Consider the following 55686-nt stretch of genomic DNA (forward strand, 5'->3'; position numbering starts at 1 on the left):
GGCGTTCCCGAACACCGGCTTCATGGGCGTGCCGTTGCTGGCCGCGCTGTTGGGGCCGCAGGCTGCCGGCCCGGTGATCAGCACCGTGCTGGCCGACCTGTTCGTCACCAGCTCGATCTGCATCGCGCTGGCGCAGGCTCATGGCGCCGGCGACCTGCGTGCGGCCGGGCTCAAGGCGCTGCGCGGAACCTTGAGCAATCCGCTGCCATGGTCGATCGCGCTCGGCGCGGCGGCCTCGGCGACCGGCTTCGAGCTGCCCGGCCCGCTGAACCAGATCGTCAGGATGCTCGGCGATGCCGCGACGCCGGTGGCGCTGTTCACGATCGGTGCGGTGCTCTGGCGTGCCGGCCGCCATGCCCATACGCGCACGCCCGTGGCACTCTTCCTTCCGGTCGCGCTGATCAAGCTGTTCCTGCACCCGCTGCTGGTGTTCGCGCTCGGCGCCGGCGCCATCGCGCTAGGTGCGCCGCTGTCGCCCTTCAATCTGATGGTTCTGACGCTGGCGGCCGCGCTGCCCTCTGCCAGCAATGTCTCGCTGCTGGCCGAGCGCTACGGTGCCGACAACGGGCGGGTGGCGCGCATCATCCTGAGCTCGACGGCGCTCGCCTTCCTGAGCTTCAGCCTGCTGGCCTGGTGCTTCGGTGCCGGCGCCGCGTCGTCCGTCCGGCCGGGGGCCTGACCACCCCCCCACGAATGCGGGCGTTGCGCGCATGCGTCAGTTACATCTGAAGCCATGCAATTTGTCGCCCGAATGCGGGATTTCCCGGCCGGGTGTCCTTAAACTTTCACGACACGTTCATTCCGTGGCGTGACAAGCATCACGTAGCGGGCTCGACCTGCAGATCAACCTCGAAGGATTCACAAGATGAAGCGCATCGCTCTCGCCGCGGCCCTGATGGCCGCCTTTGCCGGTTCCGCCATGGCGCAGTCCAGCGTCTCGCTCTACGGCCGCATCAACACCTCGGTCGAATGGCAAGACAACGACACGATCGACAAGACCGTGATGCGCAACAACGCCTCGCGTTGGGGCCTGCGTGGCAACGAAGATCTGGGCGGTGGACTGAATGCCTTCTTCCAGCTCGAGACGGGCTTCGGATCGGATGACGGCACCGGTACCGGTGGCTTCAACCGCGACGCCTATGTCGGCCTGAAGAGCAACGCGCTGGGTCAGATCCAGGTGGGCAAGTTCAACAGCGCGCTGTACTACGCCACGATCGACTACATCGGGATGTTCAACCACAACACGGGTACGACGTCCGAAGACAATCTGTACTTCCTGCCGGTCGCGCAGACCAACGCGGTCGAGTACACCTCGCCCAAGTTTGGTGGCTTCAGCTTCTCGCTGACCGCCACCGCCGGCGAAGGCAACATCAACGCGTCCAAGAACTACGAAGGCGTCGTCCGCTGGGAAGCCGGCAACTTCTACGTGGCCGGCGGTTATGTGCAGTCCGAGAACGGGCAGACCGGCGCGGAGAACAATGGCTGGTCGGTCGCTGCCTCTTATGGCTTTGGCCCGTTCGTGGTGGGTGCCTCGATGAACCAGCCCGACATCCAGGGTCTGGGCAAGGCCGAGCACTACGCCTTGACCGGCATGTGGACGATGGGCGCGCTGGAGTTCCACGGCTCGGTGGGCTACCTCACCGAGTTCGACATCCCGGGCAGCGAGGAGACGACCCAGTTCACCCTGGGCGTCAACTACAACCTGTCGAAGCGGACCAAGCTGTACGCCTTCTATTTCATGGCCGACAACGGGACCACCGCTGTTATCGGTACCGGCAACGTCCCCGGCATTCCCCAGCAGGACTTTTCTTCGATCGGCGTCGGCATTCGCCACAACTTCTGATCCGGGAGCACGCTCTCGGAAACCCGAAAGCGGCCTGCGGGCCGCTTTTTTTTCGGCAGCCGCTGCCACAATCATTTCTTTCCATCCGCCCTTGGGACCGCTTCCATCATGAAGATCACCACTCGCAAGTTCCTGAAGACCGCCGCCCTGGTTGCCGCCGCCGCCGTGCTCGTGGCCTGCGGCAAGAAGGACGAACCGGTTGCCGCCGCGCCCGCCGCCTCGGCGCCGCCGCCCCCGCCGCCGGCCAAGGTCTACGTGGTCGGCACGGACGCCGCCTACGCGCCTTTCGAGTTCCAGAACGAGAAGGGCGAGATCGTCGGCTTCAGTGTCGACCTGCTGAACGCCGTGGCTGCCAAGGGCGGCTTCGAGGTCAAGTTCGTCAACACGCCGTGGGAAGGCATCTTCAACGCGCTGGGCCAGGGCGACCGCGACCTGCTGATCTCGTCGATCACGATCACCGACGAGCGCAAGCAGACGATGGACTTCTCCGATCCGTACTTCGATGCCTACCAGCTGATCGCGGTCAAGGAGAGCAGCAAGATCGCCAAGTTCGACGATCTCAAGAAGCTCAAGGTTGGGGTCCAGACCGGCACCACCGGCGACGAGGTCGTGACCAAGCTGCTGGGCAAGAACAGCACCAACGTCAAGCGCTTCGAATCGACCCCGCTCGCGCTCAAGGAACTCGAGGCCGGTGGCGTCGATGCGGTGGTGGCCGACAACGGCGTGGTCGTCAACTTCGTGACCAACAACCCAGGCGCCAAGTTCAAGACCATCACCGACAAGGCTTTCCTGCCCGAGCAGTACGGCGTCGCGGTCAAGAAGGGCAACGCCGAAATGCTGGCCAAGATCAACAAGGGCCTGGCCGCCATCAAGGCCGACGGCACCTACGACAAGGTGTTCGCCAAGACCTTCGGCGCGGCGCCTGCGCCGGCAGCGGCAGCAGCGTCCAAGTAAGCGCGACCGCGGCCACCGATGTTCGACCTGCGCTGGAACATCCTCGCCGGCTACAGCGACCTGTTCGTTGCGGCGCTGTGGATGACCATCGGGCTGTCGTTGGTGGCCATGGTTTTCGGACTGGCGCTGGGTCTGGTGCTGGGGCTGGTGACCAGTTCGCGCCAGGCCCCGGCGCCGAAGGCGCTGTGGCTCAGGCTGCTGCTGAAGCCGGCCCAGTGGCTGACGCTGGCCTACGTGACCTTCTTTCGCGGCACGCCGCTGTTCGTGCAGATCCTGCTGGTGCACTTTGCGTTGATGCCGACGCTGGTGCATCCCGAGTACGGCCTGCTGCTGAGCGGCGAGGCCGCTTCGCAGTTCCGTCAGAACTACGGCGCCTTCTTCTCCGGCGCGCTGGCGCTCACGCTCAACGCGGGCGCCTACATCTCGGAGATCTTCAGGGCTGGCATCCAGAGCATCCACACGGGCCAGACCCAGGCCGCCTACAGCCTGGGCCTGACGCATGTGCAGAGCATGCGTTTCGTGATCCTGCCGCAGGCTTTCCGGCGCATGGTGCCGCCGCTGGTCAACGAGGGCGTCACGCTGATCAAGGACTCCTCGCTGGTGTCGGCGATCGGCCTGGCCGAACTGGCGCTGGCCGCGCGCACGGTGGCCGGGGCCTACTCGCGCTACTGGGAGCCCTATCTGGCGATCTCGGCGATGTACCTGGTGCTGACCTTGACGCTGTCGACGCTGGCCAAGCGGCTGGAAGCACCGGCGCATCTGCGCGGCCGCTGAGCGCCGCCGGCTTTCTTCAGATCGCGAGCGGATCGACGTCGATCGCCCAGCGCATCACGCGTGGCGTCTTCAGGCCCTGCAGCTGGGGCAGCCAGCCGGCCAGAAAGCGCTGCAGAGGCGGTCGCGCCGCACATTCGATGAGCAACTGCGCCCGTTCCACGTCGGCGACGCGCTGCATCGGCGTCGGCACGCTCGGGTAGAGCACGACACCGGCCGCGGCGGCGGCCTCGCTACCGAGCGCCGCCGCTGCATCGAGCCAGGCGCGTGCAGCCTCCTGCGTGCGCGCATCGGCGCGCAGCAGCGCAAGATGCGCGTAGGGTGGCAGCCCGGCCTGGCGCCGCTCTGCGAGTTGCGAGTGCGCGTAGGCCTCGCTGTCATGACGGTCCAGCGCCGCGAACAGCGCGTGCTGCGGATGCCAGGTCTGGACCCACATCTCGCTGGCCGCGGCATGCGCGGCGTCACGGCCGGCGCGGCCAGCGGCCTGTAGCAGCAGCGCGAACAGCCGCTCGGGCGCGCGGAAGTCGCTGCTGAACAGTGCTGCGTCGGGTTGCACCGCGGCCACCAGCGTGACGCGGCGGAAGTCATGACCCTTGGCCACCATCTGGGTGCCGACCAACACGTCGACCTCACCGGCATGCACCCGCGCCAGGCCAGCCGCCAGCGCGCCGGCGTGGCGCGTGGTGTCGGCATCGAGCCGCGCCACGCGGGCGCCGGGCAGCGCCTGCGCGAGTTGCTCCTCGAGCCGTTCGGTGCCGCGGCCGAGCGGCTGGATGTCGGCGTTGCCGCAGTCAGGGCAGGCGCGCGGAACGCGTTCGGTGAAGCCGCAATGGTGGCAGCGCAGCGTGCGGTCGCCCTTGTGGAACACGCGCCAGGCGCTGCAATGCGGGCAGCCGCTCTTCCAGCTGCAGTCGAGGCAATGCAGCACCGGCGAGTAGCCGCGCCGATTGAGCAGCAGCAGGCTCTGCTCGCCGCGCGCGATGCGCTCGGCGATCGCCTGCATCAGCGCCGGCGCCAGCGCGCTGGCGCGCTGCTGCTCGCGCGGGACCTGGTTCATGTCGAGCAGACGCACCCGCGGCAGGCCGCCACCGCCGACGCGGCCGGCCAGCACCAGCCTGCGGTAGCGCCCGGCGCCACCGTCGGCGATCGGCAGCGCGTTGTGCCAGGTTTCGAGCGAGGGCGTGGCCGAGCCGAGGATCACCGGCGCGCGCTCCAGCCGCCCGCGCAGCACCGCGAGATCGCGCGCCGAGTAGCGCGCGCCGTCCTGCTGCTTGTAGGAGGCATCGTGTTCCTCGTCGACGACGATCAGGCCCAGCCGCGGCAACGGCGCGAACACCGCCATCCGCGTGCCGAGCACCAGGTCGGCCTCGCCGAGCAGCGCCTGCAGCCAATGCGCCAGGCGCTGGGCAGGCGTCAGGCCGCTGTGCAGCGAGACGATGCGCCGATTCGGAAAGCGCTCGGCGAAGCGCGCCTCCAGTTGCGGCGTCAGGTTGATCTCGGGCACCAGCACCAGCGCCTGGCGGCCGCCATCGAGCACGCGCTGCGCCTCGCGCAGGTAGACCTCGGTCTTGCCGCTGCCGGTGACGCCGTGCAGCAGGCTCACGCCAGGCGGCTCGGCGGCGGCCTGGGCGCGCAGGGCGTCGAGTGCCGCCGACTGGGCCTCGGTCAGTGGGCGCAGCGAGGCCTGTTCGGCAGGCGCCGGCGCAGCCGGGGGCGCGATCTTCTTGCGCAGGCGCTTGAGCCGGCGTTCGAGCGCGGCGGCGTCCAGGTCGCGCAGCGCGGCCGGCAGCACCGCCAGCGCCAGTTCGCCGACGCCGCGCTGGTAGTAGCCGGCCGCGAACTCGACCAGGCTGCGCCAGGCGGCGGGCAGCGGCGGCAACGCGCCGAAGTGCTCGACGATCCCGCGCAGCGCCATCGACTCGGCCGGTGCATCAGCGCCCGTGTCCCAGACCACGCCGAGCACCTCGCGCTTGCCGAATGGCACGCGTACCAGCGTGCCGGGTGCCAGCGCCTGCTCGCTGAGGTAGTCGAGCGGCCGGTCGAGACCACTGTGCTGCGGCGCGTCGACGGCCACGGCCAGACGCTGCCCAGCCGTCGGAGCCGTCACCGCACGGCCTTCTTGCGCGAAGTCCGCGCCGCTCTCGCCAAAGGGCAAAGTCGAAGCTTCAGTCGAGCTTGTGGCCGCAAGTCCTTGATTTCAGACATGTTTTGAAACTATCCACTCGACCTGTGGAAAACTTTGTGGGGAACCTGAGCGAACGCGCGCTAAGTCTTTGATCCGCAACGCCCCGGCTGTCGTTGATCGTTTTCCGGGCACGGGAGAAATTTATTGAAAATCAAACACTTAGCTTGTGGTAGCGAGCTTGCGCTGCTGCGTTGCAATAGGCAGCGTGGCGCTGGGGTACTCGCGGGTTTCTGGGGATAAGTCAAGGATGACGGACCCTGAACACGGGAAAACCCGCGTTGGAACCATGCATCCTGCGCAGTTGTGCTCAGGCGCCGGCGGACCTTTGACGGCGCGAGTGAGCGTGCACTGTGTCGACGAGCACGGACACTGCTTCCGGGGGGGTGAACTGGCTGATTCCGTGGCCGAGGTTGAAGACATGGCCATCGCTGCGGCCATGGCGTTCCGGCGCGCCGAAGCTGTCGAGCACGCGCTCCACCTCGGTGCGGATGGCCGCCTCGCCACCGAACAGCACCGACGGGTCGAGGTTGCCCTGCAGCGCCACGCGGTGGCCGACCCGGTCCCGCGCCGCGCCCAGGTTCATCGTCCAGTCGAGGCCGACCACGTCGCAGCCACTGTCGGCGATCTGCTCCAGCCACAGCCCGCCGCCCTTGGTGAAGACGATCTGCGGGATGCGGCAGCCCGCATGCTCTCGCTTGATTTGGCGCAGAACGCGCTCGGTGTAGGCCAGGCTGAACTCTTGGAAGGCGCCGTCGGCCAGCACGCCGCCCCAGCTGTCGAAGACCATCACCGCCTGCGCGCCGGCCTCGATCTGGGCATTGAGGTAGGCCGCGACGGCGTCGGCGTTGATCGCGAGGATCCGGTGCATCAGGTCCGGCCGGCGGTAGAGCATCGACTTGACGAGACGGTAGTCGTCGCTGCCGCCGCCTTCGACCATGTAGCAGGCCAGGGTCCACGGGCTGCCGGAGAAGCCGATCAGCGGGACCCGGCCCACCTTTCGACCGTTCGCGTCGGCCTGGGTCAGCGCGCGGCGGATCGAGCTCACGGCGTCGAAGACGTAGCGCAGCTTGTCGAGGTCGGGCGCTTGCAGGCGCATCACGTCGGCCTCGTCACGCAGCGGACGCGCGAACTTCGGGCCCTCGCCCTGCGCGAAGCTCAGGCCCAGGCCCATCGCGTCGGGCACGGTGAGGATGTCGGAGAACAGGATCGCCGCGTCGAGCGGGTAGCGCTCGAGCGGCTGCAGCGTGACCTCGGTCGCGTAGTCGGGATTCGTCGCCAGGCCCATGAAGCTGCCGGCGCGCGCGCGGGTGGCGTTGTACTCGGGCAGGTAGCGCCCGGCTTGGCGCATCAGCCAGACCGGCGTGCAGTCGGTCGGCAGACGCAGGCAGGCGCGCAGGAAGCGCTCGTTGGCCAGCGCTGGCAGTTGAAGATTGGGGGTGTTCATCGACCGCGATTGTCGCAGCGCCACTGCCAAGGCGAGCCGTCGACGCCGTATGCTGCGCACCTCGCCGCCGTGGCGATCGAATGACGAGGAGTGCCATGTCCAGCTTTGTGATGACCGTCCGCAGCGTTCGCCTGGTGGCGGCGCTGGCCCTTGCCGCCGTGCTCGCGGGCTGCGGCTACAACGACTTCCAGCGCCTCGACGAGGCCACCAAGTCGGCCTGGTCCGAGGTGCTCAACCAGTACCAGCGGCGTGCCGACCTGATTCCCAACATCGTCAGCACGGTCAAGGGCGAGGCGGCGTTCGAGCAGGAGACGCTGACCAAGGTGATCGAGGCACGCTCGCGCGCCACCGCGATCCAGGTCACGCCGGAGACACTGAACAACCCCGAGGCCTTCCAGAAGTTCCAGGCCGCGCAGGGCGAACTGGGCTCGGCGTTGAGCCGGCTGATGGCGGTCAGCGAGAACTACCCGAACCTCAAGGCCAACCAGGGCTTCCAGGACCTGCGCGTGCAGCTCGAAGGCACCGAGAACCGCATCACGGTGGCGCGCAACCGCTACATCAAGGCGGTGCAGGACTTCAACGTGCTTGCGCGCAGCTTCCCGACCAATCTGACGGCGATGATCTTCGGCTACCCGGCCAAGCCCAACTTCGCGGTCGCCAACGAGGCGCAGATCTCGGCGCCGCCGACGGTGAGCTTCGACAAGCCGGCCTCCAAGTAGAGCCTGCGACGAGTCGGCCGTGATGTCGCTTCTGCTGCGGCGCTGGCCCGCGCTGGCGGCCTTGCTGCTGCTTGTCGCCGCGTGCGGCCTGGCCCGCGCGCAGGATCTGAAGCCGTTGCCGGTGCCCGCGGCGCCGCTGACCGACCAGACCGGCACGCTGACGCCGACGCAGCGCGCGGCGCTCGAGGCCAAGCTGGCCGGGATCGAGCGCGAGCTTGGCACCCAGGTGGCGGTGGTGATCGTCGCCAGCACCGCGCCCGAGGACATTGCCGACTACACGCAGCGCCTCGGCGATGCCTGGAAGATCGGCCGGCGCGAGGTCGGCGACGGGCTGCTGATCGTGGTCGCCAAGGACGATCGCAAGATGCGCATCGCGCCGGCCAAGTCGCTCGAGGGCGCGGTGCCCGACCTCGCCGCGCGCCAGATCATCGAGCGCACGCTGGCGCCGGCCTTTCGCAAGGGCGACTATGCCGGCGGCCTGAACGCCGCGGTCGACCAGCTGGCCGCCCGCATCAAGGGCGAGGCGCTGCCGGAGCCGGGCCGCGACGCCGGCAGTCGCGCGCAACAGGGCCTCGACTTCGGTGACCTCGCGCTGTTCTTCTTCATCGCGGTCCCGGTCGCCGGCGCGGTGCTTACGGCGATGATGGGCCGCAAGCTTGGTAGCCTGGTGACCGCCGGCGGTGCCGGCGCGCTGGCCTTTGTCGCCAGCACCAGCCTGCTCGTTGCGCTTGGCGCCGGGCTGGTGGCGCTGGTGCTGGTCGGCGTGCTCGGCATCGGCGCCAGCCGGCGCGGCTCGGGCATGGGCGGTCACGGCGGGCTGCCGCCGGTGATCTTTCCCGGTGGCGGCGGCGGTTGGGGCGGTGGCGGCGGCGGGGGAGGCGGCTGGTCCTCCGGCGGTGGCGGTGATTTCGGCGGCGGCGGCGCCTCCGGCGACTGGTGAGTGGCTGAGATGGGCATTGCACGCTTCCTGCGCCACCGCTGGCTCGACGAGGGCGACGCCCGACGCATGCTCGGCGCCGGCGCGCTCGAGCGCGTCGAGCAGCGCGTGCGCGCCAGCGAGCAGCGCCACAGCGGCGAGGTCCGCGTCTGCGTCGAGGCCGGGCTGCCGCTCGGCTACCTGTGGAAGGGCCTGGGCGCGCACGCCCGCGCCGTCACGCTGTTCGGCAAGCTGCGGATCTGGGACACCGAGCACAACAACGGTGTGCTGATCTACCTGCTGCTGGCCGATCACGCCATCGAGGTGGTCGCCGATCGCGGCATCACGCGTCACGTGGAGCCCCAGCGCTGGCAGCAGATCGTCGGCGCGATGCGCGAGGACTTTCGCGCCGGGCGTTTCGAGGAGGGCCTGAACGCGGCGATCGACGCGGTCGACGGCCTGCTCGTCAGCCACTACCCGCTGGCCCCGGGCCAGCGCAACCCGAACGAGTTGCCCGACGTGCCCGATCTGCGCTGATCAGCGCGCCGAGCCGGCCACCATGTCGAAGCGGAACAGCCGGCACTCGATCGGCCCGTTCCACATCGGAATGCGGCGGCTTTCCTTGAGTCGCATCGCCTGCGGCAGCTTCGCGTCCGGACTCAGCACCCAGGCGGTCCAGCCGGCGTAGTGGCGCTTCCAGTGCGCCGCCAGGCGACTCGCGAAATCGGCGGCATCGGTGGCGCCCTCGAATCCTTCTCGGGCAGCATGTGCCGCGGCGCTGTGCGGCGGATCGCCGACGCGATGCACGCGCGGCGAGCGACCGGCACCCTTGGGCTCGATGCGCTCGCCGTAGGGCGGATTGAGCATCAGCGTGCCATGGTCCGCGGGCGCTACGCGTTGCAAGGCATCGGCGGTCTTGAACTCGATGGCCTTGAACGTCGCCGTCAGCACCCCGGCACGCTCGGCGTTGCGGGTCGCGAAGTCGGTCATGCGAAACGACACGTCGCCGGCATGGATCGCGACCCGCGGCGCATGCACCGCGGCGCGGGCCTGCTCGCGCAGCTCGCGCCAGGCGGCCTGCTCGGCGGCCTCGCGAAACGGCCGCTGGCGCTCGAAGGCAAAGCGGCGGCCGATGCCGGGCGCGATGCCGCACGCCATCTGGGCCGCCTCGATCGCGATCGTGCCCGAGCCGCAGACCGGGTCGAGCAGCGGCCCGTCCTCCTCGCGGCCCTGCCAGCCGGCGGCGGCGAGCATCGCGGCGGCCAGCGTTTCCTTCAGCGGCGCCTCGCCCTTGTCCTCGCGCCAGCCGCGCTTGAACAGCGCCTCGCCCGAGGTGTCGACGTAGATCGTGGCCTCGAACTCGCCGAGGTGCAGCACCAGCGGCAGGTCGGGGTGGCGCAACTCGACGCTCGGCCGGGTGCCTTCGCGCTCGCGGATCTGGTCGCAGACCGCGTCCTTGATGCGCAGCGCAGCGAAGTTCAGGCTCTTCAGCGGCGAGCGGGTCGCGGTCACGTCGACCCGCAAGGTTTCGCGCGGGCCGATCCAGTGGCCCCAGTCGACCTCGCGCGCCAGCGCATAGAGATGATCCTCGTGGCCGTAGGGGCCGTGCATCACTTCGACCAGCACACGCTGGGCGATGCGGCTGCCGAGGTTGAGCGCCATCGCCTCGCGCGGGCCGCCATTGACGGACACGCCACCGCGGCGCGTCTGCGGCTCGCTGCCCGGCAGCAGGCGGCCGACTTCTTCGGCAAGCCAGGCCTCGGCGCCGGCGGCGCAGGGGAGGAAGAGCTGGGCGGGGCCGTGGTCCTCGCTTTCGATGTTCACAGCGCGGCCTCCGCTGCGGGGCGCGACGCCAAGGCCGAGGTGTCGGCCGCTGGCGCTGTTCGCGCTGCGTCGATCCCCGCTGCGCGGGCGTTCGGCGCAGCAGCCGCGCCTGCGAAGCTGCGCAGCGAAGCCGAACGAGTCAAGCGCCTGCACTGCGCACGTTCCGAGGCGCCACGCTGCGGCGCTTGCTCGCCGAGTGCGCTCACAGCGCCCGCCTCAAATTCGCCGGCGCGATCTTCATCGCTTCGCGGTACTTGGCGACGGTGCGCCGCGCGACCGTGATGCCCTGCTCGCCGAGCATCTCGGAGAGCTGGCTGTCGGACAGCGGCTTGACGCCGTCCTCGGCCGCCACCAGCTGCTTGATCAGCGCCCGCACCGCGGTGCTCGAGGCATTGCCGCCGGCCTCGGTGTTGAGCGAGCTGCCGAAGAAGTACTTCAGCTCGAAGGTGCCGTGCGGCGTGCTCATGTACTTGGCGGTGGTCACGCGCGAGATCGTGCTTTCGTGCAGGCCGAGCTCGTCGGCGATCTCGCGCAGCACCAGCGGCTGCATCGCGATCGCGCCGTGGCTGAAGAAGCCCTTCTGGCGCTCGACGATGGCCTGGCTGACGCGCTGGATGGTGTCGAAGCGCTGCAGGATGTTCTTCATGAACCAGCGCGCCTCCTGCAGCCGCGCGCCGAGCGCGGGCGCGCCATCGCCGGCACCGGTGCGCGCGGCACCGCGCGGGCCACGCTGCTGCTTGAGCGCCTGCGCGTAGAGGTCGTTGATGCGCAGCTTGGGCATCACGTCCGGGTTGAGCGTCACGCGCCAGCCGCGACCGGCCTTCTGCACGATCACGTCGGGCACCACGATGTTGGCCTCGGCGCGCGCGAAGGGCCGCGCCGGCTTGGGCTCGCAGCGGCGGATCAGCGCCTGCGCGGCCTTCAGCAACTCCTCGTCGGCGCCGGTGGCCCCCATCAGCTTGCGCCAGTCGCGCCGCGCGAGCAGCTCGAGGTGGTGCTTGCAGATCAGGATCGCGATCATCTGCGCCTCGCTGCGCGGCTGCTGGCGCAGCTGCAACACGAGGCAGTCGGCCAGATCGCGCGCGCCGACGCCGAGCGGGTCCAGGCTCTGCAGCCAGCCGAGCGCGCATTGCAGTCGCGAGCGCAGCTCCTCGCAGGCCTCGGCGTCGTCGCCGGCCAGGCGTTCGGCGATCTCGGCCGGCGAATCGGCGAGGTAGCCGTTCTCGTCGAGCGAATCGATCAGCATCAGCACCGCGGCGCGGTCGGCGTCCGACAGGCGCATGCCGCGCAGCTGCTCGCGCAGGTGGTCTTCCAGGCTCGGCGCGGCCGTGCTGCGCTCGAAGGGGTCGTAGTCCTCGCCGTCGTTGCTGGAGGACGACGAACCGACGCTCGACGGGGTCTCGCGGATGCCGTCGAAGTCCTCGCGCTCGGTGCCGTTCTCCCAGTCGTCGCGCGCGGTGCTGCCGAAGTCGATGCCGTCGATGCCGGGCTCGCCATCGCCGGCGCTGACGTTGTCGGCGGCGCCGTCCCAGGGCTCGTCGGCCATGCTGCGCTCGCCGGCCGAGACCTCGCTCGAGGTCGCGGCGCCGGCCGCGGCCAGCGTGTCGTAGGGGCCTGGGCCGGCCTCCTCGTCGACCTCGATGAAGGGATTGGTCTCGAGCATCTGCTCGATTTCCTGGTGCAGCTCGAGCGTCGACAGCTGCAACAGGCGGATCGATTGCTGCAGCTGCGGCGTCAGCGCCAGGTGCTGCGAGAGGCGGACGTTCAGCGAGGGCTTCATTGACATGCCCAGCCGGGCGCCGGACCGTCCCAAGGCCGGCTGCGCCCCCCTCGGGGGCAGTGAGTGGCAAAGCCGCGAGCGTGGGGGCCCATGGTCACATCCGGAAATGCTCGCCGAGGTAGACCTTGCGCACGTCGGGGTTCTCGACGATCTGCTCGGGGCGGCCCTCGGCCAGCACGCGGCCTTCGCTGATGATGTAGGCGCGGTCGCAGATGCCCAGCGTCTCGCGCACGTTGTGGTCGGTGATCAGCACGCCGATGCCGCGCGCCTTGAGGAAGCCGATGATGCGCTGGATCTCGATGACCGCGATCGGGTCGACGCCGGCAAAGGGCTCGTCGAGCAGGATGAAGCGCGGCTGGGTGGCCAGCGCACGCGCGATCTCGACCCGGCGCCGCTCGCCGCCCGACAGCGCCGGTGCCGGCGACTCGCGCAGCTTCTCGATGCTCAGGTCGTTGAGCAGCCCGCTCAGCAGCTCGCTGATGCGGCCGTCCGAGTAGGGCTTGCCGTCGGCGTCGAGCTGCAGCTCGAGCACCGCGCGGATGTTCTCCTCGACCGTCAGGCGCCGGAAGATCGAGGCCTCCTGCGGCAGGTACGACAGCCCGAGGCGCGAGCGCTCGTGGATCGGCATGCGCTCCACCGCCTTGCCGTCGATATGGATGTCGCCGGCATCGGCGCGTACCAGGCCGACGATCATGTAGAAGCTGGTCGTCTTGCCGGCGCCGTTGGGGCCGAGCAGGCCGACCACTTCGCCAGCCTGCACCGACAGGTGCACGTCCTTGACCACCTTGCGCGCGCCGTAGCTCTTCTGCAGGCCGCGCGCCTCGAGGCGGCTCTCACCGACCCCGTTCGCGCTGCCGTTGCCGTTGATGGCCATGCTCACGGCTTGCCGGACCCCGTGGCGGAACTCGACTTGGCGTCACGCGGCGTCAGCACGCCGCGCACGCGCCCCGAGGCCACCGGCGAAGCGGGCCCGCCCAGCACCTGGAAGACCTCGGTCGTGTTGTCGAAGGAGATCGTGCTGCCGGCCACCTCGTCGGCCAGCGTGCTGCCGCGAAAACGCCGCAGCGTGGCCTGGTTGACCAGTTTCACGGTGTCGGCGCGGGCGTCGTACTCGAGCCGCTCGGCCTCGCCCTCGAGGAACTCCTCGCTGCCCTCGCGCTTCTGGCGAAAGCTGGCCCGCTTGCCGGGGCCGCCGGTGGCCACCGCGAACTGGTAGCCGTCAGGGCTCTGGCGCACCTCGACCTGGTCGGCGCGGATCACGATCGAGCCCTTGCTGATCTCGACGTTGCCGCTCAGCACCGTGACCTGGCGCAGATCGTCGACCCGTGCCGAATCGGCGGCAAAGTTGAGCGGCAGGTTGCGGTCGGCGCGCTCGGCCCGGACGCCCGGCACTGCGGCAGCAAGGAGCAGGGCCAGCATGAGCGGAACGGCGGTGGCGCGGAACGGAAGTGGTTGCATGAATGGCGGCACGAAACTTGCGGTCCATTCTAGACCCAAGCTTGGCCGCCACCATGCCTCCTGCACGCTGTCGCGTCGGGCCGACGATGCCGGTTGTCGGCCTTGCGGCCTTCGTTCAGCCCTTGGTCTTGCGGATCTGGGCGACCAGGTAGTCGGTCACCGCCAGCGACGCCTCGTTGCCACCGGCCAGCGTGCCGGAGGTGTAGAAGCGGCCGTTGATGCCCATCGCCGGCGTGCCGTCGACCTTGTAGCCCGCCGTCAGCGTGCTGGCCTGGCGCGCCTTGGTGGCAACGCCGAAGGAGTTCATGACGTCGGCGAACTTGGCGCGATCGACGCCGTTCTTGGCGACAAAGTCGAGCACCTTCTCCGGCGTGTCGAGCGGGTTGCGCTCGACGTGGATCGCGGCGAAGACCTTGCGGTGCAGGGTGTCGACCAGGCCCAGGGTCTCGATCGCGAAGTAGAGCTTCTGGTGCAGGACGAACGGCACCTCGCGGAAGGCGACCGGCATGCGCCGGAACAGCACGTCGGCGGGGAGCTTGCGCGACCAGGTGTCGATCGCCGGTTCGAAGGCGAAGCAGTGCGGGCAGCTGTACGAGAAGAACTCGAGGACCTCGATCTTGTTGGCATCGAGTGTCGGCTGTGGCTGCGAGAGCTTGAGGAAGTTGGTGCCCGCTACCGGTTGGGCAACGGCAAGGTTGGTTCCGAGCGCGGCGATGGTGGCGGCGCCCAAGGTCGAGAACTCACGGCGATTCATGCTTGCGGATCCAGTCCTGGGTTTCGGTGAAAGGGGGGCCTTGCCTTACTTCTCTTACTTCTGCACGCGCACCAGCGCCGCCTCGATGCCGTTGCTGGCGAGCCGGTCCTGGGTCGACTCGGCCTCGCTGCGCTTCTCGTAGGGGCCCATGCGCACCCGGTACACGGTGCGCCCGCCCTGCTCGCGCTCGGTCAGCTTGGACTCGAAGCCGGCCAGCGCCAGCTTGGCGCGCTGTTGCTCGGCGTCCTCGGTCCGGCCATAGGCGCCGGCCTGCACGAAATACACGAACGCTTCAGCGGCCGCAGCGGATGACGCCCCCGCCGCCGGCTTCTGGCCGGACAGGATCGCCGCCGGATCCCGGACCACGGGCGTGCCCGGCTTGGCGGCCGGCGTCACGACCACGGCCTTGTCGCCGGGCTTGGGCAGCGCGGGAATGCCGAGGGCCGGCGCGGTGCCGGAGGCCGCCTTCGGCGCGGTCGCGACTCCGTTGCGATTGCCGTTGAGGCCGGCGTTGGGGTCCCAGTTCTTGTTGCGTTCGGCCTCGGCTGCATCCTGCTCGGCGCTGCGCTGCGGCAGCTTGTCGACGAAGGGGATCGGCACCTTGGTGACATAGAGCGCCACGCCGAGCGCCAGCGCCAGGCCGACCAGCAGACCGACGATCAGGCCGAGGATGAAGCCGCCGCGCTGGCGGGCCGGGGAAGTCTTGGGCATGGGTGGTTTCAACAGGAGCTCACATCGATTCCGGGGCCGACACGCCGACCAGCGCCAAGCCGTTGCGTAGCACCTGGGCGACGGCGGCCAGCAGCGCCAGGCGGGCACGGGTCAGTTCGACGTCGTCGGTGAGAAAGCGTTCGGCGGCGTAGTAGCTGTGGAAGGCGCCGCTGAGATCGCGCAGGTAGAAGGCCACGTCGTGCGGCGCGAGGTCGCGCGCGGCGCCGGCCAGCATCTCGGGGTAGGTCGCGAGCTTGAGCAGCAGTGCCGTCTCGGTCGGTGCCACCAGTCGCGCCAGATCGGCCTGCGCCAGGGCCGCGAGATCGCCGCCACGCTCGGCCGCCCAGTCGCGCAGCACCTTGCTGATGCGGGCATGCGCGTACTGCACGTAGAAGACCGGGTTCTCGTCGTTCTTCTTGAGCGCGAGGTCGACGTCGAAGGTGAACTCGGTGTCGGCCTTGCGACTGATCAGGAAGAAACGCACCGCGTCGCGGCTGGTCCAGTCGATCAGGTCGCGCAGCGTCACGTAGCCGCCGCTGCGCTTGGAGATCTTGACCTCCTCGCCGTCCTTCATCACCCGCACCATGGTGTTGAGCACGTAGTCGGGATAGCCGACCGGGACGCCGACGTTCGCCGCCTGCAGCCCGGCGCGCACGCGGGCGATCGTGCCGTGATGGTCGGTGCCCTGGATGTTGACGACCTTGCTGAAGCCGCGCTCCCACTTGCCGATGTGATAGGCCACGTCCGGCACGAAATAGGTGTACGAGCCGTCGGACTTGCGCATCACGCGGTCCTTGTCGTCGCCGTAGTCGGTCGTGCGCAGCCACAGCGCGCCGCCGTCCTCGAAGGTCTTGCCGGCGGCCACCAGCTTGCGCACCGTCTGCTCGACGCGGCCGCTGCTGTACAGGCTGGACTCGAGGAAGTAGTTGTCGAAGCGCACGCTGAAGGCCTGCAGGTCCAGGTCCTGCTCGTGGCGCAGATAGGCCACCGCGAACTGGCGGATGCCGTCGAGATCGTCCGGGTCGCCCGAGGCGCTGAACTCACGGTCGTCGGCCTTGACGGTCTTCTGCGCGAGGAAGTCGGCCGCGATGTCGGCGATGTACTCGCCGTTGTAGGCGCTCTCAGGCCAGCCTGCGTCGCCCGGCTTGAGGCCGTCGATGCGGGCCTTGGTGGAGGCGGCCAGCGTGGCGATCTGCACCCCGGCGTCGTTGTAATAGAACTCGCGCGTGACCTGCCAGCCCTGGCTCTGCTGCAGGTTGCAGATCGCGTCGCCGAGCGCAGCTTGGCGGCCGTGACCGACGTGCAGCGGGCCGGTCGGGTTGGCCGAGACGAACTCGACCATCAGCTTGTGGTCGCGCGCCGGCGCATGGCCGAAACGGTCGCCGCCGGCCAGCACCTCGGCCACGATCTGCTGCTTGGCGGCGGGCTTCAGACGCAGGTTGATGAAGCCGGGGCCGGCGATCTCGAGCGCATCGACCCAGCGCTGCACCGCCGGCTGCGCCTGCAGCGCGGCGATCAGTGCCTGCGCCAGTTCGCGCGGGTTCTTCTTCAGCGGCCGCGCCAGTTGCATCGCGGCGGTGATCGCGAGGTCGCCGTGCGCGGCCTGCTTGGGACTTTCGAAAACCGGGGCGGGCGCGTGCTCGGCAGCCTCGCCCGGCGTGACTGTCACCAGCGCGTCAGCCAGCGCCAGCAACAGTTCTTCCTTGGCGTGAATCATTGCCAGATTCTACGGGGCGGGTGCGCCACAAAACGGCGCCGACCGGTCACCGAATGTCGCCACAATGGGTCCAAACCGAAGCTCGATCCATGAGTTCACTGCCTGCCGTTGCCGCGCCCCCGATCGGTGCCGACCTGCCCGAGCGCATCGGCAAGTACCGCGTGCTGCGCAAGCTCGGCGAGGGCGCGACCAGCGAGGTCTTCCTCGGCCACGACGACTTCAACGACCGGCCGGTGGCGATCAAGCGCAGCCGCCCGCAGGCGCTGGCCGACGGCAGCGAGGGCTCGGGCCACCAGGCGCGCTTCTTTGCTGCCGAGGCGGCGCTGGTCGGCCGCCTGCAGCACCCGAACGTGGTCCAGCTCTACGACGCGGTGCCCGATCCGGCCGGGCCCTACCTGGTGATGGAGTACGTCGCCGGCACCACGCTGCGCCAGTACTGCCGCGCCGACTCGCTGCTGCCGCTCGACCAGATCGTCGAACTCGGCTTCAAGTGCGCCATGGCGCTCGGCTACTTCTCGCGCCAGGGGTTGATCCACCGCGACATCAAGCCGGCCAACATCCTGGCCTCGCTGGCCGGCGGCGAGCATCTGGTCGACGTCAAGATCAGCGACTTCGGCAGCGTGCTCAACCTCTCGGCCGACACCACCCAGGTGTTCCGGGTCGGCTCGCTGGCCTACATGGCGCCGGAGCAACTCGACGGCGACGCGCTCGACACCCGTGCCGACATCTACGCGCTCGGCGCCGTGCTGTATCACCTGATCGCCGGCCGACCGCCCTTCGAGGCGGCGTCGCAGCCGGCGCTGATGACCCAGATCTGCACCGCCGAGCCCGCGCCGCTGCAGGCGCTGCGCGCCGGCGTCGAGCCGGCGCTCGACGCGGTGGTGCGCCGGGCGCTGGCCAAGTCGCGCAACGAGCGCTACGCCGACTGGGACCAGTTCGCGAAGGCGCTGTCGGCGCTGGTCGCCAACCAGCTGGTGCCGCGCGGCAACCTGCAGGCGGTGCTCGACTCGGAGCGCTTCAACCTGCTGCGCAGCCTCGAGTTCTTCGCCGCGTTCGGCGATGTCGAACTCTGGGAAGTGGTGCACCGCGCGCGCTGGCAGCGCTTCCCGCTCGGCCACAAGCTCTACCAGTTGGGCGAGGAGGGCAACACCTTCCACATCATTGCCGAGGGCGCGGTCGACGTGTTCCGCAACGGCAGCCAGGTGGCGCACCTGGGCGCCGGCACCTCGGTCGGCGAGATGGCGTACCTGGCGCCCAACCCCGAGCTGCGCCGCCACAGCGCCGACGTGGTGGTGGTGGAGCCGGCCGCCACGATCGCCTTCGCGCCCGACGCGATGGCGCGCCTGAGCCCGAGCTGCCGCCACCTCTTCGACGACGCCTTCATCCGCGTGCTGGTGCGCCGCCTGCACGCGGCGCACGAGGCGATCGCCCACCCGCGACGGATTCTCTGATTGCCGCCGGCGCCCGGCGCTGCTTCAATGGCTGCCGAGCCATCCGCCCGCAAGGGCCTTCCACTCCGGAGCGTTCATGAGCAACAAGCTGTTCCCCTGCCTGGCGGTCCTGGCCTGCGCCCTGGGCATCTCGACCTCGGCCGCCGCCGCCACCTGTGAAGCGCAGGCGGCCGAGAAGAAGCTCGCCGGCGCAGCTTCGACCAGCTTCATCAAGAAGTGCGAGGAAGACGGCCGCGGCACGCCGGCCGCCAGCGGTGGTGCCTGCGAGGCCCAGGCGGCCGAGAAGAAGCTCGCCGGCGCGGCCAAGACCAGCTTCGTCAAGAAGTGCGAGACCGACGCCAAGGGCGCCACGGCTGCCAGCAGCGCCGCCGCCAAGTGCGACGCCCAGGCGGCCGAGAAGAAGCTGGCCGGCGCCGCCAAGACCAGCTTCGTCAAGAAGTGCGTGACCGACGCCGGCGGCTAGTCGCGCTCGCCTGAACCTTCAGGCGGCGTTCTGCCAGAAGGCCGGATCGCCGTAGCTGTGCTTGAGAAAATCGATCCATAGCCGCACCCGCAGCGGCAGGTGGCGCCGCTGCGGAAAGACCGCGTAGATCCCGTTGGGCGGCGCGGCGAAGTCGTCGAGCAGCCGCACCAGGCGGCCGTCGGCGACCTCGCCTTCGACTTCCCAGGTGCTGCGCCAGGCAATGCCGTGGCCGGCCAGGCACCAGTCGTGCAGCACCTGGCCGTCGGAGCAGTCCATGCGGCCGCTCGGCTTGAGATGCTGCAACTCGCCGTCGACGCTGAAGGCCCAGCCGCGGGTCTGGCTGGCGTCGGAACTCAGGGTCAGGCACTGGTGGCGCGCGAGTTCGGCCGGGTGGGCCGGTGTGCCATGGCGCTTGAGATAGCCGGGTGTAGCCACGCAGAGCCGGCGGTTGTCGGCCAGGCGCACGCTCACGAGACTCGAGTCGGGCAGGTCGCCGACCCGCACCGCGCAGTCGAAACCCTCGTGGACGATGTCGACCACCCGATCGCTCAGGTTCAGCGAGACCGAGACTTCGGCGTGCAGTTCGGCGAACTTCGGCACCAGCGGCGCCACGTGGCGCCGACCGAAGCCGGCCGGCGCGGTGATCCGCAGGTGGCCGCTGGCCTTGACGCCGCCGGCGCTGACGCTGGCCTCGGCGTTGGCCAAGTCGGCCAGCAGGCGCTGGCAGTCCTCGAGATAGGCGCTGCCCTCGTGGGTGAGCGTGATGCGGCGCGTGGTGCGCACCAGCAACTTGACGCCCAGGCGCTCCTCGAGCCCGTCGATGCGGCGGCCGATCACCGCCGGCGCGACGCCTTCGGCGTTGGCGGCGGCCGTCAGGCTGCCCTTGAGGGAGACCGATACGAACGATTCGATTTGCTTGAGCCGATCCATTTTGAAAGATTACCCGCAGTTTGGTCAGCAATCAATGGACGGCGGACTCGTGTGGGCGGTATTCGCTCTGCGAAGCGCATTGAAGCTCGCAATTTCTGGTTGTTTATGTGGCGTGGATCGCCCAGTACATTGAGGCGATGCTGCCGCGTGCCGTTCTCTTCGACGCCTACGGAACCTTGTTCGACGTCTACAGCGTCGGGCTGCTGGCCGAGCAGCTCTATCCGGGCCATGGCGAGCGGCTGGCACAGCTCTGGCGCGACAAGCAGATCGAGTACACCCGCCTGGTGTCGATGAGCGGCCGCTACCGGCCGTTCTGGGAGCTGACCCGCGCCGGCCTGCGCTTTGCCGCGCGCCGCCTCGGCCTCGAATTGCCGCTGGAGGCCGAGGACCGGCTGATGAACCAGTACCGCCACCTGAGCGCCTTTCCCGAGAACCGCGCGGTGCTGGCCGAACTGCGGGCGCGCGACGTGCGCGCCGGCATCCTCAGCAACGGCGACCCCGAGATGCTGGCCGTGGCCGTCAAGAGCGCCGGCCTCACCGAACTGCTCGACCCGGTGCTGAGCGTGCACGCCACCCGCCGCTACAAGACCGACCCGGCGGCCTACGCACTCGGCCCGGCCGCGCTCGGGCTCGACCCGCGCCAGATCCTCTTCGTATCGAGCAACGGCTGGGACGCCATCGGCGCCACCTGGTACGGCTACACCACGCTGTGGGTCAACCGTGGCAACCTGCCGCTCGAGGAACTCGAGGTCACGCCCACCCGTATCGGCAGCAGCCTGCGCGACGTGCTCGATTTCTTTCCCACCTGAATCCGAAACCCTCCTACGGTTAGCACCATGAGCCAACGTATCGCCTGCCACCGACTCCAGGTCGACGCCGAACTGCACCGCTTCATCGAACAGCGCGTGCTGCCCGGCACCGGCGTCACGCCGGTCGCCTTCTGGGCCGGCTTCGATGCCATCGCGCACGAGTTGGCGCCGAAGAACGCCGCGCTGCTGGCCGAGCGCGACCGGCTGCAGCTCGAGCTCGATGCCTGGCATCGCGCCCACCCGGGGCCGATCGCCGACATGCCGGCCTATCGCGCCTTCCTGGAGCGCATCGGCTACCTGGTCCCGCCGCCGGCCGGCGTGCGCGCAACAACCGCCAATGTCGACGCCGAGCTGGCCCTGCAAGCCGGCCCGCAGCTGGTGGTGCCAGTGCTCAACGCGCGCTACGCGCTCAACGCCGCCAACGCGCGCTGGGGCTCGCTCTACGACGCGCTCTACGGCACCGATGTGATCAAAGAGACCGACGGTGCCGAGAAGGGCAGCAAGGGCTACAACCCCGTGCGCGGCGCCAGGGTGATCGACTTCGCGCGCGGCGTGCTCGACCAGGCCGCGCCGCTGGCCGGTGGCGCTTCGCACCGCGACGCCACAGGCTATCGCGTCGAAGGCGGCAAACTGGCGGTTGCGCTGAACGGCGGCGCCAGCGCCGGCCTCGCCGATCCCGCTGCATTTGCCGGCTACCAGGGCGAGGCCGCAGCGCCCTCGTCGGTGCTGCTGCGCCACCACGGCCTGCATCTCGACATCCGCATCGACCGCAACACGCCGATCGGCAAGGCCGACGCGGCCGGCGTCGCCGACGTGGTGCTCGAGGCGGCGCTGTCGACCATCCTCGATCTCGAGGACTCGGTCGCGGTGGTCGACGCGCAGGACAAGGTGCTGGCCTACGGCAACTGGCTCGGCATCCTGCAGGGCACGCTGACCGAGGAGGTCGTCAAGGGCGGCAAGAGCTTCACCCGCGGCCTCAGCCCCGACCGCGCCTACACGGCGCCCGACGGCTCGGCGCTGAAGCTCCATGGCCGCTCGCTGATGTTCGTGCGCAATGTCGGCCACCTGATGACGAACCCGGCGATCCTGCTCGAGGGCGGAAGCGAGATCCCCGAAGGAATCCTCGACGCGGTGATCACGGTGACGATCGCGCTGCACGACCTGCAGGGCAAGGGCGCTGGCGGCATTCGCAACTCGCGCACCGGCAGCGTCTACATCGTCAAGCCCAAGATGCACGGGCCGGCCGAGGTCGCATTCGCGAGCGAGCTCTTCGGCCGCGTCGAGGCCTTGCTGGGCCTGGCGCCCAACACCGTCAAGCTCGGCATCATGGACGAGGAGCGCCGCACCAGCGTCAACCTGCAGGCCTGCATCGCCGCGGCGGCGGCGCGGGTGGCCTTCATCAACACCGGCTTCCTCGACCGCACCGGCGACGAGATGCATACCGCGATGCACGCCGGGCCGATGATCCGCAAGGGCGACATGAAGAGCAGCGCCTGGATCCAGGCCTACGAGCGCAGCAACGTGCTGGTGGGACTTTCCTGCGGCCTGCGCGGCCGGGCCCAGATCGGCAAGGGCATGTGGGCAATGCCCGATCTGATGGCGGCGATGCTCGAGCAGAAGATCGGGCACCCGAAGGCCGGCGCCAACACCGCTTGGGTGCCGAGCCCGACCGCGGCGACGCTGCATGCGCTGCACTACCACCAGGTCGATGTCGCCGCCGTGCAGCAGGAGCTGGAGAAGGTCGACGCCGGGGCGCAGCGCGACGCGATCCTGGCCGACCTGCTGCGCGTGCCCGTCACCGCCGAGCCGAACTGGACTGCGGCACTGAAGCAGCAGGAGCTCGACAACAACGCGCAGGGCATCCTCGGCTACGTGGTGCGCTGGATCGACCAGGGCGTGGGCTGCTCCAAGGTGCCCGACATCCACAACATCGGCCTGATGGAAGACCGTGCCACGCTGCGCATCAGCAGCCAGCACATCGCCAACTGGTTGCTGCACGGCGTGGTCAGCGCGGCGCAGGTCAACGAGACGCTGCAGCGCATGGGCGCGGTGGTCGATGGCCAGAACGCCGGCGACCCGCTCTACCAGCCGATGGCCGGGCGGTGGGATACGAGCTATGCCTACCGCGCCGCGCACGACCTGGTGTTCAAGGGCCTCGAGCAGCCCAGCGGCTACACCGAGCCGCTGTTGCATGGCTGGCGGCTGAAGGTGAAGGCGGCGGCTCGGTCCTGAGGCCGCAGTTCATGCACCCGATTCCACGCTTCGTCGGCTGATTAGACGCGCGCCTCGCCGCGACGGCCGTGGCGTGGCTACAGTGCGGCCCGGCGCCTTTGGCGCCGTCGTCAACGTTGACGCGGGCCGATCGGCCCGCGCCTTCCCACTCCCCTCCGACCTCGCCTGCGTGATCCGCGGCGGATGTCGGAGAACCGCGCTGCGCAGGAGATGTTCGTCGTGAGATCACTGTCCCTCTCGTCCCTGGCGATCGCTGCCGCCCTCGCACTCGGCGCGGCCCTGCCGGCCCAGGCCCAGAACAAGCCGAGCGCGCTGGCCCCGGCCTCCGGCATCGAACGCGGCGCGATCGACCCGGCCGTGCGCGCCCAGGACGACCTGTTCCGCCATGTCAACGGCACCTGGCTCAAGAACGAGCCGATCCCGGCCGACCGCGCCACGACCGGCGCCTTCGACCAGATCTACGAGAACACCCAGCTCAAGCTGCGCGCGCTGATCGACGAGGCCGCGGCCAACCCGAAGAACGCCGACGCGCGCAAGCTCGGCGATCTCTACGCCAGCTTCATGGACGAGGCGCGGCTCGAGACGCTCGGCGTCAAGCCGCTGGCCGCGGAACTGGCGGCGATCGATGCGGTGCGCTCGCGCGACGAACTGCCGGCGCTGATGGCGCGCATGGCGCGTCTGGGCGTCAGCGCCCCGCTCGACATGAACATCCACCAGGACGCCAAGGACGCCACCGTCTATGTGGCCGACCTGGCCCAGGGCGGCCTCGGCCTGCCCGACCGCGACTACTACCTGCAGGCCGACGACGCGCGCTTCGCCGAGGTGCGCGCCAGGTACGAGGCCTACCTGAGCAAGATCGCGACGCTGGCGGGCGTGCCGGCCGAGCGTGCCGCGGCCGATGCCAGGGCGGTGCTCGCGCTCGAGACCGCGCTGGCCAAGGCGCAGTGGAGCCGGGTCGAGAACCGCGATCCGGTCAAGACCTACAACCGGGTCGAACTCAAGGGCTTGCCGACCCTCACGCGCGCCATCGACTGGAACGCGTACCTCCAGGCCGCCGGCCTCGCCGGCAAGGCGAAGTACCTGATCGTCAGCCAGCCAAGCTACGTCACCGGTCTCGGCCAACAGATCGAGGGCGCGCCGCTCGAGTCGTGGAAGGCCTATTGCCGCACGCGGCTGCTGAGCGCCTACGCGCCCTACCTGGGCCGCGACTTGGTCGACGCCCGCTTCGCCTTCGTCGGCACCACGCTGCAAGGCACGCCCGAACTGGCGCCGCGCTGGAAGCGTGGCGTCACGCTGGTCGATGGCTCGGTCGGCGAACTGCTCGGCAAGCTCTACGTGGATCGCCATTTCCCGCCCGGTCACCAGGCCAGGATGGAGGCGCTGGTTGCCAACCTGATGGAGGCCTATCGCCAGAGCATCGACACGCTCGACTGGATGAGCCCGGCCACCAAGAAGGAAGCCAAGGCCAAGCTCGCCAAGTTCACGCCCAAGATCGGCTACCCCAAGCAGTGGCGCGACTACTCGGCGCTGGTCATCAAGCGCGACGACCTGGCCGGCAACGTGATGCGTGCCAACGGCTTCGAGTTCGAGCGCAACCTGGCCAAGCTCGGCAAGCCGGTCGACCGCGGCGAGTGGTTCATGACGCCGCAGACCATCAACGCCTACTACAACCCCGAGCTCAACGAGATCGTGTTCCCGGCCGCGATCCTGCAGCCGCCGTTCTTCGACGCGACGGCCGACGACGCGATGAACTACGGCGCCATCGGCGCCATCATCGGCCACGAGATCAGCCACGGCTTCGACGACCAGGGCAGCCAGTACGACGGCGAGGGCAACCTGCGCGACTGGTGGACCAAGGAAGACCGCGAGCGCTTCGCCAAGAAGACCCAGGCGCTGGTGGCGCAGTACAACGCCTACAGCCCGGTCAAGGGCTACCACGTCAACGGCGAGCTGACGCTGGGCGAGAACATCGCCGACGTCTCGGGCCTGGCGATCGCGCACAAGGCCTACCGTCTGTCGCTGGCAGGCAAGGACGCGCCGGTGATCGAGGGGATGTCGGGCGACGTGCGCTTCTTCTACGGCTACGCGCAGGCCTGGCGCGGCAAGTCGCGCGAGGCGGCGCTGGTGCAGCAGCTCAAGAGCGACCCGCACTCGCCCGAGGAATTCCGCGCCAACGGCGGTGCCAAGAACCAGGACAGCTTCTTCGACACCTTCGCCGTCAAGCCCGGTGATGGCCTGTGGCTGGCGCCGGCCGAGCGTGTGAAGATCTGGTGATGCCGCGACCGACCGTGACGCCCCCAGGGCCGGGCTGTGCCCGGCCCGCCCCCCGAGGGCGTCAGGGAAACTTGGGGCGGTCCGGCGTTTCCCTGGGCGGCTTCACGCTCATCGAACTGATGGTCGTCGTGGCCGCCATCGCGATCCTGGCGCTGTTCGCGGTGCCGAGCTTCCAGGACCGCATCGTGCGGGCCCAGATCGTCGAGGCGATGCCGCTGGCCGATATCGCCAAGCGGCCGGTTGCCGCGGCCTGGGCCGCCAGCGCGCCGCTGCCGGCCGACAACGCCGAGGCCGGGCTACCGCCGCCCGAGAAGATCGTCAGCAACTACGTGCGCGCGGTGACAGTCGAGAACGGCGCGATCCACGTCGCCTTCGGCAACCAGGCCAACGGTGCGCTGAAGGGTCGCGTGCTGAGCCTGCGCCCGGCGGTGGTCGAGGATGCGCAGGTGGTGCCGGTGAGCTGGCTCTGTGGCCACGCGCCGGTGCCCGAGAAGATGACGGCCCGCGGCGCGGACCGCACCGACATCCCGCCGAACTTCCTGCCGCTGAACTGCCGCGGCCGCTGAAGCGGCCGGCCCCTCAGCCCGCGCTGCAGCGGGCCTTGTAGGTCTGCTCGGCGCGCTGCAGGTCGGCCTTCTCGCCCTCGTTCATGCCGGCCGCGCGCTGGCGCTTGCCGTGCAGGATGCGCAGCATCTCGTAGCACTGGTCGCGTTCGAGCGCGCTGCGATCCTGCGCCGCCTTCTGCGCCAGTTGCGCCGACTGGCGCGCGTCGCGCTGCAGACGCTGGTCGCGTGACCATTCCTCGCGAGCCTGCCGCTCGTCCTCGCTGCAGCGGCGCTGGTAGTCCCGGTGCAGGTCGGCCAGGGTGTCGGCGCGAACACCGCGTGCCGGCCCGGTGCGGATCGCCTCGCTCATCTGCTGGCACTCGGCGCCGAGGTAGGGAAGGAAGTCCGATGCGCGCGCCGCCCGCGGCATGTAGGTCGATGACGACAGCGTCGGCGCCTGCTGCGGCGCACCGCCGATCACGCCGAGCCGCCCGCGCGGAGCGCCTTCGCCGCAGGGGCGGTCCGAGAGGTAGGTGGACTGCCCCGATCCGCAGCGATAGACCGCCTGCGCCGCCGCCTCCAGGCCAGCCAGTCCGAGCGCGGCCGCAAGGATTGCGCGCGCCAAAGGGCTCCATGAATTCATCGCTCCGGCCTCCCGTCCGGCCCGACACTGTAGCTTTGGTGCAGGCCGTCACGGTTGCCCCCTTCAAGGGGATCGTCGTCGGTGGTGCGCGACGTCCATCGGCCGCACACCGCGTCGGCGCTGCCTAGAATCCTTGCCGATGAATGATGTTTCAGCCCCCGCGCCGAGCGTCCTGCCGGCGCGCTGCGACGTGCTTGTCGTCGGTGCCGGCCCGGCCGGCAGCGCCTGTGCCACCTTGCTCGCCCGCAGCGGGCTCGACGTGCTGCTGGTCGACCAGCATTCCTTCCCGCGCGACAAGGTCTGCGGCGACGGCCTGATCCCTGACGCCCATCGCGCCTTCGAGCGCCTGGGCGTGGCCGACGAGGTGCGCGCCGCGGCCCACCGCGTCGGCCATGTCGGCTGCATCGCGCCGCGCGGCGGCCGCATCGACGTGCCGGGCTCGCTCGCGGTGCTGCCGCGCAAGGAGCTCGACCACATCCTGTGCCGCAACGCGCAGCGCGCCGGCGCCCGCTTCCTGGCACCGGTGCGCTTCGACGCGGTGCTGAAGGATGGGCTCGGCTGCGTGGCCGGTGCCCGTCTGCGTGCGCAGGCGGCGCTGTACGAGGTGCGGGCACGCTGGGTCGTGCTCGCCACCGGCGCGGTACCGCAGGCGATGCTTGCCGCCGAGTTGTGCGAGCGCCGCACCCCCAGTGGCGTGGCGCTGCGCGGCTACGTGAAGAACGAGGCGATGGTCGACCGCATCACCGAGATGGAGGTCGTCTGGCACAAGCGCCTGAGCAAGGGCTATGGCTGGATCTTCCCGGCGCCGGGCGGGGTGTTCAACATCGGCGTCGGCCTGGCCCAGAGCCATGCCAAGGGCGTCGACGGCCGCAGCGCGATGCAGGACGTGAACCTGCGCCAGATGTTCGACACCTTCTGCGAGGTGCATGGCCATGCGCGCGAGCTGATGGCGGGCGGCGAGTGGGTCGGCGAACTCAAGGGGGCGCCGTTGCGCTGCTCGCTCGATGGCGCGCGCTACAGCCGGCCCGGCCTGCTGGCCACCGGCGAGGCGATCGGCAGCACCTACGCCTTCACCGGCGAGGGCATCGGCAAGGCGATGGAGACCGGCCTGCTGGCGGCCGAGGCGATCCTGGCCGAACCGCAGGACGAGGTCGCCGCGCGTGCGCACTACGCGGCCGCGCTGGCCACCCTCAAGCCCAAGTTCGATCTCTACGAGAAGGCCAACAAGGTCAACGACCATCCTTGGCTGGCCGACCTGCTGATCTGGCGCGCGCGCCGCAACCCGCGCATCCTGCGCCGCATGGAAGGGGTGCTCGAGGAGAAGAACAACCCCGGCCACATGGTCACGCCCAAGGGCCTGCTGCGCCTGTTCATGCCGATCCGCGGCTGAATCCGGCCCGGCGCCGGCTCGCCGCCGCCGCTCGCTTCAGCCCGCGCCCTGGCCCCGCACCACCCGGTGCACGAAGTGCAGCTTGCGCACCACGGTGCGCGACAGCACGAAGGGGCACAGGTCGGGCTGGCCCATGCTGCGCGAGAGCTCGTTGAGCAGCGCCGAGAGCTCGACCCAGGCGCTGATGAAGGCGAGGAACTTGGTCGCCTCCGGGTCGAAGGCCGTCTCCAGCGCATCGGCACCGAAGGGTTCGGACTCGAGCTCGACGTCGCTGGCATCGAGCCCGAAGCCGAGCGCGGTCTCGAGCGTGTCGGTGATGTGCAGGTAGTGCGACCAGGTTTCTGCCCAGTCCTCCCACGGGTGGCTGCTGGCGTAGCCGCTGATGTAGTGGTCGACCCAGTCGTGCGGCGGACCCTGCTCGTAGTTGCGCCGCAGTGCCTCGCTGTAGCTGGCGCGCTCGTCGCCGAACAGGGTGCGAAAGCTCTCCAGCCATGGCGTGCCGTCGACCAGCCGGTCCCAGTAGTAGTGACCGACCTCGTGGCGCAGGTGGCCGAGCAGCGTGCGGTAGGGCTCGTGAAGCTCGGCGCGGTTGCGCTCGCGCACCGCGTCGTCGGCCTCCTCGATGTTGAGCGTGATGATGCCGCCGCCATGACCGGTCATCACGCGCGCGCCGGGCTGGTCGGCCAGGAAGTCGAAAGCGATGCCGCGCTGCGGGTCCTCGCTCAGCTTCGACGCCACCGGCAGCCCGAGTGCCAGCAGTTGCGCCACCAGGCGCCGCTTGGCCAGTTCGATCTTGGCCCAGGCCTCGCGGCCCGCTTCCTCGGCCTGGTTGGGGATCATTCGATTGAGGCGGCAGGCGCGGCACAGCAGCTGCGGTGAGCGCCCGGCGGCCGGTGCTGCCAGCGGCAGCAGCCAGTTGCAGCCGGCCGCGCTGTCGTAGTTGGCGCAGCGCGTGTAGAGCGGGACATCGGCACTCGCGCCGTTGGTGGCAGCGGCCGCCTCCATCCAGGTGCTCACGAACGGCCCCGGCACCAGCGGCAGCAGGGTGCCGCGTTCGGGGTCGAAGCCGAGTTCGGTGTGGCAGGCCAGACACAGGCTGTTGCGGAAGAACACCGGCCGCCCGCAGCGGCAGCGGTAGGCATGGCCGCGTCGGGGCCGCAGCACGGTCGGCTTCCAGGCCGTGCCGAGCTGCTGCGTAAGCGAATCGAAGAGGCGTTGCATGGTGCGGGCCGGAGAAGCTACGTCGCACTGTGGCATGTCGGCGCGCATGGCGCTTGCCTTATCCTCGCTCGACCATCCCAAAACCTTGGCCTCTTCGATCCCGCCATGTGCCAGCTGCTCGGCATGAACGCCAACACGCCGACCGACGTGGTGTTCAGCTTCACCGGTTTCGCCACCCGCGCCGAGGAGCACAAGGACGGCTTCGGCATCGCCTTCTTCGAGGGCGCCGGCGTGCGCTGCTTCGTCGACAACGCCAGCGCCCGCCAGTCGCCGATCGCCGAGATGGTCAAGCGCTACCCGATCCGCAGCGACAACGTCATCGCCCACATCCGCAAGGCCACGCAGGGCCGGGTCGCGCTCGAGAACACGCACCCCTTCCAGCGCGAGCTCTGGGGCCGCTACTGGGTCTTCGCCCACAACGGCGACCTGAAGGACTTCCACCCCAAGCTGCACGCCGCCTTCCGCCCGGTCGGCGACACCGACAGCGAGCGCGCCTTCTGCTGGCTGATGCAGGAGCTGGCCAAGAACCACGCCGGCACGCCCGACATCGGTGCGCTGACCGAGACGCTGCGCGAGATCGCCGCGCCGATCGCGCGCCATGGCAGCTTCAACTTCATGCTCAGCAACGGCCAGGCGCTGTGGGCCCATGCATCGACGCGGCTGCATTACCTGGTGCGGCGCCACCCGTTCAGCGAGGCACGGCTGCAGGACGAGGACCTGACCGTCAACTTTGCCGAGCACACCACGCCGAACGACCGCGTCGCGGTGGTCGTGACCGAGCCGCTGACGACTCACGAAGACTGGATCGCGCTCGCGCCTGGCGAACTGCTCGCCTTCGTCGACGGCGAGCCGCTGCGATAGACGACAAGGGCACCCGCAGGTGCCCTCGTTCAGGTCGCCGTAGATCCCGATTCAGAAACGGTGGCGGATGTTGATGCCGTAGCTGACGCCGTCGTTGTCGATCGTCGCGATCGAGCCGGCGACCGGCTTGAAGCTCGCGAAGTCGATCGCGCGGCCGGCCTGGACCTCCTCGCCCATCACCGCGGCGGTGACGTCGGTGCGCTTGGACAGCGCGTAGTTGTAGCCGAGCGAGGCGGTGATGCGCTTGCCCGAGCCGGTGCCGCTGAAGCTGCTTTCGCCATAGGAGCCGAGGATCTTGCCGGCACCCAGCGGCACCGAGGCGCTGGCCGCCCAGATCCTGGCCTTGACGCCCGAGATGTCGCCGTCGTCGACCTCGCCGTACTGGCCGAAGAGCTTGACGAACGTCAGGTCCCAGCTGCCGCCGAGCTGCCAGCTGTCCTGCGCGTTGGTGCCGGCATTGGTCTGCTCGACGCTCTGCCAGGCGGCGGTGGCCGCGAACGGGCCACCGAACCAGAGCGCGCTGACGCTGTAGTTCTTGCCGGTGCCGGTGGTGGCGCCGACCGGTGCACCCTCGCCGGCTGAGATCAGCGCGTTGATGCTGAGCCCGCCGTAGTTGGGGCTGAGGTAGTTGACCGAGTTGTTCCAGCCCGAGTCGCCGCGCAACTGACCGCCGGCGCTGCCGTTGAAGTACTGGCGGATCGACGGCGACCAGACGAAGGAATCGCCGAAGGGGTTGAAGATCAGCGTCGAGATGAACAGCGGCGTCGTGTTGCGGCCCATGCGCACGGTGCCGAGGTCCTTGCTGGTCAGGCCGATGTAGGCGCTGCGCGCGAACAGGGTATCGAACTGGAAGCGGCCCTGGGCGCCGGTGTCGCCGAGGAAGAAGGCCTCGAGCTTGAACTCGGCGGCCACGCCGTTGCCCAGGTCTTCCTTGCCTTCCATGCCCCAGAAGCTGGTGGTCATCATGCCCGGCTCGACTTTCCAGCGCTGCGCCCAGGCCCGGTTGAAGTAGGAGCCGCCGGAGTCGTTGTTGTTGTCCTCGAACTGGCCGGCGCCGATGTCGACCAGGCCGTAGAGCTTGACCGAGGACTGGGCGTTGGCTGCGGTGGCGGCGGCCGCGAGCAGCGCGGCGGCGGCGATCGAGCGCAGGGCGAGATTCATGCAGGTACTCCTGGCGAGAGGGTGTTGTTGTGGCGATCGGGCCGCGGGAAAACGCGGTGGCGGTGAAGATTGTGTGACAGAAGCACGAGCGCCCAAGCCGCGTCGAGAGCCCGCGTCGACCGCCATGTCGCGGTCAAGCCACAAGCGCGGCAGTCGTGCCGGCGGCATTTCGCGCGACGCACTTGGCCGGCGCAACGGCGCACCGATGGCGAGCCTCGGCGCACCGAAGCGAGGCGGGTGATCGGCGATGCCGGCGTGCTCGATCCTGCGGCGCGTGTCAGCCGCGGCGCGCTGCGTTGAGTTGCTCGCGCGCGGCGATCGCGGCGCTGCGCGCCGCGGCCTGCCAGTCGGCACCGTTGCTCGCGTAGAGCACGGCACGCGAGGAGCTCACGATGATCGGCGCGTCCGCTCGCCAGGCCGCGCGCACGGTCGCAGCGGCGTCGCCGCCCTGGGCGCCGATGCCGGGAATCAGCAGCGGCAGCGTCGGCGCCAGCGCGCGCACCCGCGCCAGCTCTTCGGGATAGGTCGCGCCGACCACCAGGCCGAGCTGGCCGTTGCGGTTCCACTCGCCCTGCGCCAGCCGCGCGAGATGCTCGAAGAGCTTCGGCTGGCCCTCGACATCGGCCAGCGTGCGTGCCTGCAGGTCGGAGCCACCGGCGTTGCTGGTGCGGCAGAGCAGGATCGCGCCCTTGCCGGGCCAGCGCAGGTAGGGCTCGATCGAATCCAAGCCCATGAACGGCGACAGCGTCACCGCGTCGGCCTGGTAGCGCTCGAAGGCCTCGCGCGCGTATTGCTCGGCGGTGGCGCCGATGTCGCCGCGCTTGGCGTCGAGGATCACCGGCACCTCGGGCGCGGTGCGGCGCAGGTAGGCCATCAGCTGCTCGAGCTGGTCCTCGGCGCGATGGGCGGCGAAGTAGGCGATCTGGGGCTTGAAGGCCAGCACCAGGTCTTTCGTGGCATCGACGATGCGGGCGCAGAAATCGAAGATGCGCGAAGCATCGCCGGTCCACGGTGCCGGGAACTTCTCCGGGTCGGGGTCGAGGCCGACGCAGAGCAGGGAGTCGTGCTTGCGCTCGGCGGCGAGGAGTTGGTCGCGGAAGTTCATGACGGCTTGCCCGATCTTGCGTGGGTCGGCGTTGGCTGTGGCCCTGCCTCATCTGGCTTCCAGTTGATCTCATAGATCACTCGCTGGCCGAGCGATCTGTCAGCCAGCAAAGGACGGTGGTCGCGCGACATCGCATGGTCGATCGCCGCAGCGTCGAACAGACGCTCGAAGCCAATTGGTGGCGCACCAAGCAATCCGGGTACCTTGACCGTTCGCTTGACAACGGTCGCTTCGACGGCCTTGCCGTCTGCGCCCACGGTGGCTTCCACCTGAACGCTGCCTTGCACGCCAAACACGTAGGCAGCGAGAGGAACACCGTCTGGCGCCCCCTTGAACGCATCTCGCTGGGTCGCGAGCGTGTCGAAGATCACTTCCATCTGCGCGTCCATCGTTTCGTAGATGAACGCGTCCAGTTCGGCCTTGAACCGTGGCGGATCGGAGAGGATCCGGCGCTCCATCCACTTGCTCAACTCACAGTTCCACTCCTCCTCTTCATTCGAACCGGCCCGCAGCTTGCCGCGCAACAGGCGCACGACGCCGGCCGGTAGCGGCTCTCCTGCGCCGGGCCGCACCAGTTCCGCCATCGCAGCGGCGCTTGCGAGTTCGGAGTAGCTGCTCGACGGTCGCGGCGGTGCACTTTCCTCCAGGCCAATACGCCGCAACTGCAGTGCAAGTACGGCTTCCCAGCGACGGGCGCGCTCGGTGCCTTCTTCGGGCAGGACGCGCAACTCTTCGCTCATCGCCATGCAGGTCTTGCCGCTCGGCGTGGGGCCGGAATTGACCGTGGCCTGCAGGTAGTCCGCCTTCTGGAAGGTGTCGAGATTGACGAGTACCAAGGCGGCCTGGTTGGTGTACCAAGCCCAAAACTCTGGGGCGGAAAACGCAACTCCCCCTGGCTTCGGCGCTGATTGCGAGGCCGCTCGCCTACGCAAGTAGCGCTGCGCAATGTCGTCAGCCGAGGCTTTGGCCACCAGTTGCATTCGAGACGCCAGCTTCCCACTGCCAGGCGCCAAAACTTCGGCGTCAACCAGAAGTCGCTTCTGCAGCAATACAAGGACTTCCGCCGGAATCGAGCTCTTGGTCGCGGATTCCACAGGCGCGGAAAGGAGGATGAAGCCAACTGCGCCAAAAGCGGCGGTTGCGTCGCGCCAGCGGCGCGAAAGCAGAGAGGTGGACCAAAGCATTTGCGATCGTGTCTGGTTGCGGCGCGGGTTGTTCAACGAATGCGCCCGGCCAGCTCCGCCGCGATGCCGGTATAGCTCGCCGGCGTCATCGCCAATAACCGCGCCTTCTCGGCCTCGGGCAGTTCGAGCGTGGCGATGAACTCGAGGATCGACTCACGCGTGATCGCCTTGCCGCGCGTCAGCTCCTTCAGGCGCTCGTAGGGGTTGGGCAGGGCGTAGCGGCGCATGACAGTCTGGATCGGTTCGGCCAGCACTTCCCAGGCGGCGTCGAGGTCCTCGACCAGTGCCGCCTTGTTGATTTCCAGCTTGCCGAGGCCGCGCGCCAGCGAGTCCCAGGCCAGCAGCGCGTAGCCGAGCGCCACGCCCATGTTGCGCAGCACGGTGCTGTCGGTCAGGTCACGCTGCCAGCGGCTGATCGGCAGCTTCTGGCTCAGGTGCGTCAGCAGCGCGTTGGCCAGGCCCAGGTTGCCCTCGGCGTTCTCGAAGTCGATCGGGTTGACCTTGTGCGGCATCGTGCTGCTGCCGATCTCGCCTTCCTTGAGCCGCTGCTTGAAGTAGCCGAGCGAGATGTAGCCCCAGACATCGCGCGACCAGTCGATCAGGATGGTGTTGGCGCGCGTGACCGCGTCGAACAGCTCGGCCATGTAGTCGTGCGGCTCGATCTGGATCGTGTAGGGGTTGAACGTGAGTCCCAGCTTCTGCTCGATCACGCCGCGGCTGAAAGCCTCCCAGTCGACGTCGGGGTAGGCCGATAGGTGCGCGTTGTAGTTGCCGACCGCACCGTTCATCTTGGCCAGCAGTTGCACGCCGGCGATGCGCGCGCGTGCCGTCTGCAGCCGCGCCACCACGTTGGCGATCTCCTTGCCGACCGTGGTCGGGCTCGCAGTCTGGCCGTGGGTGCGGCTGAGCATCGGCACGGTGGCGAGTTGCTGCGCCATCGTCGTGAGCTGGGCGACCAGCCCGTCGAGCGCCGGCAGCAGCACGTCCTGGCGCGCGGCCTTGAGCATCAGGCCGTGGCTGGTGTTGTTGATGTCCTCGCTGGTGCAGGCGAAGTGCACGAACTCGCCGGCGGCCTCGAGCTCCCGGTTGCCGGCAAAGGTGCGCTTGATCCAGTACTCGACCGCCTTGACGTCGTGGTTGGTGGTGCGCTCGATGTCCTTGATCGCCTGCGCGTCGGCTTCGGAGAAACCGGCCACCAGCGCCTGCAGCGTGGCGCGCGCGGCCGGGCTCAGCGGCGCGAACTCGGGCAGGCCGAGGTCCGACAGCGCGATGAACCATTCCACCTCGACCTGCACCCGGCGGTGCATCAGGCCGAACTCGCTGAGCAGCGGGCGCAGCGGGTCGAGCTTGGCGGCGTAGCGGCCGTCGAGGGGGGACAGGGCGAGCAGGGCGGAGGGGGAACTCATGGCGGGCGGGGCCGCGGCGTGGACCGGGGCGCGGAAGGAGGAGGGTGCGGCCGCGAGCTGGGTGCGGCGAAGCCACGATTGTAGAAAGTCCACCGCGACCGTCGCGCCGGCACCACCGTCCCCCAAGGACGCCGGTGGGGCTCCTGCAGACCGGGGGCGGTCGCCTTCCATAGAATGGGTTTCAAACAAGGCGCACCGGATGACCATGAAACTGCTTGGCTCGCTCACCAGCCCCTACGTGCGCAAGGTACGCGTCGTGATGGCCGAGAAGAAGCTCGACTACCAGCTGGTGCTCGAGGACGTCTGGGCCGCCGAGTCGCAGATCCATGCCGCCAACCCGCTCGGCAAGGTGCCGTGCCTGGTGATGGAAGGCGGCGAGGCGGTCTTCGACTCGCGCGTGATCGTCGAGTACGTCGATACGCTGAGCCCGGTCGGCAAGCTGATCCCGCCCTCGGGACGTGAACGGGTCGAGGTGCGCACCTGGGAGGCGCTGGCCGACGGCCTGATGGACGCGGCCATCCTGGCGCGGCTGGAGCAGACCTGGGCCGGCCGCAGCGACGCACAGCGCAGCGGGGCCTGGATCGAGCGCCAGATGGACAAGGTGGACGCCGCGCTGCGCTCCATGAGCCAGGGGCTCGGCGAACGTCCCTGGTGCGCCGGCAATCACTTCACGCTGGCCGACATCGCCACCGGCTGCGCGCTGGCCTACCTCGACCTGCGCTTCGCCCACATCGACTGGCGCAGCGAGCTGCCCAACCTCGCCCGCTTCTACGAGAAGGTGGCGCAGCGGCAGAGCTTCATCGACACCGCGCCGGTGTTGCCCTAGTCCGCGGTCGCGGCGGGCGGCAGCGGCAGTTCGAGCTGCACGCACCAGCCCTCGGCCTGCGGTCCGCTGCTGAAGCTGGCGCCCACGGCGGCCGCGCGCCGCTCCATGTTGGCCAGCCCGCGGCCGCGTCCCAGCGCCCCGGGCACGAACAGCGGCAGCGCCTCGCCCAGCTGCTGGGTGCGTTGGGCCAGGCCGTTGTCGATCACCGACAGCCGCAGCGCGCGCGGCGTGGCCGGCTCGACGTCGCCATCGATCACCGGCTCCAGCCGCAGCCAGACCACGCTGGCCTGGGCATGCTTGATCACGTTGGTCAGCGCCTCGCGCACGATGCGCAGCACCTGCAAGGTGTCGCCGGCGCCGAACTCGGCGCCGCTCAGCAACTCGCTCGGTTGCCAGACCAGGCGCACGCCGGCCGCGCGCAGCGAGGGTTCGATGCGAAAGCGCAGCTCGGCCAGCGCCTCGACCAGCGGGCGCTGCTCGACCTCGAGCGAATCCAGCGCCAGCCGCAGCTCGACCAGGCAGTCGTCGAGCGTGCTCTTGAGCTCGCCCCAGGCCTCGTGCGCATGGGCCTGGGCGGTCTCGGCCGCCTCCGGGTCGGACTCCGGGTCGACGACCGCGCCACCGGGCTGCACCTGCTGCGCCAGCGCCAGTGCCGCCACCAGCCGGCCGCCGAGGCCGTCGTGCATCTCGCGCAGGATGCGGTCGCGCTCGGCGCGCGTGGCCTGCTCGCGGTCGCGCTTGCGCTGGCCTTCGAAGACCAGGTGCAGCTCGCGCTCCTTGCGTGCCACGCGATCGGCAAGGTCGCGGTTGAGCGAGCGCAGCGCCAGCGTCGAGCGCGTGAACTCGTCGACCAGCATCCAGGCCAGCACGCCCAGCAGCACCAGGATCGTGTAGCGGCTCCAGGTCAGCGCGCCGTAGTCCCAAGCGATGCGAAAGACGTAGAAGTCGCGCAGGCCGGCGCCGAAGGCCAGCAGCGCCGCCACGCTCAGCAGGATCGCCGGCTGCGAGCGCTCGCGCCAGGCCGCGTCGAACAGCTGGATCATCAGCGCGACCACCATCAGCAGCATGCCGACCGAGACCAGGGTGCGCAGCAGCGGCAGGTTGAAGCTCCAGTTGAGGACGATCAGCAGGAGGGCCGCGACCGACCAGGCGGCCACCCAGCGGCGCACGCGCGGCGTCTCGCGGCCGATGCTGGCCAGCGCGTAGAGCGTCATCAGCGAGACGAACCACGGATAGCTGACGTAGAAGAAGATGGTTTCGAGCGCCGGGCCCAGCGCCGGGCCCAGCGCCGAACCCGGCGCGCTGGTCGGCGGTGTCAACAGCGATACGCGCCAGGCCCAGAGCAGGCTCGCGACGCCGAAGTAGGCGTAGGTCAGGCGCCGCATGCGCACTGCCAGCAGCAGCGCCAGCAGGCCCATCACGGTGGCCGCCGCACTGACCGCGTAGGCGCTGTGCACGCGGTCGCGCTGGGCGCGTGCGTGCATCGGCCGGAGCTCGGCGAGCGGGCCGAACCAGAGGTCGGACAGCCCCGACTCTCGGCGGCGCTCGCCATGCAGCTCGATCTCGATCACGTTGCCGCGCGGCTGCAGCAGCGCCGAGGGCAGCGGCACCAGCAGCGGCTCCTGCGACATGTCGGGCAGCGGGCGCCGGTCGAAGTCGCCGATGCTGGCGAAGGGCCGGCCGTTGAGCGAGACGCGCAGCGACATGCCGGCCCGGCGCGTGAACATGCCGCTGGCTTCGCCATGCAGCGCGGCATCGGGAATCTCGATGCGGTAGCGCACCGCGCCGTCGCGCTCGGGCGCGCTGTGCTCCCACTCATCGGGCAGGGTCACCGGCTTCGGCGCGGCGCCGGGCTCGATCAGTTCGGCCGTGGTGATTCGCAGCGAGGTTGCCGGTTCGGTCGCGCCGAGGCAGCCGGCCAGCGCCGCGAGCAGCGCCAGCAGGCCCAGCCACGCCGGCAACGGCGCCATGCCGCGCTGCCAGCCGGCGGCGCGCGGACCGGGTCTCAAGCCCAGCCCGGGCGCCGTGGCGCCTGCTCGACGGCGCGCGCGCGCTCCAGCAACTGCAGCTTGCGGTAGACGTTGCGCACGTCGGTGGCCACCGCGCGCGGCGTGGTCAGCAGTCGCTCACCGATTTCCTCGGCCACGTAGCCCTGCGCCACCAGCTTGAGCACCTGGTGCTCGCGGACCGTGACCGCGGTGCGCGAGCCATCGCCGAGCGTGCCCGGCACGCTGACTTCCTCGTGCTCGATCAGCGTGTCCTCGCTGACGCCCCCGTCGCGAAAGCGCTTGAGCAGGTGACGCGCGATGGTCGGCGAGATCGGCGACTCGCCGCGCGCGGCCTGCTCGACGGCGCGCACCAGTTCGTCGGCGCTGCAGCCCTTGAGGAAGTAGCCGTCGGCGCCGGCGGCGATGGCATTGATCACGCGCGCCTCGTCGCCGAACACCGAGAACACCAGGATGTGGGGGTGCCAGACGCCCTCGATCGCCGGCGCGTGGCTGAGCTCGCCGATCAGCTCGGTGCCGTCGCCATCGGGCAGGCCGAGGTCGGACAGCAGCACGTCGGGCCGGGTTCGCGGCAGCTCTTCGCGGGCCACGGACAGCCGCGGCGCATGGCCCACGTAACGCAGCCTGCTCGAGGCCATGATGACCTCGCGCACATGCTGCGCGACGAGCGGATCGTCTTCGACCAGGTAGACCGACAACACCGACATGCGCGTCTCGCTCAGGGTTTCAGTTCGGATCGAGCGCGAACGAGGCGACATTCGCGCGCGGCCAGTACAGCCGATAGACATTGTGCGGCCAGTCCGCCTCGCCCCGTTCGGCCGCCAGCAACGCGCCGGGCTTGACGAAGGGCAGCATCAGCGACAGCAGCCGGACCTCGTGGTCGCTGACCCGCTTGACGATGTGGGCCGCGGTGATCTCGCTCGGGTGGCGCAGCCCGGCCGCCTGCACCAACTCGGCCAGCGCGTGCAGCGTGTTCTCGTGGAAGCGGAACACGCGCTCGGCCTTGTCGGGCACCACCAGTGCGCGCTGGCGCACCGGGTCCTGCGTGGTCACGCCGGTCGGGCAATGGCCGCTGTGGCAGGTCTGGGCCTGGATGCAGCCGAGCGCGAACATGAAGCCGCGCGCCGCGTTGCACCAGTCGGCGCCGAGCGCCATGCAGCGCGCGATGTCGAAGGCGCTGACCACCTTGCCGGCGCAGCCGAGCTTGAGCCGGTCGCGCAGGCCGAGGCCGACCAGCGTGTTGTGCACCAGCAGCAGCCCCTCTTGCAAGGGCGTGCCGACATGGTCGGTGAACTCCAGCGGCGCCGCGCCGGTGCCGCCCTCGCCGCCGTCGACGACGATGAAGTCGGGCGTGATGCCGCTGTCGCGCATGGCCTTGGCGATCGCGAACCATTCCCACGGGTGGCCGATGCAGAGCTTGAAGCCGACCGGCTTGCCGCCCGAGAGCACGCGCAGCTTGTCGACGAACTGCAGCAGTCCGAGCGGCGAGGAGAAGGCGCTGTGGCTGGCCGGCGAGATGCAATCGACGCCCGGCTCGACCCCGCGTGCAGCGGCGATCTCGAGCGTCACCTTGGCCCCCGGCAGCACGCCGCCCTGGCCCGGCTTGGCGCCCTGGCTGAGCTTGATCTCGATCATCTTCACCTGGGGTGCGAGGGCCTGTTCGACGAAGCGCTCCTCGCTGAACGATCCGTCCTCGCGCCGGCAGCCGAAGTAGCCGGAGCCGATCTCCCAGATCAGGTCGCCGCCGCCGGAGTCCTGGAAGGCGCGGTGGTAGCGGCTGATCGAGCCCTCGCCGGTGTCGTGCGCGAAGTTGCCGCGCCGCGCGCCCTCGTTGAGCGCGCGGATCGCGTTGGCCGAGAGCGCGCCGAAGCTCATCGCCGAGATGTTGAACACGCTCGCGGCGTAGGGCTGGCTGCAGTTGGCCGACTGGCCGATCGTCACGCGGAAGTCGTGCGAGGCCAGCTCGGTCGGCGCCATCGAATGGTTGATCCATTCGTAGCGGGTCGCGCCGACATCGAGCTGGGTGCCGAAGGGCCGCTTGTCGGGCTCGCCCTTGGCGCGCTGGTAGACCAGCGAGCGCTGCTGGCGCGAGAAGGGCGCGGCCTCGCGGTCGCTCTCGATGAAGTACTGGCGGATCTCGGGCCGGATGAACTCGAAGAAGAAGCGCAGATGGCCGATGACCGGGTAGTTGCGCAGGATCGAGTGGCGCGGCTGATGCACGTCGCGCCAGCCGACGGCGACCAGGAATCCGAACAGCAGCACCGCGATCAGCGCGCCGAGCGTGGCCTTGATGACCAGCACCAGCAGCGCCAACAGCAGCCCCACGCCGGCGAGCAGCCAGGCGAGGTAGCGGATCGGGAACTGCTCGTTGAGCTTGATGAGCCAATGCGGCATGGCGGTCCTCGTGAAGCGGTTGAGGCCGGACTTCAGCCGCGCTTGGCCTGCCAGGCCTGCAGCCGGGCCGCGGCCTGGCCACGCACCTTGGCGCGCAGCCAGGGCGTCCAGCCGAGCAGCGCGCCGGGCGTGCCGAGCGCCTGGCGCGACCAGCGCCAGAAGTCGAAGCGATCGTGATGCACGGCGATCAGCCCGTCGCGGAACTCGAAGGCGGCGTCGATGCGGTTGAGCACGATGCGGCCATCGGCGCCGAAGCGGTAGCGCGCCTCCCAGTGCGCGCTGCCACGGTTGCGGTCGGCCTCGATCGCGCCGAACTCGAGCTGCCAGACGTCCTTGCCCCGTGCCTGCGTGGCCTCGCACAGCATGCGCCACATCGCGCCGATCTCGTCTGCACCGCGCAGCGAGAAGGCCTCGTCGTCGAAGCGTGCATCGGCCGTGTAGCAGGCCTTCATCGTGTCGGCGTCGAGCGCAGCGAAGGCGCCGTAGAAGCGGCGGATCAGGGCGGCGTTGTCCATGCGATCGTTCTCCTCAGCTCAGGAAGAAGTCGGCGAGCTGCTGCGCGGTCTGCTCGGGCAACTCCTCGGGAATAAAGTGACCGGCCGCCAGCGCACGGCCACTGACCGGCCCGTCGCAGGCGGCGCGCCAGTCGGCGAGCGGATCGAAGAGCCTGGCCACGACGCCGCGCTCGCCCCACAGCACCTGCAGCGGGCATTGCACGCGCTGCTGCGCGGCGCGGCTGGCACGGTCGTGTTCCAGATCGATCGAGGCCGCGGCGCGGTAGTCCTCGCAGGCGGCGTGGATGCCGGCGGTGTTGCAGAAGCCGCGCTCGTAGTCGGCCAGCGCCTGCGGCTCGATGTAGTCGAGGCTCTTGCTGCCCCAGCCCGACAGCGTCCAGCGCAGGTACCAGCCGGGGTCGGCGCCGATCTGCTTCTCGGGCAGCGGCTGCGGCTGGATCAGGTAGAACCAGTGGTAGTAGGCGCTGGCGAAAGCCATGTCGGTGCGCTCGTACATCGTGAGCGTCGGCACGATGTCGATCACGCTGAGCTTGAGCACCGCGTCGGGATGGTCGAGTGCGAGCCGGTGCGCGACGCGGCCGCCGCGGTCGTGGCCGGCAACGAAGAAGCGCTCGTGGCCGAGGCCACGCATCAGCGCCAGCACATCGGTCGCCATCGCGCGCTTGCTGTAGTTGGCGTGATCCGGGGCGCCGGCCGGTTTGCTCGAGGCGCCATAGCCGCGCAGGTCCGGCACCACGAGGCAGAAGCGATCGGCGAGCCGCCGCGCGATGCGCTGCCACAGCGCATGCGTCTCGGGGTAGCCGTGCAGCAGCAGCAGCGGCGGCGCGTCGTGGCGGCCGCCGGTGCGCGCGAACAGCTCGATGCCGTCGGCCACCGGCACCTGCCGCGTCTCGAAGCCCTCGAACCAGGTGCTCTCGGCCATCACGCTGCCTCCCGCTTCAATTGGCCTCCATGCTGCCACGGCCGCGCGACGAGGCAATGCGAGGATTGCGGCTGCAAACCCGTAGCCCTCTCCTCGATGCCGTCTCCGAGCTCCGAAGTCCAGCCCTTCCAGTCGCGCGCCATGCTCTGGGCCATCGCCTGGCCGATGGCGGCCGAACTGCTGCTCGGCATCGCGGTCGGCCTGGTCGGCGTGGCGCTGGCGGCACGCGTCTCCGACGCCGCAGCCGCCGCCTACGGCATCGGCAACACACTGTTCGCGACCTTCTTCATCGTGTTCCGGATCATCGGCGCCGGTGTCAGCGTCGTGATCACCCAGCGCCTGGGCGCCGGTGACCGCGCCGGCGCCGACGCGCTGGCACGCGCCGGGCTCGGCGCCAGCCTCTGGCTCGGCGTCGCGGTTGCGCTGGTGCTGGCGGCAGGGGCAGGGCCGCTGCTGCAAGCGCTCGGCACGCCGGCCGAGGTGCAGCCTCTGGCCGCGCCCTACCTGCGCGTGCTCGCACTCGCGCTCGGCCTCGACGCGCTCAATGCGCTGATGGGCGCGGTGCTGCGCGCCCACCTGCATGTGCGGCGTGCGCTGCTGATCTCACTGGCCACGCACGCGCTGCACCTGCTCGCCTGCCTGCCACTGATGCGTGGCGATGGGCCGTTGCCGGCGCTCGGTCTCGGCGGATTTGCGCTGGCCATGGTGATCAGCCGTGTGGCCGCGGTGGCGTTGCACCGGCGCGGCTGGCGCGAGCACCTCGCGCTGGTGCCGCGCGCCGCCGACTGGTGGCGCCTCGAGCGCGGCGTGCTGGCGCCGGCCCTGCACATCGGCGTGCCGGGCGCGGCCGAGAACATCGCCTACCGCCTCGCGGCGCTGGTCGTGACCTCGGTGGTGGCCCATCTGGGCACCGCGTCGCTGGCGGCGCATGCCTACGCGCAGCAGCTCGGCGGGCTGCTGATCCTGGGCAGCCTCTCGCTCGGGCTGGCGGCCGAGATCCTGGTCGGCCACGACGTCGGCGCCGGCCGCATCGACCTGGCGCGCAGAAGGGTGCGCACCTCGATCCGCTGGGGATTGCTCGTCTCGACGCTGTCGGCGCTGCTGCTGGCCCTGCTCGGCCCGCCGGCGATCGGCCTGTTCACGCAGGATGAGGCGCTGGTGGAACTGGCCGTGACTTTGCTGTGGATCGGCGTCGCGCTCGAGCCGGGGCGGGCGATGAACCTGGTCTACGTCAACGCGCTGCGCGCCGCCGGCGACGTGCGCTGGCCGGTGGCGGTGGCCGCACTGTCGATGAGCATCGTGATGGCCGGCGGCGCCTGGCTGCTTGGCAGCGTGATGGGCCTGGGGCTGGCGGGCGTCTGGATCGCGCTGGTCGCCGACGAGTGGCTGCGCGGCCTGGCCATGGCGTGGCGTTGGCATGGCGGCGCCTGGCAGGAACGGGCGCGGCGGGTGGTGGCGCCGGCCGCCGTCTGAGCGCGGCTCGATATACTGGCTGCACAGCGCCGATTTGTTCCGGCTTGCGGGCGCTCAACAAATGCAGCTAAACAGGGCCAGGGAACCCGGCCTCGCTGCTTTTGCGACGCCGGGTTTTCTGCTTCCTGAGCTCTGGCATTCATGAGATCGGTCGGGATCGTCACACCGCAGTCCATGCACTTCGCGCCGCCGCTGCCGCTGCAGAGCGGCGCGCGGCTGGCCGACTACGACCTTGTGTTCGAGACCTACGGCACGCTCAACGCCGAGCGCAGCAACGCGGTGCTGGTCTGCCACGCGCTCAACGCCAGCCACCATGTGGCGGGCACCCATGCCGACGGCGCCGAGGGCTGGTGGGACAACCTGATCGGCCCCGGCAAGCCGCTCGACACCAACCGCTTCTTCGTCATCGGCGTCAACAACCTCGGCTCCTGCTTCGGCTCGACCGGGCCGATGCATGTGAATCCGGCGACCGGCCAGCCCTGGGGCGCCGACTTCCCGGTCGTCACCGTCGAGGACTGGGTCGACGCCCAGGCGCGGCTGCTCGACGCGCTCGGCATCGAGCGGCTGGCCGCGGTGATCGGCGGCAGTCTCGGCGGCATGCAGGCGCTGTCGTGGACCATCCGCCACCCGGCCCGCGTGGCGCATGCGCTGGTGATCGCCTCGGCGCCCAATCTCTCGGCGCAGAACATCGCCTTCAACGAGGTCGCGCGGCGCGCGATCGTCACCGACCCCGAGTTCCACGGCGGCCACTTCTACGCTCATGGCGTGGTGCCCAAGCGCGGCCTGCGCGTGGCACGGATGATCGGCCACATCACCTACCTCAGCGACGACTCGATGGAGGCCAAGTTCGGCCGCGAGCTGCGCAACGGCGGCCTGGCCTACAGCACCCAGGACATCGAGTTCCAGATCGAGAGCTACCTGCGCCACCAGGGCGAGAAGTTCAGCGAGTACTTCGACGCCAACACCTACCTGCTGATCACGCGCGCGCTCGACTACTTCGACCCGGCGCGCGCGCAGGGCGGCGACCTGGCGGCGGCACTGGCGCCGGCGACGGCGAAGTTCCTGGTCGTGAGCTTCACGACCGACTGGCGCTTTTCGCCAATGCGCTCGCGCGAGATCGTCAAGGCGCTGATCGACAACCGCGCGCCCGTCAGCTACGCCGAGATCGACGCGCCGCACGGGCACGACGCCTTCCTGCTCGACGATCCGCGCTATCACGCGCTGCTGCGCAGCTACTTCGAGCAGGTGGGGGCGCGATGAGTGAGCGGGTCGACCTCGAACTGATCGCGAGCCTCGTGCCGCATGGCTCGCGCGTGCTCGACCTCGGCTGCGGCAACGGTGCGCTGCTGGCGCTGCTGCGCGACAGCCGCGGCTGCAGCGGCTACGGCATCGAGCTCGACGACGCCAAGGTGCTCGAGTGCGTGCAGCGTGGCGTCAACGTGATCCAGCGCAACCTCGAGGAGGGGCTGTCGATCTTCGAGGACAACAGCTTCGACGTGGTGCTGCAACTCGACACCCTCCAACACCTGCGCAACACCGAGGCCATGCTGCGCGAGACGGCGCGCGTGGGGCATGTCGGCATCCTCACCTTCCCGAACTTCGCGCACTGGCCGAACCGGCTGCAGGTGCTGGCCGGGCGCATGCCGGTGACCAAGACGCTGCCCTACGAGTGGTACGACACGCCGAACATCCGCGTCGGCACTCATGCCGACTTCGAGGTGCTGGCGCGCCGCAACGGCCTGCGCGTGATCGAGAGCTTCGGGCTGCGCAACGGCCGCGCGGTGCGGCGCCTGCCGAACCTGCTGGCGCCGACGGCGCTGTTCAAGTTCGAGCGCGGCTGAGGGCTGGCGCGCGATCGGCGTCGTGCGCAGTGCCGCCGGAACCGGCGGTCGCCCTCAGCTCGCCGACCCGCCAACGCGCCAGAGCGCGAACAGGATCGACGCCAGCACCACGACGATGCCCGTGGCAAGGGCCAGGCGGTTGGCGAACAGGCGGCGCATCAGGATCTCCTAGACAAAGCTGTAGCGCTCGGAGTGGTACCGGGACAGCGGCACCTGCATCTCGCCCAGCGCCGCCTCGATCGCGTCCATCATCACATCCGGCCCGCAGATGAAGTACTCGTGGTCGGCATAGCGCGGCGGCAGGTGGCGCTTGAACACGTCGGCGGTGATACGGCCCTGCTCGCCGGTCCAGCCCGGCGGTGGCTGCGTGAGCACGTGCACCACCCTCAGGTCCAGCCGCGCCTGCAGCGCCTCCAGTTCCTCGCGGAAGGTCACCGACTCCCAGTCCTTGCTGCCGTAGAGCAGGACCACGGGGCGCCTGTCGCCGCGATCGGCCAGGGTGCGGATCATGCTCATCATCGGCGTGATGCCGATGCCTCCGGCGATCAGCACGTGCATGTCCGTCGGGTTGCCGATGGTGAAGGCGCCGTAGGGCCCGTCGAGATAGACGCGCCGGCCGACAGGCACCTGGCCGATCGCGCTCGTGAAGTCGCCGAGACTGCGGATCGTCATCTCGACGTGGCCATCCGGCGCCTCCGCGCTCGAGGAGAACGAGAACGGATGGCCGGTGATCCTGAACGGGCTCCCCCACAGCGTCAGCCAGCCGAACTGGTCGGGCCTGAAGCGGAAGCCGGCGTGGCCATCCGGTCGCATCACCAGTGTCAGGCTGTCGCCGCGCTCCGCGCGCAGCGCCGACACGCGGTACGGACGGCGCAGCATGAACAGCGGCTTGACGATGCGCACGTAGAGCAGCAGCCCGATCCAGAAGACCGCCAGGCCGATCCACAGCGCCCGCTTCAAGGGGTCGGCGAGGTAGAAGCCCCAGCCGACCATGTGAAGCACGCCCCCGGCGACGGCCACCACCGCTAGCACGATGTGGGTGGCGTGCCAGGTCTCGTAGCTGATCTTCAGGTGCGTGCGCCACAGCGCCATCGCCACCAGCAGGATGAGCGAGCCGAGCGACAGCACGGCGAAGACCGCGCCGAGCGGCACGTCGCGCAGGGCATCCGGCGGCGCCAGCTTCTCCGAGCCCGCGGCGAGCAGGATCAGCGGATGCGCCACCACCAGGCCGACCGCGATCAGCGAGACCCGGCGGTGGAAGTGATAGATGACGTCCTCGCCCCACGGGTCGGTGACGTACCGGAAGCGTGCGGTCAGGCCGAACTGCAGGCCCATCATCGCCAGCCCGGAGTAGCCCAGTGCGACCGAGAACTCCGTCCACACATCGCGGCTCGGCGGCAGCGTGCCGGCCAGCAGCGCGAGCAGCGGCGCGAGGATGAACAGCAGATAGACGGCCGACCAGACGGCCTTGGTCACGAGCGCACGATGGCTCATGGACTCATCTCACTGCCGCCGGCCGCCGCGGACGTTGCCGATCAGACGCATGCCGTGAGCAGCAGCGGCGGGCCGAGGGCGAGAACGGTGCTCGCGAAGGCGGCGATGGCGGTCCAGACGACGGTCTCGCGCAGGAAGCTTCCGCGCGGGCCGGAGCGCGCGTCGCGGGCGGCGCTGCGCCACATCCATCCGATCACCACCAGGTGCGCGGCGAACACGAGCACCAGGCTCCAGCGCAGCGTGGCGGCCGGCCAGCCAAAGGCGCAGCCGACGGCGTGCAGCGCGCACAGCACCACGAGGGCGATGCACCAGACGACGAAGCCGGCCGCCAGCCACCAGAGGCGCCGGGGCGGAATCGGCGTCGAACTCACGGCCGTCCCCCGAGCATGCCCACCATGGCCGGCAGCGCGAGCACCAGTCCGAGCGCGATGAAGGCCGTCGCCAGCGTGTAGTCGATCCAGAGACGCGTCAGGCGCAGGTCCGTGGACCGCCGCTGCGAGACGAAGCCGGCGCCGATGCGCAGCACGTTGCTGAGCAGGAACAGCAGGCCGATGCCGGCATGCAGCGCCACGTAGAAAAGCAGCGCCGCGGCGGTCGCGCCCAGCGCATGTTCGCGCGGATGCGGCGTGACGCCGGCGATCAGCCCCACGACCGCGGCCACGGCGGCGAGCAGTGCGAGCGCCGTCAGGCCGATCGACCCCGATGCACTGCGCCCGACGACGACCGCCTTGAGCGAGGCGCGGGCCGCCACCGCAGCGACCGCCAGGCCGGCGATGGCGGCCAAGGCCAGCAGCCGGCTCGGCTCGGGCGGCGGCATCGCCTGCCAGTTGGCGCCGGCGAGCCAGAGGTAGAAGGTGCCGAACACCAGCGCGGTGAACAGCGTGCCGTTGGCCACCAGCGCGCAGATCAGCGACAGCCATGCCGGTGCGCTGCTCACCTCGGTGTGCGGCGGCACCTCGACGCCGAGCCCGACAGGCAGCGGGCCATAGTCGCGCCGCAGGCCGGCACGCTGTGCCGCGAGCACGAACAGGCCGAGCGTGGCCAGCGCCGCCGCGAGCGACAACAGGTAGAACTTGAACAGCAGCGCCAGCACGGCGGCCGCGGTGGCGAGGGCGGTGACCAGCGGCAGGTAGGTCGGGTTGGGCAGCACGATCAGCTGCTCGGGTTGGCCGGAGCTGGTGTGCACGCCGAGCGCCTCCTGCCAGCCGTTGCGCGTGAAGCCCAGGTAGCCCTCGCCGCGCGCCAGCGACACGGCGAGTTCGCCCGGTGCCACGCCCTCGGTCCGCGGCCCCACGTGCGGGATCGAGGCAAAGGCATAGGGCGCCGGCGGAATCGGCATCGCCCACTCGAAGGTCGTGGCGCGCCAGGGATCGCGCCGCGCGCGGCGGCCATGGCGGAGCTGCACCACCAGGTCGATCACCAGCAGGCCGAAGCCGATCGTCATCACGAAGCCGCCCACCGAGGACAGCAGGTTGAGCCAGTTCCAGCCCTCGTCGCCGCGGTAGGTGTAGATGCGTCGCGGCATGCCCAGCAGGCCGGCCAGGTGCATCATGAAGAAGGTCAGGTTGAAGCCGACGAAGATCAGCCAGAACGCGGGCACCGACAGGCGATGCACCGCGGTGCGCCCGGTCAGCAGCGGCAGCCAGTAGTAGAGCCCGGCGATCATCGGGAAGGCGAGCGCCCCGGCCACGACGTAGTGCATGTGGGCGACGACGAAGTAGGTGTCGTGCGCCTGCCAGTCGAAGGGCACCATCGCGAGCATCACGCCGGTCAGGCCGCCCATCGCGAACACGAAGAAGAAGCCGAAGACGTAGAGCATCGGCACGTCCCAGCGCGGCCTGCCGTGCGACAGCGTCGCGAGCCAGGCAAAGATCTGCACCGCCGTCGGCACGGCGACGATCGCCGAGCCGGCCGAGAAGAACGCGAGCGCCAGATGCGGGATGCCCACGGTGAACATGTGGTGCACCCAGATGCCGAAGCTCAGGAAGGCCAGCGCGATGATCGCGACGACGATCGCCCGGTAGCCGAGCAGCGCCCGGTTGGCGAAGACCGGGATGATGGTCGACAGCACCGCCGCCATCGGCAGGAAGATGATGTAGACGTCCGGATGGCCGAACAGCCAGAACAGGTGCTGCCACAGCAGCGAGTCGCCGCCGCGGGTCGGATCGAAGAACGGCAGGTCGAAGGCGCGCTCGACCTCGAGCAGGATCGAGCCCAGGATCAGCGGCGGAAAGGCGACGATCATCATCATCGCGGTCACCAGGATGTACCAGCCGAAGATCGGCATCCTGTCGAGCGACATGCCGGGCGCGCGCATCTTGAGGATCGAGACCACGATCTCCATCGCGAGCGACAGCGCCGAGATCTCGACGAAGGTGATGCCGAGCAGCCAGACGTCGGAGTTGATGCCGGGGGTGTAGACGCTCGAGCTCAGCGGCGTGTACATGAACCAGCCGGAGTTGGGCGCCACGCCGCCGATCAGCGACGCGGTGACGATCGTGCCCCCGAACAGGTAGCACCAGTAGCCGTAGGCGGTCAGGCGCGGAAAGGCGAAGTCGCGCGTACCGAGGATCTTCGGCGTCAGGTAGACGGCGATGCTCTCCACCATCGGAATGGCGAACAGGAACAGCATCATCGACCCGTGCATGGTGAAGACCTGGTTGTAGGTCTCCGCGTCGAGAAAGCCCGAGTTGGGCGTGGCCAGTTGCACGCGCGTCAGCATGCCGAGCACGCCGGCGATGACGAAGAACGTGAACGCGGTGACCATCATCCGCACGCCGATGACCGAGTGATTGACGGCGGCAAGGCGCTGCCATCCCGGCCCGGTGGCCCAGATCCTGGTCAGTTGGCGGTGCAGCCGCAGCGCGCGGGCTTCCTGCGGCTGGGGGGCGACGGCGCCGCTCATTGCTGCCCCTTTGCCGCGGCGCTTGCCTGCGCCAGCGCGGCGTCAAAGTCCTCCGGTCGATGCACGATCACGGCAAAGCGCATGCGTGCATGGCCCAGGCCGCAGAACTCGTCGCAGATGCCCTCGTAGCGGCCGGGCCGGTCGGCCTGGATGCGCAGCCGGTTGATCCTTCCGGGCACCGCGTCGACCTTGCCCGCGAAGCGCGGCACCCAGAAGGCATGGATCACGTCCTTGCTGACCACGACCATGTCGACCGGCGTGCCCGCGGGCAGGAGCAGCACGTTCCTGGTCTCGACGCCGCCTTGCTCGGGATAGCGGAAGGTCCAGTTCCACTGCGCCGCCACGGCTTCGATGCGTTGCGGCGGCGCCGAGCCCGGCAGCGGCAGCAGCCGCTCGCCGACGACCAGGCCATAGGCCAGCAGCGGCAGCAGCACCACCGCCGGCAGCACCAGGCCGCCCAGCACGATCCAGCGCGTCGGTGAAACGCTCGAGCCCCAGCCCGGCCGCCGCACGACCTGGATGAAGAGCCCCATCACGAGCAGGAACAGGACGCCGGCGCCGATCAGCATGACCCACCACATCGTGGCGATCGAGGCGGCGGCCGGTCCCGAGGGATCGAGCGTGGACAGCGGCCCGCTGCAGCCCGGCAGCGCCACGAGCGCCGCCACTTGGGACGCCACCAGCAAGACGCTACGATGGCCGCCGGCTTGCTGCATCCGAAGCAAAGGACGATCACCATGGCAAACAAGGGCGACGGCACCCGGCCTCACAGCCAGGTCCTGCTCGAGCTGCAGCGGCTCGACGTCGGCTCGGCGGTCGCGCTGGTCGGCCATCCGATCCACGTGATGCTGGTTCACTTCCCGGTCGCGTTCGTGGTCGCGACGCTTGGTGTCGATGTCTTCTACTGGTGGTCGGGCGACGCCTTCTGGCTGCGTGCCGGCCTCTGGTCGGCCGGCGTCGCGTTCTGGAGCGGCGTGGCCGCCAGCATCGTCGGCACCGCCGAGCTGCTGCTGGTGCGCGGCATCCGCCTGCACGAGGCGAGCTGGTCGCATGCCATCGCCGCGATGACCCTGGTCGCGATCGCCGGCGCCAGCTGGGGCCTGCGGCTGGGCGATCCGGCCTCGGTGCTGCCGCACGGCCTGGTGCTGTCCGTGCTCGCCTCGGTCATGGTCGGCTTCGCCGGCTGGCACGGGGGCAAGCTGGTGTTCGATCATGGCCTGGGCATCCTGGTGTCGCCGAAGAACTGATGCCACAGGCGTGAGAGCCCGCCGGGCTCGAACAGCTGCACCGCGAACTGGTTCGAGTCGATCTGGGGCTTGGCCAGCACGACCCAGACGATGGCGACGATCAGCACCGCATAGGTGCCCGACAGCGCCACGAACGACAGGCGGCTGAAGCGCCCCGCGGGCGAGAACAGCTGGTGCACCACGAGGCCGGCGACCACGTGCAGCATCACCATGATGCCGACCAGCACCATCTTGATGGAGAACCATTCCTCGAAGGTGGCCTGCACGAAGATCAGCGCGGTGCCGCTGCCGATCGCGACGAAGGCGGCCGGCGACGTGAGCTCCACGTAGACCAGGCGGACGATGCGGTGCAGCCGGTCGAGATCGGGCCCGGCCTCGAGCGCACGCCGTTGCCAGAACAGGAAGGGCAAGGCGAGCAGGCCGCCCGACCAGACCGCGATCGTCGCCAGGTGGACGAACTTGAGGAAGGTCGTCACGGTGCGACCTCGACGGGCCGCAGGCTGGCCCAGGCGAGCCAGAGTCCGGTCGCGAGATAGGGCAGCATCGCCGGCACCCACATCAGCAGCCCGGCGAGTTGCTGGTCGGCGAGCGGCGTGAAGCCCCAGGCCAGGCTGCTCGCGAAGTGCACCGGGTAGAGCGGCACCGACGCAAAGACGATCAGGGCGCCGAGCAGGCCCATCTGCCCGATGGTCACGGCCAGCGCGACCAGCGCCGGCCCCGATTGCGTCGCCGGCGACAGGATCGCCTGCCACATCAGCCAGGCGCTGCCCAGCAGCGAGAGCTGCATCAGCCAGTAGGCGGGAACGCTGGCGAGCCCCCATGCGTAGGGACCTGGTGCGTGCCACAGCCACAGAGTGGCCGCATGGACCGCGACCAGCATCGCGAGCGGGATGGCGCCTGCGCGCCGCTGCGGAAAGGCGAGCGCCAGAAGCGGCGCCACCGCGCTGACGAGGATGACGTGGTGCAGCACGCGCGCCGAGAAGAGCGCCGATGACAGCGCGCACAGCGGCGAGACGAAGACCACGAGCATCAGCGCGATCGCGCCCCAGCCGGCTCGGGCGTTCGAGGCGCGGCCGCGAGCGACCGCGAAGGCCAGCAAGGCGAGTGCTGCGATCAGCAGCGGATCGGCGTTCCAGCGCGTCCAGAACTCGTCCGGGACCGCGGCGGGGCCGCAGTAGGCGATCCAGGCGTCCTTCATGGCGCGATGTCCCTTTCCCGGTCAGCGACTCGGCAGCGACGCTGCGGCCGCCCTTGGCTGCGCGACGGTCCCACGCGCGCCACCCATCGTCAAGCGTAGCAACACCAGCAACGCGCCGGGCTCGCCGCGGCGGCCAGCTCCTGTAGGCCTCGACCTACAGCTGAATCAACCCCGGCCTACAGCGCCAACACTGGCCCCTGCCTACGCTTGGTCCATCGGTTCGACGAATCGATTCTTCTCAACCATCGACGAAGGAAATGCCATGAACTGGGACCGCATCGAAGGCAACTGGAAGCAACTCACCGGCAAGGTGCAGGAGCAATGGGGCAAGCTCACCAACGACGACCTCGACGTCATCGCGGGCAAGCGCGAACAGATCGTCGGCAAGATCCAGCAACGCTACGGCGTTGCCAAGGATGTTGCCGAGAAGCAGGTCGACGCCTTCTTCACGCCGCTGGCGAACGGCAAGGACCAGCCGGAGATCGTCCGCTCGGAAGACATCCGCCGTTTCGGCTGAGCCTGCTGTTGGCTTCGAACTGCGGCGCCCCGTGCCATGCACGGGGCGCCGCGCTCGCTTGCGCGAAGCACGCGGGAACCGAACTGGCTCAGCGCGTCGAAATCGGCTTCGCGTCGCCCGGGGTGTGCGCCAAGGGCCACAGCACCCACATGCGCAACGGCTGCTTCATGCGGCCTGCAAAGTCCTCGGCGCCCTCGCCCCAGCCCCAGAAGTAGTCGGCACGCGGCGCGCCGGTGATCGCGCTGCCGGTGTCCTGCGCCATCACCAGACGCTGCAAGGGGCGCGGCGGTGGCGGGGTCGGCGACCAGGGCTGCGGCTCGGTGCTGTCGATCCACACCGGCGTGCCGTAGGGCACCGCGCGCCTGTCGACCGCGATCGAGCGGCCTGGCGTCAGCGCCACGCCCTGGGCCCCGTTCGGGCCGATCGTCGGGTCGGGCAAGGGCTCCTCGCGGAAGAACACGTAGCGCGGGTTCGAGGCCAGCAGCTCGGGTACCTGGGCCGGGTTGGCGCGTGCCCAGGTGCGGATCGCCGGCCACGAGGCCTGCTCGAGCGTGAACGCGCCGCGCTCGACCAGCCAGCGCGCCACCGAGCGGTAGGGCTGATCGTTGCTGCCGGCGTAGGCCACGCGCACGGTCTTGACGCTGCCGTCGGCCTCGGTGATGCGCAGGCGGCCCGAGCCCTGCACCTGCAGCATCAGCAACTCGAGCGGGTCGGCCAGCCAGGCGATCTCGCGGCCGCGCAGCGCGGCCTGGGCGGCCGGCAGGCGTTCGATCTCGCTGCGGCTGTACCAGGGCTTGCGCGTGGCGAGATCGGCCGGCGGCGTGTGCAGCGGCACGGCGTAGGCCGCGCTGCGCTTGCGCGAGGCCTGCACCTGCGGTTCGAAGTAACCGGTCAGCAGCCCCTCGGCCCGCACATCGCTGCGCCCGGCCGCGGCCTCGACCCGCCACGGCTGCAGCCGCTGTTGCAACCAGGCCCGCACGCGATTCGCGTCCGGGCTGTCGAGCGCGCGGGCGCTCGCGCAGCTCGGCTCCCAGCCGGGCGCCGGACGGGCGCAGCCGGCCAGCAGTGCCGGCCAGGCATGCTGCAGCGCGTCGGCCTCCCAGCCCGGCAACTCGTCCCAGCGGGCGGCGCGCCAGACCGCAGCCTCGCGCTGCAACAGCGCGCCCGGCGCTGCCGGCGCCATCGCTGGCGGGCTGGCGGCGGGCGCCGGTGCCGGGCCGCGCTCGGGCGGCGGCGGCGTGCTGCAGGCGGCCAGCAGCGATGCGCCGAGCGCCGCTACGATCCGCCGCATGACCCTGCTGTTGCTCGAAGCTCTTGGCGCACTGGCGCTGCTCATCTTCATCGTCTGGTGGACCATGTTCTCGGGCCGCAAGCGCGGCGAGCGGCCGGACGCGGGCGACGATCCTCGACCCGAGGACTGAGCCGGCTGTTCCTCATGTGGCCTCGCGCGGTGGCCACAGGAAGCTCGCGAAGCGGGTCCGCAACCGGTGGCGGACCGCGGCATAGATGCGCGATCGATCGGCCAGGCGGATGCCGCGCGAGCGCAGCGCCACCTTGAACGCGAGCAGGAAGCTCACGCCGAGGTTGAGCGCGCCGGTCAGCGGGATCGCCGCCACGCACCACCAGAACGCCCGGTCGTGCAAGGCCTCGGTGCCGAGCGTGCCGAGCGCCGCGGCGATCTGGCCGGTCGACAGCGTCACGTGGCGCACCTCGATCGGCAGGCCGAAGAAGGCGCACACCACCGGCACGATGCCGAGCATCATGCCGAGTGAGATGTTGGCGGCCAGGCCCGAGATGTTGGCGCGCCACCAGCGCGACCAGCGCTGCGCGCGCGGCGCGCCGAGCCGGGCCAGCAGGCGTGGGTTCCAGCGGATCGCGCTGTCGAGGCGGTGCAGCACGAACCAGTTCTCGGCCCAGCCGCCGATCAGGCTCGAGGCGAACAGCAACACGCCGGTGAAGGCGGCGAACAGCAGCGTCGGCCCGAGCAGCGTCAGGCTCTCCAGCACATGCTCGGCGTCGTGGTGGCTCACGAGCGTGCTGCCGATCAGCGCCTGCGCGACGGCCTGCACCGCCAGCACCACCGGCACCACCATCGCCAGGTTGCCGAAGATGCCGGCCACCTGCGAGCGGATCAGGTGAGCGACCTCGTCGACGAAGCCCTCGAGCGCCTCGTCGTCGGCGGTGTTCTCGAGCTTGGCGGCGAGCGCCGGCGCCGTCATCGCCGGCTGCTTGGTGGCCAGCGTCCAGTGCGCGAGGTGGATCACGACGAAGCTGGTGGCGTAGTTGATGCCGGCCCAGAAGCCGCCCCAGAACGCGGTGAGGCCGGTGGCCAGGATCGCGAACTTGAGCAGCGTGGTGCCAGCCACCACCGCGCCGCCGCCGAGCGCGCGCTTCAGCATCTGCATCCACTCGGCGCGGTCGCGCGTGATGTAGTGCTCGCCGGTCTCGGCGCTGCGCTCGGCGACCTTGCGCGCCAGCATCGAGTACTGGCGCGCGAACACCGCGCGTGTGCTGCGCCGCTCGTCGGCCACCTGCACCAGGTCGGCCAGCAGGTGCACCACCTCGCGCCGCTGCTGCGGGCTGTCGGGCGGCGCCAGTGCGCAGGCCAGCAGCGAGTCGATGCGCCGCGCGCGGCCGCGCAACTGGTCGACCTGGAACAGCAGGTTGACCGAGATGCCATGTTCCTCGAGATGGTCGCGCACGCTGCGCGCGGCATCGCTGCAGGCCTGCGCGACCGCGCGCAGCATCTGCGCCTCGCGCAGCATGGCCCGGTGGTCACCGGCACGCGCCGCCTCGCGCAGTCGGTGGGCACAGGGCACGATCTGCTCGAAGGGCTGGTCGCGCAGCGCCTCGGCGCTCATGCGCTGGCGCAGCGCGCCCAGGTAGCCGGCCGCCGCCACCTGCAGGGAGAGATAGACGATCGCATCGGCCGCCACGGTGCGCTCGCGGCTCGTGCCGGCCTCGGCGTTCAGCGGTGCCGGCGGAAACAGCGCGACGGCGCGCGCCAGCGTCTCGTCGTCGATGGCCTCGAGCCATTCGGCATCCGTGCTCTGGCTGAACAGCAGACCGAACAGCACCGACAGGTCGGTGGTGTCGGTGCTGCCGGGCAGCAGCCGCAGCCGCAGCCGCTCGCCGACCTCGGCCAGCACGCCCTGGCGCGGCGCGAAGCCGAAGTCGGCCAGCAGCACCGCGCCGTCGATGTCGCGCCAGAACGCGGCCAGCAAGCCCTGTACACGCTCGCGGTGCTCGGGGTGCTTGTCGAGCACGTTGAGCAAGTGCTTCAGGCGCACAAGCGGTTGCGGCGTTCGAGCGGTGTTGCTGCTGCCGTCGTCGCCGTCCTGCTCGTTGGGGCGCGGCGGCGGCGAGCGCCGCAGCCATTCGAGCAGCCGCACCAGCCACAGGTGGCGCTCGGGTAGCGGCGAGCGCGGATCGGCGGCGTTGAGCAGCGCGGTCAGGTCCCAGCGGCGACGGACCGCGGCGGCGTGGCCGGGCAGTGAAATGCGAAGCACTAGTGCAGCGTCGGCGCTTCGCCGAGCATGAACGGCGGGATCTGGGCGTCGAAGGCCTCGGCGTCGGCGCTCATGCAGTGGAAGCTGC

At 69.9% G+C, this 55686-nt stretch carries 52 protein-coding genes and 1 riboswitch (2 of these 53 running past the window's edge); of the genes, 22 read left to right on the forward strand and 30 right to left on the reverse strand.

What is annotated here, in order from left to right; all coding sequences use genetic code 11:
* From EV670_RS09645 to EV670_RS09660, 4 genes are all read left to right on the forward strand, one after another.
* Positions 1-679: the 3' portion of an AEC family transporter gene (locus EV670_RS09645; RefSeq protein ID WP_130431620.1), read on the forward strand. It extends 302 nt beyond the left edge of the window; only the last 679 of its 981 coding nucleotides appear in the window; the start codon falls outside the window, past its left edge; its stop codon occupies positions 677-679.
* Between the two features lie 186 nt (positions 680-865).
* Positions 866-1843: a porin gene (locus EV670_RS09650; protein ID WP_130431621.1), complete on the forward strand. Its 978-nt coding sequence runs from the start codon at positions 866-868 to the stop codon at positions 1841-1843.
* 108 nt (positions 1844-1951) lie between these two features.
* Complete coding sequence (locus EV670_RS09655) at positions 1952-2797, forward strand: basic amino acid ABC transporter substrate-binding protein (RefSeq protein ID WP_423213572.1); 846 nt, start codon at positions 1952-1954, stop codon at positions 2795-2797.
* 18 nt (positions 2798-2815) lie between these two features.
* Positions 2816-3571, forward strand: coding sequence for an amino acid ABC transporter permease (locus EV670_RS09660; RefSeq protein ID WP_130431623.1), 756 nt, complete (start codon positions 2816-2818; stop codon positions 3569-3571).
* A gap of 16 nt (positions 3572-3587) precedes the next feature.
* Here the strand turns inward: EV670_RS09660 and priA are convergent, their stop codons facing one another.
* Positions 3588-5675, reverse strand: a complete 2088-nt coding sequence (priA, locus tag EV670_RS09665) for a replication restart helicase PriA (protein ID WP_130431624.1) — start codon at positions 5673-5675, stop codon at positions 3588-3590.
* Between the two features lie 385 nt (positions 5676-6060).
* The gene (gene hemE, locus EV670_RS09670; RefSeq protein WP_130431625.1) at positions 6061-7197 is read right to left on the reverse strand and encodes a uroporphyrinogen decarboxylase; all 1137 of its coding nucleotides are present in this window, start codon (positions 7195-7197) and stop codon (positions 6061-6063) included.
* 110 nt (positions 7198-7307) lie between these two features.
* On the opposite strand from hemE, the gene EV670_RS09675 reads away from it, so the two are divergent.
* Genes EV670_RS09675 through EV670_RS09685 form a run of 3 tightly spaced genes read left to right on the forward strand, consistent with a single transcriptional unit; the run spans position 7308 to position 9369 of the window.
* Entirely contained in the window at positions 7308-7916 is a 609-nt protein-coding gene (locus EV670_RS09675) for a LemA family protein (protein ID WP_130431713.1), read from the forward strand.
* A gap of 22 nt (positions 7917-7938) precedes the next feature.
* Positions 7939-8856 carry a TPM domain-containing protein gene (locus tag EV670_RS09680; RefSeq protein ID WP_130431626.1) on the forward strand — a complete coding sequence of 306 codons (918 nt, stop codon included), beginning with the start codon at positions 7939-7941 and terminating at the stop codon, positions 8854-8856.
* Between the two features lie 9 nt (positions 8857-8865).
* Complete coding sequence (locus EV670_RS09685; protein ID WP_130431627.1) at positions 8866-9369, forward strand: TPM domain-containing protein; 504 nt, start codon at positions 8866-8868, stop codon at positions 9367-9369.
* Here the strand turns inward: EV670_RS09685 and EV670_RS09690 are convergent, their stop codons facing one another.
* From EV670_RS09690 to argS, 7 genes are all read right to left on the reverse strand, one after another.
* Positions 9370-10656 carry a THUMP domain-containing class I SAM-dependent RNA methyltransferase gene (locus tag EV670_RS09690; protein WP_242616891.1) on the reverse strand — a complete coding sequence of 429 codons (1287 nt, stop codon included), beginning with the start codon at positions 10654-10656 and terminating at the stop codon, positions 9370-9372. It abuts the gene before it with no gap.
* Positions 10657-10858: 202 nt separating this feature from the next.
* A complete protein-coding gene (locus EV670_RS09695) occupies positions 10859-12436 on the reverse strand; it encodes an RNA polymerase factor sigma-54 (RefSeq protein WP_130431628.1) in 1578 nt (525 codons plus the stop codon).
* 94 nt (positions 12437-12530) lie between these two features.
* Entirely contained in the window at positions 12531-13310 is a 780-nt protein-coding gene (lptB, locus tag EV670_RS09700; protein ID WP_130431715.1) for an LPS export ABC transporter ATP-binding protein, read from the reverse strand.
* A gap of 2 nt (positions 13311-13312) precedes the next feature.
* The gene (gene lptA, locus EV670_RS09705) at positions 13313-13855 is read right to left on the reverse strand and encodes a lipopolysaccharide transport periplasmic protein LptA (protein WP_242616892.1); all 543 of its coding nucleotides are present in this window, start codon (positions 13853-13855) and stop codon (positions 13313-13315) included.
* A gap of 154 nt (positions 13856-14009) precedes the next feature.
* The gene (locus EV670_RS09710; RefSeq protein ID WP_130431630.1) at positions 14010-14648 is read right to left on the reverse strand and encodes a thiol:disulfide interchange protein DsbA/DsbL; all 639 of its coding nucleotides are present in this window, start codon (positions 14646-14648) and stop codon (positions 14010-14012) included.
* A 54-nt stretch (positions 14649-14702) separates the two neighbouring features.
* Positions 14703-15359, reverse strand: coding sequence for an SPOR domain-containing protein (locus EV670_RS09715; RefSeq protein ID WP_130431631.1), 657 nt, complete (start codon positions 15357-15359; stop codon positions 14703-14705).
* Between the two features lie 19 nt (positions 15360-15378).
* Positions 15379-17076, reverse strand: a complete 1698-nt coding sequence (gene argS, locus EV670_RS09720; protein WP_130431632.1) for an arginine--tRNA ligase — start codon at positions 17074-17076, stop codon at positions 15379-15381.
* 89 nt (positions 17077-17165) lie between these two features.
* Here argS and EV670_RS09725 point away from each other — a divergent pair, with 89 nt between their 5' ends.
* On the forward strand, positions 17166-18527 hold the full coding sequence (locus EV670_RS09725) for a serine/threonine-protein kinase (protein ID WP_242616893.1): 1362 nt from the start codon (positions 17166-17168) through the stop codon (positions 18525-18527).
* 76 nt (positions 18528-18603) lie between these two features.
* Complete coding sequence (locus tag EV670_RS09730) at positions 18604-18990, forward strand: hypothetical protein (RefSeq protein ID WP_130431634.1); 387 nt, start codon at positions 18604-18606, stop codon at positions 18988-18990.
* An 18-nt stretch (positions 18991-19008) separates the two neighbouring features.
* On the opposite strand, the gene EV670_RS09735 is transcribed toward EV670_RS09730, so the two are convergent.
* Positions 19009-19920 (reverse strand): LysR family transcriptional regulator, encoded by a 912-nt coding sequence (locus tag EV670_RS09735; RefSeq protein WP_130431635.1) that lies wholly within the window; start codon positions 19918-19920, stop codon positions 19009-19011.
* Positions 19921-20057: 137 nt separating this feature from the next.
* Between EV670_RS09735 and EV670_RS09740 the strand changes: the two genes are divergently transcribed.
* The 4 genes from EV670_RS09740 (at position 20058) to EV670_RS18840 (ending at position 25801) form a co-directional block, all read left to right on the forward strand.
* Complete coding sequence (locus tag EV670_RS09740; protein WP_130431636.1) at positions 20058-20729, forward strand: haloacid dehalogenase type II; 672 nt, start codon at positions 20058-20060, stop codon at positions 20727-20729.
* A 27-nt stretch (positions 20730-20756) separates the two neighbouring features.
* Positions 20757-22961, forward strand: coding sequence for a malate synthase G (locus EV670_RS09745; RefSeq protein WP_130431637.1), 2205 nt, complete (start codon positions 20757-20759; stop codon positions 22959-22961).
* A gap of 210 nt (positions 22962-23171) precedes the next feature.
* Positions 23172-25235, forward strand: coding sequence for a M13 family metallopeptidase (locus tag EV670_RS09750; RefSeq protein WP_130431716.1), 2064 nt, complete (start codon positions 23172-23174; stop codon positions 25233-25235).
* Positions 25236-25354: 119 nt separating this feature from the next.
* Positions 25355-25801 (forward strand): pilin, encoded by a 447-nt coding sequence (locus EV670_RS18840; protein ID WP_278044414.1) that lies wholly within the window; start codon positions 25355-25357, stop codon positions 25799-25801.
* Between the two features lie 13 nt (positions 25802-25814).
* Here the strand turns inward: EV670_RS18840 and EV670_RS09760 are convergent, their stop codons facing one another.
* Positions 25815-26423 carry a hypothetical protein gene (locus EV670_RS09760; protein ID WP_130431639.1) on the reverse strand — a complete coding sequence of 203 codons (609 nt, stop codon included), beginning with the start codon at positions 26421-26423 and terminating at the stop codon, positions 25815-25817.
* A 139-nt stretch (positions 26424-26562) separates the two neighbouring features.
* Between EV670_RS09760 and EV670_RS09765 the strand changes: the two genes are divergently transcribed.
* Positions 26563-27813, forward strand: a complete 1251-nt coding sequence (locus EV670_RS09765) for an NAD(P)/FAD-dependent oxidoreductase (RefSeq protein WP_130431640.1) — start codon at positions 26563-26565, stop codon at positions 27811-27813.
* Between the two features lie 36 nt (positions 27814-27849).
* Here EV670_RS09765 and EV670_RS09770 read toward each other — a convergent pair whose 3' ends face one another.
* Positions 27850-29034 (reverse strand): zinc-binding metallopeptidase family protein, encoded by a 1185-nt coding sequence (locus EV670_RS09770; RefSeq protein ID WP_130431641.1) that lies wholly within the window; start codon positions 29032-29034, stop codon positions 27850-27852.
* A 105-nt stretch (positions 29035-29139) separates the two neighbouring features.
* Here EV670_RS09770 and EV670_RS09775 point away from each other — a divergent pair, with 105 nt between their 5' ends.
* Entirely contained in the window at positions 29140-29895 is a 756-nt protein-coding gene (locus EV670_RS09775) for a class II glutamine amidotransferase (protein WP_130431642.1), read from the forward strand.
* Positions 29896-29946: 51 nt separating this feature from the next.
* Here EV670_RS09775 and EV670_RS09780 read toward each other — a convergent pair whose 3' ends face one another.
* From EV670_RS09780 to purB, 4 genes are all read right to left on the reverse strand, one after another.
* A complete protein-coding gene (locus EV670_RS09780; protein WP_165393285.1) occupies positions 29947-31056 on the reverse strand; it encodes a porin in 1110 nt (369 codons plus the stop codon).
* A gap of 277 nt (positions 31057-31333) precedes the next feature.
* On the reverse strand, positions 31334-32161 hold the full coding sequence (pyrF, locus tag EV670_RS09785) for an orotidine-5'-phosphate decarboxylase (protein ID WP_130431644.1): 828 nt from the start codon (positions 32159-32161) through the stop codon (positions 31334-31336).
* Positions 32158-33345 carry an energy transducer TonB gene (locus EV670_RS09790; RefSeq protein ID WP_130431645.1) on the reverse strand — a complete coding sequence of 396 codons (1188 nt, stop codon included), beginning with the start codon at positions 33343-33345 and terminating at the stop codon, positions 32158-32160. The genes pyrF and EV670_RS09790 overlap by 4 nt, the downstream gene beginning before the upstream one ends.
* 32 nt (positions 33346-33377) lie before the next feature.
* Positions 33378-34751, reverse strand: coding sequence for an adenylosuccinate lyase (gene purB / locus EV670_RS09795; protein WP_130431646.1), 1374 nt, complete (start codon positions 34749-34751; stop codon positions 33378-33380).
* Positions 34752-34956: 205 nt separating this feature from the next.
* Here purB and EV670_RS09800 point away from each other — a divergent pair, with 205 nt between their 5' ends.
* Positions 34957-35577 carry a glutathione S-transferase C-terminal domain-containing protein gene (locus tag EV670_RS09800; RefSeq protein ID WP_130431717.1) on the forward strand — a complete coding sequence of 207 codons (621 nt, stop codon included), beginning with the start codon at positions 34957-34959 and terminating at the stop codon, positions 35575-35577.
* Here the strand turns inward: EV670_RS09800 and EV670_RS09805 are convergent.
* From EV670_RS09805 to EV670_RS09825, 5 genes are read right to left on the reverse strand one after another with little or no spacing between them, the layout of a single operon-like run.
* Positions 35574-37586: a sensor histidine kinase gene (locus tag EV670_RS09805; protein ID WP_130431647.1), complete on the reverse strand. Its 2013-nt coding sequence runs from the start codon at positions 37584-37586 to the stop codon at positions 35574-35576. The genes EV670_RS09800 and EV670_RS09805 overlap by 4 nt on opposite strands.
* Positions 37583-38290, reverse strand: coding sequence for a response regulator (locus tag EV670_RS09810; RefSeq protein ID WP_242616894.1), 708 nt, complete (start codon positions 38288-38290; stop codon positions 37583-37585). Before EV670_RS09810 ends, EV670_RS09805 begins: the two co-directional genes overlap by 4 nt.
* 19 nt (positions 38291-38309) lie before the next feature.
* Positions 38310-39977: an FMN-binding glutamate synthase family protein gene (locus EV670_RS09815; RefSeq protein ID WP_130431648.1), complete on the reverse strand. Its 1668-nt coding sequence runs from the start codon at positions 39975-39977 to the stop codon at positions 38310-38312.
* 32 nt (positions 39978-40009) lie between these two features.
* Entirely contained in the window at positions 40010-40492 is a 483-nt protein-coding gene (locus tag EV670_RS09820) for a nuclear transport factor 2 family protein (protein ID WP_130431649.1), read from the reverse strand.
* Positions 40493-40505: 13 nt separating this feature from the next.
* Entirely contained in the window at positions 40506-41414 is a 909-nt protein-coding gene (locus EV670_RS09825; protein ID WP_130431650.1) for an alpha/beta fold hydrolase, read from the reverse strand.
* A 141-nt stretch (positions 41415-41555) separates the two neighbouring features.
* Here EV670_RS09825 and EV670_RS09830 point away from each other — a divergent pair, with 141 nt between their 5' ends.
* From EV670_RS09830 to metW, 3 genes are all read left to right on the forward strand, one after another.
* Positions 41556-42887 carry an MATE family efflux transporter gene (locus EV670_RS09830; protein WP_165393286.1) on the forward strand — a complete coding sequence of 444 codons (1332 nt, stop codon included), beginning with the start codon at positions 41556-41558 and terminating at the stop codon, positions 42885-42887.
* 16 nt (positions 42888-42903) lie between these two features.
* A riboswitch (SAM riboswitch) is annotated at positions 42904-42979 on the forward strand.
* A 49-nt stretch (positions 42980-43028) separates the two neighbouring features.
* Positions 43029-44147, forward strand: a complete 1119-nt coding sequence (gene metX, locus EV670_RS09835) for a homoserine O-succinyltransferase MetX (RefSeq protein ID WP_130431652.1) — start codon at positions 43029-43031, stop codon at positions 44145-44147.
* Positions 44144-44728, forward strand: a complete 585-nt coding sequence (gene metW / locus EV670_RS09840; RefSeq protein WP_130431653.1) for a methionine biosynthesis protein MetW — start codon at positions 44144-44146, stop codon at positions 44726-44728. The genes metX and metW overlap by 4 nt, the downstream gene beginning before the upstream one ends.
* Before the next feature lie 168 nt (positions 44729-44896).
* Here metW and EV670_RS09845 read toward each other — a convergent pair whose 3' ends face one another.
* From EV670_RS09845 to coxB, 4 genes are read right to left on the reverse strand one after another with little or no spacing between them, the layout of a single operon-like run.
* On the reverse strand, positions 44897-46222 hold the full coding sequence (locus EV670_RS09845) for a ferredoxin reductase family protein (protein WP_130431654.1): 1326 nt from the start codon (positions 46220-46222) through the stop codon (positions 44897-44899).
* Between the two features lie 41 nt (positions 46223-46263).
* Positions 46264-46593 carry a hypothetical protein gene (locus EV670_RS09850; RefSeq protein WP_130431655.1) on the reverse strand — a complete coding sequence of 110 codons (330 nt, stop codon included), beginning with the start codon at positions 46591-46593 and terminating at the stop codon, positions 46264-46266.
* Positions 46590-49127, reverse strand: coding sequence for a cytochrome c oxidase subunit I (gene ctaD, locus EV670_RS09855; protein WP_130431656.1), 2538 nt, complete (start codon positions 49125-49127; stop codon positions 46590-46592). Before ctaD ends, EV670_RS09850 begins: the two co-directional genes overlap by 4 nt.
* Positions 49124-49807, reverse strand: a complete 684-nt coding sequence (coxB, locus tag EV670_RS09860; RefSeq protein ID WP_242616895.1) for a cytochrome c oxidase subunit II — start codon at positions 49805-49807, stop codon at positions 49124-49126. Before coxB ends, ctaD begins: the two co-directional genes overlap by 4 nt.
* Before the next feature lie 57 nt (positions 49808-49864).
* Between coxB and EV670_RS09865 the strand changes: the two genes are divergently transcribed.
* On the forward strand, positions 49865-50374 hold the full coding sequence (locus EV670_RS09865) for a DUF2231 domain-containing protein (protein ID WP_130431658.1): 510 nt from the start codon (positions 49865-49867) through the stop codon (positions 50372-50374).
* Here EV670_RS09865 and EV670_RS09870 read toward each other — a convergent pair.
* Both EV670_RS09870 and EV670_RS09875 read right to left on the reverse strand, forming a co-directional pair.
* Positions 50338-50850, reverse strand: a complete 513-nt coding sequence (locus EV670_RS09870) for a CopD family protein (RefSeq protein ID WP_130431659.1) — start codon at positions 50848-50850, stop codon at positions 50338-50340. The genes EV670_RS09865 and EV670_RS09870 overlap by 37 nt on opposite strands.
* Positions 50847-51572, reverse strand: a complete 726-nt coding sequence (locus tag EV670_RS09875; RefSeq protein WP_242616896.1) for a cytochrome c oxidase assembly protein — start codon at positions 51570-51572, stop codon at positions 50847-50849. The genes EV670_RS09870 and EV670_RS09875 overlap by 4 nt, the downstream gene beginning before the upstream one ends.
* Before the next feature lie 262 nt (positions 51573-51834).
* On the opposite strand from EV670_RS09875, the gene EV670_RS09880 reads away from it, so the two are divergent.
* Positions 51835-52089: a CsbD family protein gene (locus EV670_RS09880; protein WP_130431660.1), complete on the forward strand. Its 255-nt coding sequence runs from the start codon at positions 51835-51837 to the stop codon at positions 52087-52089.
* 88 nt (positions 52090-52177) lie between these two features.
* On the opposite strand, the gene mltA is transcribed toward EV670_RS09880, so the two are convergent.
* On the reverse strand, positions 52178-53380 hold the full coding sequence (gene mltA / locus EV670_RS09885) for a murein transglycosylase A (protein ID WP_242616897.1): 1203 nt from the start codon (positions 53378-53380) through the stop codon (positions 52178-52180).
* On the opposite strand from mltA, the gene EV670_RS18935 reads away from it, so the two are divergent.
* Entirely contained in the window at positions 53379-53510 is a 132-nt protein-coding gene (locus EV670_RS18935) for a hypothetical protein (protein WP_278044415.1), read from the forward strand. The genes mltA and EV670_RS18935 overlap by 2 nt on opposite strands.
* Before the next feature lie 12 nt (positions 53511-53522).
* On the opposite strand, the gene EV670_RS09890 is transcribed toward EV670_RS18935, so the two are convergent.
* Together EV670_RS09890 and apaG are read right to left on the reverse strand one after the other, a co-directional pair.
* The gene (locus tag EV670_RS09890) at positions 53523-55598 is read right to left on the reverse strand and encodes a site-specific recombinase (RefSeq protein WP_242616898.1); all 2076 of its coding nucleotides are present in this window, start codon (positions 55596-55598) and stop codon (positions 53523-53525) included.
* Positions 55598-55686: the 3' portion of a Co2+/Mg2+ efflux protein ApaG gene (gene apaG, locus EV670_RS09895; protein WP_130431662.1), read on the reverse strand. 286 nt of this gene lie beyond the right edge of the window; only the last 89 of its 375 coding nucleotides appear in the window; the start codon falls outside the window, past its right edge; it ends in the stop codon at positions 55598-55600. The genes EV670_RS09890 and apaG overlap by 1 nt, the downstream gene beginning before the upstream one ends.

The sequence above is a fragment of the Rivibacter subsaxonicus genome (genome assembly GCF_004217215.1).
Classification (GTDB): Bacteria; Pseudomonadota; Gammaproteobacteria; order Burkholderiales; family Burkholderiaceae_C; genus Rivibacter; species Rivibacter subsaxonicus.

Bases quoted from the DNA above. Each gene is read 5' to 3' on its own strand.
- EV670_RS09875 (WP_242616896.1), bottom strand. From the start codon at position 51,572: ATGAAGGACGCCTGGATCGCCTACTGCGGCCCCGCCGCGGTCCCGGAC.
- metW (WP_130431653.1), top strand. From the start codon at position 44,144: ATGAGTGAGCGGGTCGACCTCGAACTGATCGCGAGCCTCGTGCCGCAT.
- EV670_RS09675 (WP_130431713.1), top strand. From the start codon at position 7,308: ATGACCGTCCGCAGCGTTCGCCTGGTGGCGGCGCTGGCCCTTGCCGCC.
- lptB (WP_130431715.1), bottom strand. From the start codon at position 13,310: ATGGCCATCAACGGCAACGGCAGCGCGAACGGGGTCGGTGAGAGCCGC.
- EV670_RS09765 (WP_130431640.1), top strand. From the start codon at position 26,563: ATGAATGATGTTTCAGCCCCCGCGCCGAGCGTCCTGCCGGCGCGCTGC.
- EV670_RS09655 (WP_423213572.1), top strand. From the start codon at position 1,952: ATGAAGATCACCACTCGCAAGTTCCTGAAGACCGCCGCCCTGGTTGCC.
- EV670_RS09715 (WP_130431631.1), bottom strand. From the start codon at position 15,359: ATGCCCAAGACTTCCCCGGCCCGCCAGCGCGGCGGCTTCATCCTCGGC.
- EV670_RS09810 (WP_242616894.1), bottom strand. From the start codon at position 38,290: ATGTCGGTGTTGTCGGTCTACCTGGTCGAAGACGATCCGCTCGTCGCG.
- EV670_RS09845 (WP_130431654.1), bottom strand. From the start codon at position 46,222: ATGAGCCATCGTGCGCTCGTGACCAAGGCCGTCTGGTCGGCCGTCTAT.
- EV670_RS09775 (WP_130431642.1), top strand. From the start codon at position 29,140: ATGTGCCAGCTGCTCGGCATGAACGCCAACACGCCGACCGACGTGGTG.
- EV670_RS09695 (WP_130431628.1), bottom strand. From the start codon at position 12,436: ATGAAGCCCTCGCTGAACGTCCGCCTCTCGCAGCACCTGGCGCTGACG.
- mltA (WP_242616897.1), bottom strand. From the start codon at position 53,380: ATGCGGCGGATCGTAGCGGCGCTCGGCGCATCGCTGCTGGCCGCCTGC.
- EV670_RS09815 (WP_130431648.1), bottom strand. From the start codon at position 39,977: ATGCCGCATTGGCTCATCAAGCTCAACGAGCAGTTCCCGATCCGCTAC.
- EV670_RS09770 (WP_130431641.1), bottom strand. From the start codon at position 29,034: ATGCAACGCCTCTTCGATTCGCTTACGCAGCAGCTCGGCACGGCCTGG.
- EV670_RS09740 (WP_130431636.1), top strand. From the start codon at position 20,058: ATGCTGCCGCGTGCCGTTCTCTTCGACGCCTACGGAACCTTGTTCGAC.
- purB (WP_130431646.1), bottom strand. From the start codon at position 34,751: ATGAGTTCCCCCTCCGCCCTGCTCGCCCTGTCCCCCCTCGACGGCCGC.
- EV670_RS09830 (WP_165393286.1), top strand. From the start codon at position 41,556: ATGCTCTGGGCCATCGCCTGGCCGATGGCGGCCGAACTGCTGCTCGGC.
- EV670_RS09825 (WP_130431650.1), bottom strand. From the start codon at position 41,414: ATGGCCGAGAGCACCTGGTTCGAGGGCTTCGAGACGCGGCAGGTGCCG.
- EV670_RS09760 (WP_130431639.1), bottom strand. From the start codon at position 26,423: ATGAATTCATGGAGCCCTTTGGCGCGCGCAATCCTTGCGGCCGCGCTC.
- hemE (WP_130431625.1), bottom strand. From the start codon at position 7,197: ATGAACACCCCCAATCTTCAACTGCCAGCGCTGGCCAACGAGCGCTTC.
- EV670_RS18935 (WP_278044415.1), top strand. From the start codon at position 53,379: ATGACCCTGCTGTTGCTCGAAGCTCTTGGCGCACTGGCGCTGCTCATC.
- EV670_RS18840 (WP_278044414.1), top strand. From the start codon at position 25,355: ATGGTCGTCGTGGCCGCCATCGCGATCCTGGCGCTGTTCGCGGTGCCG.
- pyrF (WP_130431644.1), bottom strand. From the start codon at position 32,161: ATGAACTTCCGCGACCAACTCCTCGCCGCCGAGCGCAAGCACGACTCC.
- EV670_RS09735 (WP_130431635.1), bottom strand. From the start codon at position 19,920: ATGGATCGGCTCAAGCAAATCGAATCGTTCGTATCGGTCTCCCTCAAG.
- EV670_RS09725 (WP_242616893.1), top strand. From the start codon at position 17,166: ATGAGTTCACTGCCTGCCGTTGCCGCGCCCCCGATCGGTGCCGACCTG.
- EV670_RS09865 (WP_130431658.1), top strand. From the start codon at position 49,865: ATGGCAAACAAGGGCGACGGCACCCGGCCTCACAGCCAGGTCCTGCTC.
- ctaD (WP_130431656.1), bottom strand. From the start codon at position 49,127: ATGAGCGGCGCCGTCGCCCCCCAGCCGCAGGAAGCCCGCGCGCTGCGG.
- EV670_RS09880 (WP_130431660.1), top strand. From the start codon at position 51,835: ATGAACTGGGACCGCATCGAAGGCAACTGGAAGCAACTCACCGGCAAG.
- EV670_RS09750 (WP_130431716.1), top strand. From the start codon at position 23,172: ATGTTCGTCGTGAGATCACTGTCCCTCTCGTCCCTGGCGATCGCTGCC.
- EV670_RS09820 (WP_130431649.1), bottom strand. From the start codon at position 40,492: ATGGACAACGCCGCCCTGATCCGCCGCTTCTACGGCGCCTTCGCTGCG.
- EV670_RS09745 (WP_130431637.1), top strand. From the start codon at position 20,757: ATGAGCCAACGTATCGCCTGCCACCGACTCCAGGTCGACGCCGAACTG.
- EV670_RS09780 (WP_165393285.1), bottom strand. From the start codon at position 31,056: ATGAATCTCGCCCTGCGCTCGATCGCCGCCGCCGCGCTGCTCGCGGCC.
- EV670_RS09660 (WP_130431623.1), top strand. From the start codon at position 2,816: ATGTTCGACCTGCGCTGGAACATCCTCGCCGGCTACAGCGACCTGTTC.
- EV670_RS09710 (WP_130431630.1), bottom strand. From the start codon at position 14,648: ATGAATCGCCGTGAGTTCTCGACCTTGGGCGCCGCCACCATCGCCGCG.
- metX (WP_130431652.1), top strand. From the start codon at position 43,029: ATGAGATCGGTCGGGATCGTCACACCGCAGTCCATGCACTTCGCGCCG.
- EV670_RS09685 (WP_130431627.1), top strand. From the start codon at position 8,866: ATGGGCATTGCACGCTTCCTGCGCCACCGCTGGCTCGACGAGGGCGAC.
- EV670_RS09680 (WP_130431626.1), top strand. From the start codon at position 7,939: ATGTCGCTTCTGCTGCGGCGCTGGCCCGCGCTGGCGGCCTTGCTGCTG.
- argS (WP_130431632.1), bottom strand. From the start codon at position 17,076: ATGATTCACGCCAAGGAAGAACTGTTGCTGGCGCTGGCTGACGCGCTG.
- EV670_RS09800 (WP_130431717.1), top strand. From the start codon at position 34,957: ATGAAACTGCTTGGCTCGCTCACCAGCCCCTACGTGCGCAAGGTACGC.
- EV670_RS09730 (WP_130431634.1), top strand. From the start codon at position 18,604: ATGAGCAACAAGCTGTTCCCCTGCCTGGCGGTCCTGGCCTGCGCCCTG.
- EV670_RS09650 (WP_130431621.1), top strand. From the start codon at position 866: ATGAAGCGCATCGCTCTCGCCGCGGCCCTGATGGCCGCCTTTGCCGGT.
- EV670_RS09790 (WP_130431645.1), bottom strand. From the start codon at position 33,345: ATGCTTTGGTCCACCTCTCTGCTTTCGCGCCGCTGGCGCGACGCAACC.
- lptA (WP_242616892.1), bottom strand. From the start codon at position 13,855: ATGCTGGCCCTGCTCCTTGCTGCCGCAGTGCCGGGCGTCCGGGCCGAG.